The sequence below is a fragment of the Acinetobacter sp. 10FS3-1 genome (genome assembly GCF_013343215.1).
Lineage (GTDB): Bacteria > Pseudomonadota > Gammaproteobacteria > Pseudomonadales > Moraxellaceae > Acinetobacter > Acinetobacter lwoffii_C.
Genome location: NZ_CP039147.1, coordinates 1 through 54,764, shown reverse-complemented (window position 1 = coordinate 54,764; position 54,764 = coordinate 1). Strand labels below are relative to the sequence as shown.

Below are 54,764 nucleotides of genomic sequence, written 5' to 3'. Positions count from 1 at the left end.
GTCATTAAAAAATAAATCTTTTAATCTCTCCACACAATCTCCACACAATCTCCACACAACATCAGCAATTCATAAACACTGCTATTTCAAAATAGTAGTATCTAAAACCCCCCCTCTGAAAAAGCATGTCAACACATTATCATTTAATAGGTTCAATACTTATTACAACTGTACTTTTAATCGGCTGTACACAAGCCAAAGATGCTGAACAGTCCCCAACAGAAATGCCACCAGCGGTTGTCAGTACCATCACGGTATTACCGCATTCCATGAATTTAATTGAAAATCTTCCAGGCCGTGTTGTCGCTTACCGTATTGCTGAAATTCGCCCGCAAGTAGGTGGAATTGTTGATAAAGTACTTTTTAAGCAAGGCTCTTATGTGCAAGCAGGTCAACCGCTTTTTAAATTGAATTCTGAAATATTTCAGGCAGATGTAAAAAGCAATCAAGCCACTTTAAACCGTGCACAAGCTGAGGTGACACGTTTGCAGGTGCTGTTAAAACGCTACACTGAATTAGTAAAAGTAAATGCGGTTAGTCAGCAGGAATACAACAATACCGAAGCAGATTATCAAAAAGCAAAAGCCGATGTGGCGCAAATGCAAGCCATGTTAAGCAGACAACAACTTAATCTTAAATATGCGACTGTTACAGCCCCTATCTCGGGAACGATTGGTGAAATCTTAGTGACTGAGGGTGCATTAGTTGGTCAAGGTGATACTAATGCAATGGCCGTAATACAACAGATTAATAAAGTCTATGTTGATGTAAAGCAATCAATTAGTGATTATGAAAAACTACAGGAAGCTTTACAGCAAGGTGACGTGTCAAATACCAAACATACGGTTGAAATCCTAAATAGTCAGGGTAAACCTTATAACGTTACAGGTGAAATCCTATTTTCGGATACTAAAGTTGATCCTGATACGGGTGATGTCACAATCCGTATTTTAGCCAATAATGAAAATCAAAAACTTTTGCCAGGCATGTATGTTCGAGTCAATATGAGCCGAGCTCAAGTTGAAAATGCGCTCCTAGTTCCAGAACAAGCGATTCAACATGATATTAGTGGTAAAGCCAATGTTACGATTGTTAATCAAAAAGGTTTAGCGCAAAGCAAGCCTGTTCAGCTTGGTCAACGTTATCAAAATAACTATGTGATCAAACAAGGGTTACAAGCAGGTGAGAAAGTCATTGTTGAAGGGGCTGATCGTATACAGCCTGAGCAAAAATTAAAAATTAAGCAGTGGCAACCTACAAATATCAAGGAAAATGGAGGACAGCAATAATGTCCCAATTTTTCATTAGGCGTCCTATTTTTGCATGGGTGATTGCTTTATTTATTATTCTGTTGGGTGTACTAAGCATCCCCAAGTTACCTATTGCACGATTCCCAAGTGTTGCGCCACCACAGATTAGTATTACGGCAATCTATCCAGGTGCTACGCCAAAAACATTGAATGATAGTGTTGTGACCTTGATTGAGCGGGAAATGTCAGGTGTCAAAAACTTACTTTATTACAGTTCAAGTTCAGATAGTTCTGGAACAGCAACAATCACCGCAACATTTAAACCAGGTACAGATGTAGAACTTGCACAAATTGATGTGCAAAACAAAATTAAAGCCATTGAGTCACGCTTACCTCAAACAGTGCGACAACAAGGGCTGATGGTCGATGCTGCGTCGTCTGGTTTTTTAATGATGGTGGGCTTAAGTTCACCGAATGGCAAATATAGTGAAATTGATGTCAGTGACTATATGACTCGCTATGTGATTGAAGAATTAAAGCGGGTTGACGGTGTTGGTAAAGTCCAAAATTTTGGTGCTGAAAAAGCCATGCGGATTTGGGTCGATCCAGATCGTTTGGTTTCTTATGGATTGAGTATTCAAGATGTGAATACAGCCATCCAAAACCAAAACTTGCCGATATCACCAGGTCGTATTGGTGATGTTCCTGCTTTGACGGGGCAACAAATTACTATTCCTTTAACTGCTCAAGGTCAATTAGAAACTGTAGAGCAATTCAAGAAAATTAGTTTACGTGCTCAACAAAATGGCGCCAATGTTCGACTGTCGGATGTCGCTCGTGTCGAAATCGGGGCACAGATGTATAACTTTGCGATTTTAGAAAATGGCAAAGCCTCTACAGCTGTGGCGATACAAATGAGTCCTGGTGCCAACGCTGTCAAGACTGCAGAAGGTGTTAAAGCGAAAATTGAACAGTTAGGTTCAGCACTGCCTGATGGTATGAAATTCTCTATACCTTACGACACTGCACCTTTTGTAAAAATCTCGATTGAAAAAGTAATCATGACATTGCTTGAAGCTATGGCATTAGTTTTTATTGTCATGTTTATCTTTTTACACAATGTTCGATACACCTTAATTCCGGCGATTGTTGCACCGATTGCATTGCTTGGCACATTCTCAGTCATGCTGCTTGCTGGTTTTTCGATTAATGTGCTGACCATGTTCGGTATGGTGCTTGCGATCGGGATTATTGTCGATGATGCGATTGTGGTCATTGAGAATGTTGAACGCATTATGGCGACAGAAGGCTTATCTCCAGTTGAAGCCACATCTAAAGCCATGAAGGAAATTACCAATCCGATTATTGGCATCACCTTAGTGTTAGCCGCTGTATTCTTGCCGATGGCATTGGCGTCAGGCTCAGTGGGGATTATCTATCGTCAGTTCACCATTACCATGTCGGTTTCAATTTTATTCTCAGCTTTCCTTGCACTGACATTAACCCCTGCGTTATGTGCAACGATGTTAAAACCGATTGATCAAGACCATCAGAAAAAGGGTGTTTTTGCATCGTTTGATCGCAGTTTTGAGAAGCTGAACAATCGCTATGAACGCAGTTTATTTAAAGTAATTAAACATAAAACCCTCGCAATGTTATGTTTCTTAGGCATTGTCATTGTGCTGATTTTTAGTTTTAAACACGTTCCGACTGCGTTTATGCCAGAAGAAGATCAGGGGTGGTTTATGACTTCGATTCAACTTCCTGCGGATGCAACTCAAGAACGTACCCGTAAAGTCGTTGCTGAGTTTCAAAATTATTTAGACCAAGAAACGGGGATTAAAGACAATATGGCGGTCTTAGGTTTTGGTTTTAGTGGATCTGGTCAGAATACAGCGATGTATTTTACCAATCTATTGCCATTCGAAGAGCGTACTATTACGGCACAAGAAGTCGTGAATAATGCCAATATAGCGATGGCTGAAAGTTCAGAAGGTCAAACCATGTCTGTGTTACCACCAGCAATTGATGAATTGGGTAACTCATCTGGTTTTTCACTGAGATTATTAGATCGTGGCAATATTGGCATGCCTGCTTTAAGAGAAGCACAAGATCAGCTTTTAGCATTAGCAGCACAAAGTAAAATCGTGGCGGAGGTCTATCCTGAAGGTTTGCCAGATGGCAGTTCTGTACAGCTTAAAATTGATAGAGATAAATTGCAGGCATTAGGTGTTAATTTCAGTGATGTGACCGATATTATTTCAACCTCAATGGGTTCGATGTATATCAATGATTTTCCAAATCATGACCGTATGCAGCAAGTCATTGTGCAACTTGATGCCAAATCACGCATGAGTATTGAAGATATTCTTCAGATTAAGGTGAACAGTCAAAGCGGTAAATTGGTTTCAATGTCTGAAATAATTACTCCAATTTGGCAACATTCCCCACAACAATACAATCGTTACAACGGTCGTCCATCATTGAGTATTTCTGGCAGTCCAGCAGCAGGTATATCTTCAGGACAAGCCATGACTGAGATGGAAAATTTGATTGAACAACTTCCGAAAGGTGTGGGTTATGAGTGGACTGGGATTTCTCTAGAAGAAAAACAGTCGGAATCACAAACCTTGTTTTTATTACTGTTGTCGATGTTAGTCGTTTTCCTTGTCTTGGCAGCGCTTTATGAAAGCTGGTCAATTCCATTCTCTGTGATGCTAGTTGTCCCTCTAGGGTTGATTGGCGCCTTTTTAGCAGTAATGTTACGTGGTATGCCAAATGATATTTTCTTTAAGGTCGGCATGATCACGATTATTGGTCTATCTGCAAAGAATGCTATTTTGATTGTTGAGTTTGCAAAAGCACTAAGAGAAGAAGGAATGGGTTTAGTGGAGGCAACCGTTGCAGCCGCTAAATTGCGCTTACGTCCAATCCTAATGACATCTTTGGCATTTACCTGTGGCGTTATTCCTTTAGTCATTGCCAGTGGCGCTAGTTCTGAAACTCAAAAAGCGATTGGTACAGGCGTCTTTGGCGGCATGATCAGCGCAACAATTCTAGCTGTTATTTTTGTACCGATTTTCTTTATTGTCGTCATGAGCATGGTTGAGAAATTCTCGAAACGTAAAGCGGCACATTAAGCATCAAAACTGAGAATAAAAGCTGTGGGTTAACGAGTTTAGCCCACAACAAATCTTTCATTTACATCTTTATTTCAGAATTGATTTAATAAACCATCAATATAGGTTTAATCATGAAAGCTACCAATCTTGATCCGAAACGCTGGTGGATATTGCTCGCTGTCGTGCTTGCATTTCTGCCGATTGTGATTGATATGACTGTACTGCATGTTGCGGTTCCCTCATTAACCCAATCGCTGAGTGCCACAAGTAACCAAGTCTTATGGATTATTGATATTTATCCATTACTTATGGCTGGACTTTTAGTTCCGATGGGAACTTTGGCTGATCGTGTCGGCAATCGTAAGATTCTGCTGATTGGCTTGGTTATATTTGGAATTGCCTCAGTCCTTGCGGCATTTTCCCAAACGGCTTCTATGCTGATTGCCGCACGTGCTTTATTAGCATTAGGCGGTGCCATGATTATGCCCTGTGTATTGGGTATTATTCGCAGAACCTTCGAAGACAGTCGCGAACGTGCCATTGCGCTGGGTATTTGGGGCACAATCGGATCAGCCGGTGCCGCCATTGGACCGCTCATTGGTGGGGGATTGTTAGAATATTTCTGGTGGGGTTCAGTTTTCCTGATTAACGTCCCAATCATGCTGGTTGTCGCACCAATGTGCTATTTCTTATTGTCCCGAAAAGAAGCTATAACCCCTGGACATTGGGCATTTGGTCAAGCGCTATTGCTGATTGTCGGTTTGATTTCGTTTGTATATGCACTAAAAGCAGGCTTAGGCGGTAAACAGTCGTTGTTGATTGTCTTGCCTTTGGTCGTTTTATCTATCGGCTTATTAACCATATTTGTACGCAAACAGCTGAATTCTCCTCAGCCGATGCTAGATCTTTCGCTATTTTCACGTCCTGCTATTTTAGCCGGCATTATTATGGCAATGGTTGCTGCAGGCGCTTTGGCAGGGGTTGAGTTAACTTTGGCAATGGAGCTGCAATATGTCATTCGTTTAACACCGCTGCAAGCCGGTCTTTTTATGGTTCCGATTATGGTTGCGGCCGCTATTGGCGGGCCTATTGCTGGTTTTTTATCCAATAAATTTGGACTCCGTCTGGTTGCGACCATGTCATTAATATTGGCAGCAATTGCGTTGGTCAGTTTGAGTTATTCAGATTTTCATCATCCGGGAATCATCGTTCCCTTTATTTTAGCTTCGATTGGATTAACACTGAGTATTGGTTTAACAGCTTCATCCATTGCGATCATGGGCTCAGTACCTGCAGAAAAGGGCGGTGCGGCAGGTTCACTTGAAAGTACAGGTTATGAACTGGGTACAGGACTAGGTATTACTTTATTTGGTGTTTTCATGGCCTATATATTTGGCAGTCATCTTCAAGTGCCGTCAGATTTAACTGCTGTTTTAGCAGAAAAAGCCAGACTTTCGATTGGTGATACCTATTTAGTGGCGAGCCAGTTACCCGTTGAACAAGGTACAGCATTGATTAACGCAGGTAAAATTGCCTTCAGTTCAGCTCATGTTAATTTATTATTAACAGCAGGGATTATCATCGGGATACTCTCCATTGTGGTATTTTTTATGCTAGCTAAATATCGAGATGAGAATTCATTGTGATGAAATTTATTTGAGGATCATCAAACAGAATGGTTAAGTTCAGACATCAATTTATCTTAAATTTATGGTTTAAATTAAGCCGTATTAATCTGAACTTAACACATTATAAATGAGTTGATGTCTTACGATTTAGTTGAATAGTAAAACAGCTGCCACCTAAGTTTTTGGATTTAGAATAATAAATATGACCTTGGTGTGCTTCAATAATTGCATCAATCACTGCCAAGCCTAATCCAGTACCGCCATCTAGACATGATCTAGAGTCTTCCAGTCGATAGAAGGGTTTGAACAGGTGTTTAAGATGCGATTCATCAATACCAGGACCTTCATCTTCAAACGTCAATACCCAATGTTCTGCTGTGGTTACAGATGTAATATTTATTTTTCCAGCATTCGAATATCTTAGAAAGTTAGAGAACAATGCAATAAAGACCTGTTCCATCCTTCTTATATCAACGCAAACCAATTTATCCGTCAAATTTAAAACAATAGTTAAACCTTTAACATGAAACCGTTCATTAAACATCTGCAGACATTTTTCAATACTATTTTTTAAATTGGTCTTTTCTAGTTCTAATCGTAATTGTTTATTTTCAATAAGTGTCAGTGTCCGTAAATCTTCCACAAGGTAAGATAAGCCTTCGACTTGGTTCAATAAGCTTAGGTGTAAAGCTTGATCGGCAATAAATATACCATCGACAATACCTTGCAAGCGACCTTGTAATATTGTCACAGGTGTTCGTAATTCATGTGCAATTGCAGCATTCCAAACAGTTGAATTCTTAACTGATACTTCAAGTTGGTTTGCCATTTCATTGAAGTTCTCAATAAGAGACTTGATTTCATGTGGAATATCATGATGTGGCTGTTTAATTCTGAGTGCTAAATTGCCTTGTTGAATTTGTTGAATAACATCTGCTAAATCACTAATTGGCTGTGTATAGCGTTTTCCATATTTAAAGGCGAGGATAGTAGAAAGAAAAAAGCCTGTTAATAGCACTAAAAACAGCCAGATAAAGTCAACGGAGGTAACTGAAAATTCATTTGAATTAATAACTTGTGTATTTAGAAAACCTATTTTTATCGCCCAGCTATAAACAAAATAGCCAATCATGAAAGATAACAGCGTAATGCCTAAATTGAATAGGCTCATCATGATAATAAACTGGAAGTTAATTCCAACAGAATTTTTAAAAAAGTTAAATTTCATGATTTTGATCTAAGCGATACCCCACGCCACGGACATTGATTAATAAGCCATTTACATCATTTTCTTCAAGTTTTTTGCGTAATTTGCTGATATGGCTATCTACAGTGCGATCTAAAGCATCACTTTCAGGCATACAGTTTTGGATCAATTCATTACGTGTAAAGACTTTATTCGGTGTTTTTGCCATCAAAAACAGTATCTTATACTCAGTTAACGTAAGGTTGAGCAACTGATTTCTTTGACCATTTGAAATGTAAACTTGATGATGATCTGGATTAATTTCAATATTTCTATAACGAATAATATTAGTTATTTCCATATTTTGGCTTGTACTTCGTCTAAGTACGGCTTGTATTCGTGCAATCACTTCGTTTGGGTTAAATGGCTTAATAATAAAGTCATCAGCACCCATTTTTAGCCCCATGATCTTATTCACTTGATCATCTAAGGCAGTCAGCATAATGACAGGTAAATGACTTGTTTGACGGATGATTTGTAGAATTTCCCAGCCATTTAGTTTGGGTAATTTAATATCAAGGAGAATCAGGTCGATAGAGTTGGCTTTTAGGCACTCTAAAGCTTGTTGTCCATCCAATGCACGGATGACCTGCATGTTTTCATTTTTTATGTATTTTTCAAGAATGTCACCAATATCATAATCATCTTCTACAACGAGAATGACGCTGTTTTCGAAGCTGTGCTGTAGATTTGGATACATATATTTTATCTTAGATGAAGTAGCTATGCATTTTAACATTTAATTGTGTAATGGAGATGATTAGACGAGCAGTCATTTATATTTGTAATTGAGGGGTGACATATAATAAAATTCGTTGCATATCAGTATTAATGAACAAAATGTCAATTATCATTCATTTAACATAATGGCTGTTATACGAAACGAGAGTGTTAGAACCCATTTAAAGTGTCTATATTCTCACCAATAAAAATGTCCGGTTTCTCCGAGGTAAAATATGACTTTTGAACAAAAATAAGCCATTGTTTATTCTTTTTATTTCCAACAAAATTCCAGAACTCATCTACTTCGAGAGATTCATAATGACTTTGCTGAGGCTGAATTTCATAGGTTGATTCAGTTAAAGTACGTAAAACTTTACCGATACTGATGCGCTCAACTTCAGCAATATCTCGTATACCGCTGCCTCTGACCATCAACTGTAATATTTTACGAGTAATACCTGACTTACATCCTAGATAGCTCAGTGCATGATCACCAATAAACTGACGTTTACAGTCTTTGCACTGATAGTTTTGTTTCCCATCTACTTTGATACCATTTTTCTTTATACTATCACTGAGGCAGGTTGGACATTTGATTGCTAGAGTTATTTGCATTTCTCTATTTTATCAAAATCCAATCGGCTTTTTCTTCAGCATACTTTTTGAAACACTACCAAATTTTAAAGTTGTATATCATGAAATTATTAAAAATATTGAGTTTAGTTTGCTTAAGCATAAGTATTGGGGCTTGTGCTGAGCATAGTATGAGTCGAGCAAAAACAAGTACAATTCCACAAGTGAATAACTCAATCATCGATCAGAATGTTCAAGCGCTTTTTAATGAAATCTCAGCTGATGCTGTGTTTGTCACATATGATGGTCAAAATATTAAAAAATATGGCACGCATTTAGACCGAGCAAAAACAGCTTATATTCCTGCATCTACATTTAAAATTGCCAATGCACTAATTGGTTTAGAAAATCATAAAGCAACATCTACAGAAATATTTAAGTGGGATGGAAAGCCACGTTTTTTTAAAGCATGGGACAAAGATTTTACTTTGGGCGAAGCCATGCAAGCATCTACAGTGCCTGTATATCAAGAATTGGCACGTCGTATTGGTCCAAGCTTAATGCAAAGTGAATTGCAACGTATTGGTTATGGCAATATGCAAATAGGCACGGAAGTTGATCAATTTTGGTTGAAAGGGCCTTTGACAATTACACCTATACAAGAAGTAAAGTTTGTGTATGATTTAGCCCAAGGGCAATTGCCTTTTAAACCTGAAGTTCAGCAACAAGTGAAAGAGATGTTGTATGTAGAGCGCAGAGGGGAGAATCGTCTATATGCTAAAAGTGGCTGGGGAATGGCTGTAGACCCGCAAGTGGGTTGGTATGTGGGTTTTGTTGAAAAGGCAGATGGGCAAGTGGTGGCATTTGCTTTAAATATGCAAATGAAAGCTGGTGATGATATTGCTCTACGTAAACAATTGTCTTTAGATGTGCTAGATAAGTTGGGTGTTTTTCATTATTTATAAGAATTAGAAGTTTGAGGTTAATCTATTTTTGGTAGTGTTTCAAAAAGTATGCTGAAGAAAAAGCCGATTGGATTTTGATAAAATAGAGAAATGCAAATAACTCTAGCAATCAAATGTCCAACCTGCCTCAGTGATAGTATAAAGAAAAATGGTATCAAAGTAGATGGGAAACAAAACTATCAGTGCAAAGACTGTAAACGTCAGTTTATTGGTGATCATGCACTGAGCTATCTAGGATGTAAGTCAGGTATTACTCGTAAAATATTACAGTTGATGGTCAGAGGCAGCGGTATACGAGATATTGCTGAAGTTGAGCGCATCAGTATCGGTAAAGTTTTACGTACTTTAACTGAATCAACCTATGAAATTCAGCCTCAGCAAAGTCATTATGAATCTCTCGAAGTAGATGAGTTCTGGAATTTTGTTGGAAATAAAAAGAATAAACAATGGCTTATTTACGCCTATCATCGAGAAACAGGTGAAATTGTTGCTTATGTTTGGGGTAAACGAGATTTAGCTACAGTCTAACAATTGAAGACAAAGCTTAAACAATTAGATATTCACTACACCCGAATTGCAAGTGATCATTGGGACAGTTTCATCACTGCTTTTAAAAATGGTAAGCAAAGTATTGGTAAATTTTTTACTGTAGGTATTGAAGGCAATAATTGCAAAATAAGGCATAGAATTAGGCGTAGCTTCAGAAGAAGCTGTAATTTTTCAAAAAAGCTTGAAAACCATTTTAAAGCTTTTGATTTAGCCTTCTTTTCTTTTACATCAATAATGGCTTCATTTAAAGGCAGCATACTTTTTGAAGCACCACCAAAATTTTATGTTAAGTAGAGACTAAAAATGCCCTTGATTAAGGGCTTACAAGGGCATTTTGTATAAGGTGTATTATGTTAATTTTAGAATTTCTTCATTAGATAATTTTTGATAAGCTAAATCCATTAGGACTAATTAAGTAAATATGAGCAATTGGGTCAATGTCACACAGGATAAGTCTACAGGTATAGAACTAATTCATGCCCACTTCAAAGGCTTTGCATACGATCCTCATCTACACTCAAGTTATCTTATAGGGGTAACAGAGTTAGGACATCAACAATTCAATTGTAGAAAAAAAATTATTGATAGCTATCAAGGTCAAACTTTCATGCTTGAACCTGAAGAAGTTCATGATGGTAATGCACCAGATCCTCTCGGCTTCACTTATAAAATGATGCATTTAGATCCAGCATGGTTAAAAAAAAGCTATGAAGGAATATTTAATGAGCCTATCGAACTTGCTATCGAATCAACCCTACGTTCTGATCCTCAACTTTCACATTTGATACTTTCAACCTACAATATATTGAATAACAATGAATCTCAATTGATGAAAGATACGTATTTAGATCTTTTATTAGAAAACTTAGGTAATACCCCCATTTTTAATTGAATTAATGGGTAGAAAATCTAAAGCCTTGTTATTGTTTAAAAATAGGTGGACAACCATTTACTGACATATGAGGTCGTTCATGATTATAAAAGTACTGCCAGTCAGTTGTATAGTCCTGCACCTCGCTCAGATCTCGAAATAAATATTGATTTAGACACTCATAACGTACTGTACGATTAAATCGCTCAACATATGCATTTTGCTGTGGATTGCCTGGTTGAGTAAATACATGCTCAATACCATGCTGATCACACCACTTTTCCATCAGCTCACTTATATACTCTGGGCCGTTGTCGGTTCTAATGCGTTTAGGTTTGCCTCGCCATTCAATGAGCTGATCAAGTCCTCTCAGTACACGTTCTGCTGGCAATGAAAAGTCAATCAATATATCCAATGACTCGCGATTATAGTCATCAATCACGTTGTGAACTCGATAACTACGTCCATCACTGAGTTGATCATGCATAAAGTCCATTGACCATGATTCATTCTTAGCTGTCGGTACTGCAAGGGTTTCTGGCTGTTCTCGTTTAATCCGCTTATTAGGCTTGATTCTTAAATTAAGCTCAAGCTCCTTATAAATGCGATAGACACGTTTGTGGTTCCATTTGTATTTTTTAACATTACGCAAATACAGGAAACAAAGCTTGAAGCCCCATGTTTTATGATCATTGGTTAATTGAATCAACCATTCGGCAATCTGTTGATTCTCTTCATCTAAACGAGCTTTATAGCGATAACACGTTTGACTGACTTTAAAAATTAAGCAGGCCATGCTGATTGAAATCTTAAATTGCTCAGTAGCTTGCTGAGCAAGTGACTTTCGCTGAACAGGCCTTAAAACTTTTTTAAAAGTGCATCTTGCAAGATGTCTGACTTTAGCCGCTCATCAGCATACATGCGTTTTAAACGGGCATTTTCAGCCTCAAGTTCTTTAAGCCGCGTCATCATTGAAAGATCCATGCCGCCATATTTGGACTTCCACTTGTAGAATGTAGCAGAGCTCATACCATGTTCGCGGCACAAGTTCGGTATGGGTGTTCCTGCTTCAGCTTGCTTCAAGATACTCATGATCAAGCTGTCTGAATACTTAGATGTTTTCATAGAAAATCTCCTTAAATCAAGGTTATTCGATTTTCTACTTTTAAACTCAATTATTTTTAGGGAGGATTACCTAGGCAGTCAGTTCAATGTTTGATATGGATACGTGCCTGTTAAGGTACGGATACAGATTAAAGATTGATTATCTGACTGTTAAAGGTTGTTATTCATTGACTGTTAAGGAAATGAATAAGAAGCTTGTTATAGGTTGAACAACTATTTTTCTATAAGAAGATATGAGAACGACTGAAAGGAGTTCGATATATCGCTCTATTCTTTTTCTTTATTTGAAAAATTAATTAAATATTTATTAATTAGTTATCTGTATTTTTTTATAATTTCTTCTTTAAGATTCAAGTTAAAAAAAGCCCTAAAAGATTGACTTTTTTGATAGTCCCAAGACAAGGTTTTGTCTAGCCTTATTTTATAAGACTTTTTAAGCTTCCTTCAAAATCAGTTGAAAACATTGAGTTATAAAAGAATGGACCTCAGCTCGAAACTTTACGAAGTATAGCGAGTAACAACGAAGCTATGCTGAAGTAAATGTTTGAGCAACCAACCGACTGTATGCAATAGCTACAGTAATGGAAGGAACAGAGGGCGGTCAGTAAATAGGCTTTAGGTGCTATGTCTGTGTGCGCTTATGTGTACCTAGAATCCGTACATTTTTGTTTTAAGGTTTTTGCTTTTTTCATTTTTAAAAACAAGTAGTTATAAAATGTCTAAGACAAGGTTTTGTCTACAGCCTTTAAATTTTCCTTTATAAATTCACTGTAATTTGAGTATCGAATTGCAGCGAAAGCCGTATAAAACCTAAGATCAATTAAGACCGAAATCTGTCTTACTTATCCACAGTTTTAAATTTAAAAACAAAACAAGTGTTTAGCTAGACAAATAAAGCAATTCAAGACAAAAATAGATCCACAAGACAAGTTATTGACATTATCTGTCTTGATGTAATATAATCTGTCTCAAGAGGGGAGAACAGTCTTCCATTACAACAATATGCAATGAGGATAATAAAACGTGCAAATAGGAAAAATAAGCACAGTGTTTAAAGTTTATGATGCAATGATGGGTAGCGGTAAGACTACTCAAATTATAGAAAACATTAGAACAGCAGAAAAAGACCAGAACTTTCTTTACATCACTCCATTACTTGATGAATGCCATCGTATTTCAGGTACAACATACGATCCTGAAGATGTATTAAAACGTCCTTTAATTACCACAGAAGACGATACAAGCGTTCATTACGCATATTTAGATGATGCTCCTTTGAAGGAAAGACGTTTCAAGCATCCAAGCTATAAGGGTGGAAATAAAGCTGAAAGCTTGCAATACCTGTTAAAGAACAAAGAAAACGTAGTCAGTACACATCAGCTTTTTATGAACCTAACACCAAATATGTTGGATGATGCGAAAGACTATGTACTGATTATTGACGAAACAATTCAAGTCTATGATGTATATACAGAGCATTCATCTACAGAGTTAGAAGCTCTTTTCCGTTTAGGTTGGATTCATGTTGATGATGATGCTGTCACTCTTCGTTTCAACCGTGAAAAGTATGGTGATAACGGTGGTGACCCGACGGGTACGAAATATGAAAACCTAGCAACAATGTGTGATCTCGGTCAGCTCTTGTATGTGGACCAGAAGCTGATTGTTTGGGAATTGAGTATCGACACACTGAGATCTTTTAAAGAAGTCTGGATTGCTACTTATATGTTTGAAGGCTCTCAAATGTCAGCGTATTTGAAATCGTATGGCGTTGAGTATGAACTGATCCGTTTTGGTAACAAGCCTTCTCAAATTAAGCATTTAGTCACTATTTCAGATAACAAGTTTATTAATGAGATTGGTACTAAAACTACAGCATTGAGTTCAAGCCAATTCAAATCAAATAAGAAAGCTTTATGTGAGCAGTTGTCAAAAAATCTTGATAACTATTTCCGTAACCATGTTAAAGCGAAAAAGTCAGATAGACTTTGGACTTCATTTAAAGAAGCACATTCAGCAATTGCTGGATCACGCTATAAAGAAGAATGGTTAGCCTTCAATACAAAGGCAACTAACGAATACAAAGACAAAACCAACTTAGCTTACTTGATGAACCTATATCCAAATCCAATGGTTGTTAAAGCTTCAGCTATGAAGGGATTCCCTGTTAAGGAAGATGTATTCGCTCTATCTGAGATGGTCCAATGGATATGGCGTTCTGCTATTCGTGAAGGTAACCCAATCAATATTTATGTACCAAGCTCAAGAATGCGTAGTTTATTACAGCGTTGGTTAAATGATGAATTTGAAAATTCTGCTGCTGAAGATATTGAAGTTACAGAAGAAGCCGAACAGTTAGAATTAGTTTAAATTGGCTTTGTTGCACAAAGATTTGAAATGCAAAGCGCCCCTAATTGATCCAAATTTAAGGCGTAACTTGGGTAAGTGGTCGACCTAATTCCGTAAATCTGTTAAGGACTGCTACACGTGCATGGATCTCATTCACTTGGCTATCAAAACTCCTTGCACTGAGTTTATCTCCTAATAATTTGATGCAATGCATCTTAGTTTCAACCAACTTCGCCGATGATAGCCTGACCATTTTTTCCATAGTGTCCTGCCTAAACGTTTAACTGTTCGAAGTAATTCATTTCGCTCTAGCGAGCTACTCTTTGTATCTTTCCATGGTTTCGCATTTTTTCTAGGTGGAATCACCGCATGTGCTTGCCGATCTGCAATGACCTCACGGCATTGCTTGGTGTCATAAGCTCCATCGGTATAAACAGAGTCAATCTGCTCATCTTGTGGAATCTGATTAAGTAAATCACCAAGCACCTGTGAATCACTGACATTATTGGTTGTAAGCTGAACTGCTCGTATTTGTAGGGTTTTGGCATCTATACCAATATGTAGTTTACGCCATTGGCGACGATATTCAGCTCCATGTTTCTTGCGTTTTCATTCGCCCTCACCTAGAAACTTCATGCCTGTAGAGTCTACGAGTAGATGCAGCCCATCGCTACTTTTTTGGTAGCTGATTGCAATATCAATATGCTTTTGTCTTCTACAAAGCGTACTGTAATCTGGTGCGGTCCAATTTAATCCGCAAAGTTTAATCAGACTTTGCACAAAGCCAGTGACCATACGTAAAGATAGACGGAATAAGGATTTAATCATTAAGCAGCATTGGATAGCTGCGTCGGAGTAGGTTTGATTTCGCCCTTGTTTGCCTTTTGATGGAGCATACCATTGCGTAGCAGGATCAAACCAAATGACAATATTTCCGCGACTCATGAGTGCTCGGTTATATGCGGGCCAATTGGTTGTGCGGTAGATTTTGTGTGTAGGCTTCTTCATTTGAAAATTATATCGCTGAAAAACCCTTTACAGATAGGTTTGTGCAACAAAGCCTTACGACGATCACACTCAGCTATGCATTCACCTTGCTGATTTTATTGCTACATACAACTTCGACCGCAGACTCAAAACACTCAGGGGCCTGACTCCCTACGAATTCATCTGCAAACAGTGGATAGATGAACCTGAACTTTTTAAGATTGATCCGATCCATCAAATGCCGGGACTACACAAAAGAAAAAAAAGGCTTTTAGTTTTTTAAATTTCCACTGTGGAAAATTAAAAATATTTTTTTAATTTTTAAAATTATGCTAATATAAATTTAATTTTTATATATTTAATCCATGACAATATACGTAATTGCCAATCAGAAAGGTGGCGTTGGAAAGACCACACTCTCAACCAATTTAGCTGTTGCTCTGAGCAAAAAAGGTCAGACTATTCTTGTAGATGGAGATGATCAACAATCCTCTATAAAATGGAGTAAACGTAGAACACAAGACTCGATTACAACCATTTCGCTCAAAGATAATTTAAAAGAAGAACTACAACAGTTAAAAAATAATAATAAATATATTGTATTGGATGTTGCAGGACGTGATTCAGCTGAGTTTCGTTCAGCATTATTAATAGCAGATGTTCTTATTATTCCAACGCAACCTAGTCAAACAGATATCGAAGTGCTGCCATTTGTGCTTAGATTGGTAAATGCTGCTAAGCAAGTAAATAAGAAATTAGAAACTTTTGTAGTCTTAAATAAAGCACCAACCAATACCAAATCTACAGAAATTGATGCTGCTTTAGAGTTGCTACAACAAGTCAAGTCTGTGAAAACACTAAATACCATTGTGCGTGATCGCAAACAATTTCGCGATGCAATGATCGAAGGAAAATCAGTATTAGAAATGGGTAGTAGTAAAGCAAAAGATGAATTAAATGAATTTTTGGTGGAGATCCTGTAATGGCGAAAAAACCACTCATTGTCGATTTTGATGATGCCTTTGAAATGGAACAAGCATTTATTAATGCAGCAGGAACAGGCAAAGTTGCATTGGTATCATCGACTGAAAATAATATTGTTGATCTACCTATAGAGCTTATTGACTTCTCAGAGCATCAACCTCGCATTATTACAGACAAAGTTTTACAAGATGTTGAAAAGCTTGCCAAAAGTATTGAAACGAATGGGCAAATTTATCCGATTGTTGTGATCAAAAAAGAAGAAACATATGAGCTTGTTGGTGGAGAAAAAAGGTTTCGAGCTGTTCGTGATGTATTAAAACATAAGACTATTCGTGCAATTATTCGAGATGATAAATCTACAGAAAAGACAGCTTTAATTTCATTGATTGACAATTTACATCGGTCAAATCTTAGTGATTTTGAATTAGTCAATGCTATACAAAAACACTGCGATGAGTTTGGTTATACTATACAAAATATAGAATTTATTACTCAAAAATATCAATTAGATCAATCTAAATACTTTAGATTAATGAGCTTTTATAAACTGCCAAACTATATAAAAGAAGATCTAAAAATCCACCCCAAAGCGATTTCAGGTGCAACCGCACAACAATTGTTAACTGAATTAAATAAACTGGTTTTAAAGTTTAACCATCAACTAGTTGAAGATACCACGTTAACCATATGGAAAAAGTACCTAAATGAATTTACAGAAACAAATCGTCCATCAAAAAAATTCATTTATCAAATAGAAAAAGCACTAACGGTACAAGAGACAGCTAAAAAACAAGATCAAAGCATCGAAAATGCCTCTCTAGTAAACAAAATGATCTTAAAAAATAAAAATGGTCTTAAATTTGGTTCGATTAAGATCGAGAAAAGTCTCAATGGGAAAACAGTCCTAAATATTCGCACCAGTTTAAATGCTGAATTTAATCAAGAAAAGATTGAAAAGTTAGAAGAATTTCTTGCCGGTTTAGATGACCACCCATAAAAATTATAAATTTCCACTGTGGAAATTTATAATTGAGTATCCAATATTTTTTTAAATATTGGGTACTGCTATTTATCATACATATTGAATTAAAAAGTGTTAAAGGGAAAAATGCTTACCAGAACGGTAACTGATCTTCTGATGGATCTAAAATTTCATCCATATCAGAATCAACAATATTTTTATCTTCATGATCTGCCTTTTTAGGCTTAACAGATTCTGTTGAGCCTAAGTTGTAAATTTAAAAATTAGCCATTTCAACAGTATTGAGTTTATACAGCCAGTATCAGCTGAGATGGTTACGATAGAAAAAAATTGGAAATGCAAAAAAAATCACTTGAAGTCCTGACCAAGTTAAGTGCAGTTTTGATATTAGATTTACCAGATTTTATTCGACATTTTATCTTGAATCTTAAAAACAAGCTGGATGCTTATATCAAAAGAATTCTTAACAAGGGTGAAAAATCCCATAAAGGTGTTGATGAATTTGAAATTCTAAAATGGTTAATCCATAAAATTTCTTTAGATTTGGAACAGGTTCCAAAGCACAAACATAAAGAGGTACATGCTGTTCTATTTACATGTTTTTTTACTCAATTGTCCGATACCTTAGGTTTGCCATTATCACGGTATATGAAGGTGGGAAAAAATCCGCAGCGTTGTGTTCAATTGAGTGCAAACACTTATAAAAAATACTTTGGCCTGAATAAAGACTTGAAGCTCAAGTTCGAACGAAACCTGAATATCAATTTTTACCCTGAAAAATTATGGTAGCTTTATGAGCCAAACTGATGAATTGTCAGCTGACAAGCAAATTAAACTATTGGAAGAATGGGTCAATCAACCCCTGAGTGTAAAAAAACAAATTTTGACTCAGCTCTTGGCGCAAGATCAGCAGGCACAGGAACTGTATGCTGCTGCTCACAAAATACATGTGGTGATTAAAAATAATCGGATAGTGACACAACAGAAATTATTAGCAGGGTTAACGCAATGGGCTAAAAGTGCATCTATAGGAGAACTAAGCGACCAACAAAAAGCAGTATTCATCTATTCCTATCTTTGTACTGCAGCCTTGTGTGAAATACTGAAGGAAATCATCTTGTTAGAGCCTCAGATTACAAGGGATGAAAAGGATGAAAAGGATGAAAAGGATGAAAAGGATGAAAAGGATGAAAAGGATGAAAAGGATGAAAAGGATGAAAAACAGGTTATTCTAAATAATTGTAAAAACAACAATAAAATCAACACAGTATCTTATAATTTAAAACTTCTTTTGCAAAAGCAGTTATCGAATACTGAGAAAAATAAACTGTTGTATAAAAAAGTTACACGCAAACTCCAAGCTATGGATGAATTTGATGCCAACGAGTTAAAAATTCTTTTAGAGCGTAAAACAATAAAAAATGATTTTGAACAGCTTAATCTTGGCCGTTATATTCAACAATTTATTATTGTTTTCAACGAGATTGCCAATAGTAGATTAAATTCAACAGTAATTAATGTTCAGGCTTTAATTAACGATATTAAAAAGGGCATGACCTATAAATCTGATTCAGGCACATCATCGTTGGATGTAGAGAATGAGGATACTGGACAGGATACAGAGGCCAATCTTGTCGATCCTGAACAGGATGAGATCGCCAAGCGGGTGAAGGGGAGTTTCTCTGATGACAAACAGAAACAGCTCGAAAAGCAAGCTAAGAGAATTCAGCGACGTGACTTAGCCTGTAAAACTAATCCGCTTTATCTGAAACCCAGTTTATTAACTGAGGTATATCAGCGATTGCAGAAGTGTTATCAAGAAAATAAGAGAAATGATGCATATCAATCGGCTTTAGCTGTGTGTGGTCTGATGTGTCTCTTGACCGGTCTGAGTCCAACGGTCTTTCAAAAGATCAAGTATTTGATTGATATTGGTAGAATTAAAAAAAAATCAGTCAAAAAAGTCATCCATTATTATTGGGTGATCGATCCTAAGTTGAATGCCAATCATTCCGGTGCCATGCAAGATAAAGCACAGCGTTATAATCGGGCCTTAACCCTGGAATGGCGCATGCCAGCACCCTGGATCACCAGTTTAGAGGCTTTAGAGGAACCTGAATTTTGTGTGATTGAGTACAATAATTTTTTGCGGGAAATTTTTAAAGAGCATGCAATTGGCGAAATCACCTGTGGTATGTTAGAGCGGCAAATCTATTTTTATATGGATATGGAGACGGATGATAACCTGGTCGCACACTTGCTGGCCAACAGAGATAGCCGTCATATCGTGCAATGGAACTATGAAGGGCGTCAGATCGATCAAATCGACCAGCATTTTCAAGGCTATATTAATGTTCTATTAGACCGTAGAAAAGGTGAACCATGGATTGAGGATGAACACCCTGGTCATATTTTTCATCGTGAGGAACGTATCGGCAGTCAGCGATGCTGGACTGTAGAGGCCGCGAGTAAATTTTTTAATCAGCTTTATCATTTTGTCAAAAACACATTAGCCAATACTCAAGCGAATCTGATCGAGAAGCTGAATGCTTACAGCATTTGGATGTGGCATCTTTCCTTAATCTGCCTGACGGTGCGTCCAATAGTCGGCATGCCGGGGTTACTGAAACATTATGATCCTAAGGCACAACTGCTTTACGTGCATGATAAAAAAACTGATTCACGAAAAGTAGGACGTCCTGTTCCTGTTACAGGCTACTGGCAGGATCATTTCAATGCATATCGAAAATATCTGACGAAAACCATCGAATCACTCGGGATAAAAAGTTTGCAAGCGCAATTGGAAAACGATGGTTTTATGCTCTATGTCATCTCACATCCTCGGATCAAGTCCCAAAAAGGTCAGGTGAATCTTGCTGAAGTCGTGGAGCATTTGGAGTTACAGCCCATGTCTGCTGATTTTGTCACGAATTACCTTAAAGAGACTGTACAGATTTATAAAAACTGGCCAAGGCATTTCACTAAAAATCATCTCGCCCTGAGTGGTGACATTCACAATACGCTATATACCCATGATAAGCAGAGCATGGGATTCAGTCACATTTCTGGATTAAGCCCTTATCTCTACAAACACGACATTCAGCAACAAGTTAAAAGCTTGCTCAACAAACTAGAAATCGCAAAGCTTGAAGTGCTTTAAAGGACCATCTTGTGCTTGATACATCACTTGTTACGCAATTAGAAAATGCCATTAAAAGAGAAATCGGTGACATTTTTAAGGAAATTTCTCAGCTGATCACTGCTACATACACAGATGTAAATTCTGACCTTGCTCAAATTGATTTTAAGTGGCTTGATCAGCAAATTCTGGACAAGTTTACTCTCTATAGAGCAGTTTTAGAGCAGCTCTGCCAAATATCCAAATTTAAGGGCAATGCTGCAGATTACCTTCAATTCTGTTTTAAACAAGTGAAACGGATTTGTAACGAGAAAAACCAGCAGTGGCAAAAGGATTACCCTTCCTATGCCGAGAGCTATGAGATTAAGTTGCCCGATTGGATAGTCTACACACCTAAACGTCTAGACAACGTTTTTTCAGGACGAAAGTTACAGCAGGGTACTATGCTCGTCGAGGTAAAAGAAAAACTGTATGTGAATTGGGCGGATTATCTCAAACAACAAACTCAAGGTATCCTCTTAGACTCTACGGCTAAAGAGCAACAAAAATTAGTGAATACCTTGTTTGAATGTCTTTGTATTTCATTAATTTTTGATCAGGGATGCATGCAACCTGAACGACTGATAGCCATTCATGATGCGATTTTTCATATGAACCTAGATAGTGGCTTGCTTCCGATCTATTCAGATGCCGAAAAGGTTCAAAAAGCTTATGTCTTTTCATACACGTTGCCCTCGACAAAGTATGGCAACATCTATCGTCAGGATGGCGAAGAAGAGGCGGAGTTATGGCAAACCCAAAATATTTATTTCAATGCCTTTGCGATGCTATGTTATCGACGGATTCAGGAGCTAATCAATAGATCGCAAGGGCATCAATTACAAAGCACTTCGCCATTGCTGTGCTGGGAAAAAGAACAGAGTGAAATTGAAACGGGGAATCAGCCTGAAGCCTTACTGCTAGAAAAACTTAAAATCCATTTAAACATTGTACTGAATATGGCGGAGGAGGGGGACTCTAGAAAAGCACGTGAGGATCAGCAGCCATTTACACAGCTTAATCACGTGAAGCTATTTTTAAAAGGCTTGGAAAAGACCGGTTTTGCCATTTTTAAGCATATGGATTATGTCTTGTGGCAAGAGATTCCTAATCTGGATGTGTTAAGTACCAGTGTACTGAACAATCAGATCATCACTTCGCCTTTAATCTATGAGCAGTATACACAGCTCTATGATCAACCCGATTGCTGGAAAACTATTCAAGCTAGAATCAAAAATCTTGAAAAAAAGCCTCAAGTCTTAGACTTGGAGATGCCTACAGTTACAGTCAAAACATTTCATGATCGACGAACCGGTCAACGTCATGAGCTGAAATCCTGGCTTTTATCTTTTCATCAGGATATCAAACCCAAACAGCTTGCGGATCAACTCCAAGAAAGCATCCAAAAATCTGAGGACTATAAATCTGCGTATGAGGCTGGAAATGGCGAGTACCTAGATTATGTAGTGGCTATTGCACATTTACGCGTGTGTCAGTGGTTAGAAAACGAATTTGCTTATCATGGGAAAGCAGCGATAAAAGTCTCAACAATCAAGCGTTACTATAGTAGTTTTGTGCTTGACCTACTTTGTTATGTTCTAGAACAGCAGATCAATCTAGATACAGCCACTGAAGAGCAGTTTGAGGAAATGTATCGCACGATTGTTGAAGAAAAACTGCTGAATGATCAGAAAAATCATAAAACGACCGCACAAACCAACAACAATAAAAAATACAATACCTCGGGTTATGCCTTTGATCGGCTGAAAGCCTTTCACCAATACTTAGTCAAGAATCATCGTGCACCGATTGTGCAATATTTATATGAACGTCAAAGTGACGGTTTATTTTTAAAAACCAGACTCATTAGTCCGCAGATGTTTCAATTGATGATACGGATTCTTAGAGAATACCCAGAAGCTTTGGGTCTGACTGAGCAGGATGCAACCTGTCTAGAATGGGTCTATACATTGGCATTTAGACTGGGCTTGCGTATTGATGAAGCTGCCGGGATCTGTATCGATGATTTTGTATCTCCGCAGTTACGAAAACATCCTGACAATCGACAGCTCTATTATGTGTTTGAATCCGCTTTAGATCAGCAGAAAGACGATCGATCTCACCATAAAATGAGAAAAACAATGGGTGATATTGATGATCTCACCCTTAGGATTCGTCTAAATTCTGAGCGTGATCTGAAAAGTGATAATGCCACGCGTCAGTTTGATTTAGCTTATTTTTTAGCACCGGACGAGTTCACAGGATTTTGTCGCTTTTATCAAAACCAGTTACCTGGCTCTAAAGCGACTGCAGCAGTCTGCAATAGAAAAATCAAACAGCTCTTTATGCTGGGTGAACAACCTTTATCCAGTACAAATTTATCAAAAATTACCCAGTTGCTGTTTAATACTGTATTAGGGACAAACGATCATCAATATACCTTTCACGCTTTCAGGCATAGTACCGCTTCACATTTGGCTATCCTTTTAAAAGGCAGCATAGCACTGGTACGTTGTTTTACTGACTATGATTCCGAGTTTGGGCGTAAGCTTAAAAAGCACATTTTACCCAATATGAAGGATGCTTCATCGCGTAGTGCCCAAGCCTGGTCTCGACTTGCGCATCTGATGGGGCATGAAGACATTCGGATCACTGCAAGACATTATCTGCATCATCTGAATATCCTGATTGCTGACATGTTTTATCAAGCAAACCGTGAATATTCACCTCAATTGATCAAGGCATTATTAGGCGATAGTCAGTTGATGCATCGCGATTTCAAGGTTAAATTTCAGTCGAATGAAAGAGATATTTTAAAATTGATGAAGAAGATTCATTCACACACAGAAAATAATTCTCAAACTGCTGCATTAAAGAGCAAGAAAAAGCAGAAGCAGCCTCAACAACAGGACGTATTTTTATACCGTGAAACGTTTCTAGACGAATACCGGAAGTGGCGGGAAAAAAAAGAAAAAGCAACGATCGATCCTGAAGTATTGAAATTCATTCAATCGATCAGCCAGCCGTTTTCTCTCTATACAAGTCACGTCAAAAATGATGCTAATCATGAGGATCTTATCGGTTTTACTTGGAAGAAAATGGTGACATGGTCTAATCACTATGAGATTGAGCAACCTTTTAACTTAAATAATAATGTAACCCAGAAAGATCTTAAACATTTTTTTGATTGTTTAGAAAATAAAATTTCACTTGAAAAAGATCGTCCTATTTTGAACTTTAAGGCATCATCTAAAAATGACTTGATTGACTATCAAAGATTCTTAGATTTTATCAATAAACTTTATTCAAAAGATTTAGATAATTTTGAATGGGATGAATATATTCCGGGTGAATTTAATAATGTAAAAAAGGGTGAGGTGAAAATAAAAAAATATAAAATATGGAATAAAAAAGATAATAATTTTATTCAAAAGATGCTGTTGCAAAGCGTCTTTTACAAGATGAAAGAGTGCCTAGAGGTTCTATCAGAGGTTGACGATATCAACGGAAATTCATCAAAAAAAACACATTGAAATCAGATGGATATTTTTGTTGATTTTACAGCTTTGTTTTTTTTAGCATATTTTTGCAGAAAAGTGAGTTTTTATCGCTCAAAAACTGGGTAATTAAGGGTGAAAATCCAACCCCGGGTTTTAGGCTTTTTGAGTGTTTTTTAGCCTAAAAACAGCATTGTTGAGACGCAAGACAATAATCACGCTACGTTAAAATTAATTGAAATATTATTGATATAAATAATACCTTTTGTTGTTAATAAAATAATAAATTAAAAGCGATTTAATATGAAATTGAGTGTTGTTTTAAATTAATTGGAGAATCAGTTTTAAATAATGTAACCCTCTATTTTGGGTTGATTTTTTTGGTTTTTTAACCAAATAAAAAGTACGTTTTTTCATATTATGTTGATAATTTTTAATCAATTTTATACATTGCTGAAGATAGAAACTGTATTTAAGTTGAATTAATCTGTTTTGATGAGTTAATGCTCATAAATGAAAATTCCTTATTCTAGCCTTTAGTTAAAACTGCTAATCATAAATATTCTAAAAATAGCCTAAGCTTAATAAGTGGTTCAAAAGGGGCCCAGGCCTTTGCTTTGTCAAAATCTGATTTGCCAAGCAAAGGCCTGGGAATCCGCGAATTTGATTTTTTGTTTTAATAATGCTCAATATTTTAATTTATTGAGGTCCTTTCATAGAATTAATGATTAAAAAAAGTCTAATTTGGTTTGACCAAAGAAAAAGATACAAATATGATAATTACATTACAGTAAAATCTGTAATCAGGCGTGGAAACCTGAAAATTACTACAGAAGCATTAAAACTGCTTTAAGCGGTTTTTTTGTGCTTATTATGCTTAGCTTGCCATTATGGTAGGCCAGGCAGGGCAGTCGATGACTGGCCGTCTTCTGTAGTGCGGTATTTCCACCCCTGTTTGGTCTACCTCCATCTCGTGGAAAAAGATGGTTGTAGATAGTAAAATCTAAACTACAGGTACTCAGCATGAAGATTTCATTATCTCAAATCCCCATTTCTCTTACGTTTCTTTTGTTAGCGCTGACCGGATATTGACGGTCATTTAATTCATCGCTTTAACCAAATTGAACGATATGCACTTTCAAATTTCGTATTTGAGCGAATATAGAGAAGTGCTGCCTGGAGAAAACAAAAAATGGGCCAAACTCGATTACTGACGAATATCATTCAGCGTAAAGTCATGTTGCCAGAAGAAATGTCACCATCAATGCAACGAGACAATTTTGAAGTTGCACTGACTGATTTTGAAAAGCATGCCATCATCAAATGTTTATTTAAAGCGGATAACCAGCGTTCTACTGAATGTTGGAGTGTGCGGGAAATTGCAAACTTTATTGGGAATTGCACAGAAGATCAAAATATCAATTTGTGTATCTTGTATTGGAAAGATATACACGGCAACATCTATATTATCGATGGGGCGCATCGTCTTTCGAGTATTTATGCGTGGGTCAAGAGATATTTTGCAGATGAACAAGCCACTCAAGCGCCTAATTTTAGCGATCAACAAAAAGAAGATATTCGTGACCTGCGAAATCATTTAGGGGATCTGGCTGACTTCCAAAAAATTTGTATTGATCCTAAATTTGCAGAACAAAAATCTAAATTAGACGATATTAAAATCAGTTTCCGGCAAGTGCTTGGTACTCCAGAAGATGCACGACGCGTATTCCAATCGATTAACTCAGATACTAAACGCCTGGATAAATATGAGGAATATCATCTAAGAAGTCGGGGAAGTGATGCATATTATGCGATCTATGCTTGTTGTTATATCAATGACAATAAATCCAATTTAGAAGAGCTTCAATATACACGTTTAAATGCGCTCATCGAGTTGGGGGAGAGGATCCATCAGCTGCTTTTCTCTACCATCTTATTAGATACTGAAATGAGTCATGGCAAAAAAATTGGCTTGGTCAATGAGCTCATGAATATCATCGCGGGTGATCGGATTCATAATATCATGAGCCTGAATCAGGGTGAACGCGTTGAAAAGATCATGTCACATCTGTTTACGGCCCTTTGCAGAATGGCCACTCCTGTAAAAAATACTGGGGTTCCGAGTTTGGGCTTACATCCGTTCTTATATTTTTATAAGGACCAGCGTTTTCAAATTACTTCCTTTCTAGCATGGTTTTCAATTGTGTTTGAAATTCATGAAAGTCGCATGCAGATTCATCATCGAACGATTAGTTTCAAGGACTTCACCCGGGTACGCCGTAGTATTGAGTTCTTGATCGCCAATTTCCCCGTGGCGACCACCGAAACGGTCGGCAAGTTCGGCAGTGGTATCAAGGGCTATGATCGGCTACAAATTGTCTATAAAGCCTTTATTTGCTTAAGTTTGGAAATGGAGGTTGATTTTGATGATGAGGAATGCCTGAATACATTTATTCTGTCCATGTCTAAGGCCTTCAAATACATAAACTTTAATGAGTTTTATGTTGAAAGATTTTTGGGGAATTATGATGATACGGTCGTGAAGCATGTGGTGGGATATGTGGAGTCGATTAGTCCAATCTCGCGCTCAAAGCCCAAATCCTTTTCAGCATTAACCAAAAGTTTACTTAAGCACAATTTTCTGGTGGGTAATCATAACTTTTGCCTCATTTGTGATGGATTAATCTATCTTGATTCTACTGAATCGGATCATAAAATTGCCAAAGCCGTTGGTGGGCAAGGGGTGCTAGAGAATGGTCTGCTGGTTCATCCAATCTGTAATAGAATGAAATCAGATCTCAGCTTAGAAGAGATCAGAGCGGATTTGTTTGGTGAGTTATTGTATTAATCAGCAGGGCTATGTTTTTGTGTTCTCAAGTGTGTTAATTAATGATAAATCACATGATTTAACTTTTGATCTATTTTGCCAATGTGGTTTTTTTAATTCAGTAGACCTCTTGCGAAAGTATAGTTTTATCTAATTTTTGAATTGGCTAAAGCCTCATAAAATATAGCTTTTGGCTGCTTAAAATTTGACTAACGCAAGAAGTCTAATGCAGAATCATAGTTAGAAGCTAGCTGTAGTTTCTGAATGATCGTCAAGATCCTTAGTTTTGCCCATAGATTCCCTCTATGGGTATTTTTTTGATCAAAAATCATGTGTAGATGCCCTAGAATAAACCTTTTAGCATTTCATAAGCAATCAAGATTAAGCCTGACACCATCAGCACCACAAAAATGAGTTCCACTCTAGTTAACATAGTAATTCCATTTACTTTTCACCCAATTTATGTGGCAAATAAGTCGTAGTAGCAATGACATAACATGACATAGAAAATAATCAAAAAGACAGAATTTGGATTTTTATATTCAAGGTGAATTATTAAGATAATTGTGAAAACTTCATAGGAACTTCTTTTTTCTCAATGAAAATGTTATATCCTTAGAGTCTGCATGATCCATTTGAAGCGAGAATTTTATGAAAAAAGTTATTGGTATGAGAAATAGCCGTACTGAAGCCTTTAAAATCGTAAAAGCTTCATTTGCCGTAGATAATTTGGTTGTAGATAATAAAGGCTTACAAGCAATTAATGACTATGTGACGGGTTCTAAGACATTTGAACAAGCCAGAAATACACTCGTTGAAATGTACCGTGTACGATAAAAATGTTTTTTGATGATGCACTACATTATTATCTGACGGAAGAAGATTTTTATGATGATCCATTCTGTGATGAAAATGGTGTTTTGATCAACAATCTTGGTATTTCTAATACCAAAGACCTGAATGAGGCAGAGAAAGCGCTAAGTGCCTTACAAAATACAAGGTTACAGGAAAATATCTCTGTTTTTCTAGGCAATTTTGATTTACAGCACTTACAAAATATACATCATCAATTATTTATGGATGTCTACCCATGGGCTGGCCAATTAAGACGCGTGAATACCTATAAAGGTGAATGTATCTTTCTCCGTTACAATAGCATAGCTCCTTTATCAGATCTGCTGTTTTCATGCCTCAATAATAACTTTAACCATTTGATTAATAATAAAGAAAATATAGATTTGGTCTGTAGTTTTTTAGCCAGATTTTTTGTTGTTTTAAATTATATTCATCCATTTAGAGAAGGTAATGGTCGCTCACAACGTTTCATGCTAGGCCAGATACTATTTAAGTTAGGTTATACGATCGATTGGACCACTGTGAGTTCAGATGCTATGAATCAAGCAGTGATCGCAGGATGGAAAGAAGGTAACTTTAAGCTCACTGAAAAAATGATTAAACTTAATATTCAAAGATTAGAAGTAAGTTGAACACCTAACCAATATCGTACTCAGCATCAATTTTGGTGTTTCTTCAGGCCTACTGCTGACACTTCAAATGATTCCATGATAAAAATCAAACATCATTGTAAAGCCTCTAAAAGACGATTGCTCCAACAATAAAACACAACACCCCAAAAGCGATCCAGAGCCAGACAGTTGATCTGGATGTCTGCATACCTGGGTTATTCAATGGCGGTGGTTGCTCAGAGGCGTTCTGTGGAGTATTCGGCCTGTTTGTATGAGGATGATGCTTGGAATAAGAAAGTCCTGTTCCGGGAATGCCCACGCTGGTTCGGGTGCCTTTTTTACCAATATTTAAAGAAGCACCGGGTTTGCCAATGCTCGCACTGCTGATGCCCTTATGCGTCAGATTAATTTTTAAACCCGGTAAGATTTTAATGCTCTTGCGAAATCTAAAGCCCATATTTCCCCCATTTGCAAAACCTGTTCGCTGTGTATTTCAGTTGATAGAGGTAAATTCAGAGAATCTCAGATCCTCATCTACCTCGCTAGTCGGCTGTCCCCATAGAGACATCCGTATATTTTTTATCTGGTGATTGCAATACTACCTTAAAATACCGTCAAAAATGTTTACTGTACATTTGCTATGGGGTAATCTTAAAACTGCTATTTATTGACTGATTGGTATATGACGACAGATAAGCATGAAGTGCTTCTTCGAATGCGAGCGATCGAGCTGCTTGCATACTGGGAAGGTCGTTTGGTTACCAATCGTTTGATGAGCTGGTTTGGACTTAGTCGACAGCAGGCTTCTGCGGATATCAAGCGCTATAATACGCTGTATAACCCCGATGCCTTGATTCATGATCCATCGGTCAAGGGTTATGTGCCTAAGGCCAGCTTCCAGCCTGTACTGACTACAGCGCATATCAATGAATATCTCAATATGCTGTCAGGTTTGGTTAGTGAATCGCATACCCTGATTGCGACACCAGAACCGAATCTTGCAGCAGTTCAATTACCTGATCGCAGTGTACGTCCTGAAGTGATTCGGGAAGTTTTGCGTGCCTGCCGAAACCAAAACACTTTAAAAATGATTTATGCCTCGATGCAGAATCCGCAGTGGCATGAACGCATCATTTCCCCACACACCCTGGTGTATACCGGTTTTCGCTGGCATGTCCGTGCCTATTGCCATCAGAGCAAGCAGTTTAAGGACTTTTTACTCTCCAGAATTGATCGCACACCTGTTGTGGTAGCGATTGAGTCAGTAGACCCTGCTCAGGATCAGCAATGGCATGAAGAAATTGTACTGACGCTGATCCCTAATCCAAAATTGAATGAAGCTCAAAAAGCGCTGGTCGAAAAAGACTTCGGCATGCCTGATGGCAGATTACAGATTTCGGTCAAAAAAGCCCTGGCTCACTATACTTTGCAGCGATATCAGGCCGCGATCACGCTGGCTGAGGCGGATGATGCCTTGAAATATCCCTTGGTACTACAACGCTCAGATATCGAAAAGCTGTCGTCTTATCTGTTTGATCAGGCCTCATAGGAGATTGGCCATGTTAGAGCAATTTCATTATGACAGTGACCTGATTGGTGGTTCACTGATGGTGCGTGAAAGTCGGTTAATCGCGGATCTGTTATTGCGTGAGGCCACAACAGAGCAATGGCATCAGGCGATTCAGGTGGACAATATTCTGCAAAAAAGAACTGCGGCTTCGGCGCAACGCAATGCCACCGCTATTCGCAAGCGCCTGGAGCGTTTAGAACCTGATTTCTGGAAAGCTTTGCGTGATGGCGATGATGAGCTGGCGACCCAGGTGGCTTTTTGTGGCGCACTGGAACGCAACCTGTTGCTGCTTGAGTTTATGGAAACGGTGATGAGGGATGCCTATATCTCTCAGGCGCAATACTTGGACAGTTATATCTGGTCAGATTTTTTGGATGAACGCTCACAACGTGATCCGGATATCTGTGATTGGAAAGAGTCCAGCAAGAAAAAAATGGGGCAGGTGGTGTTTCGCATGCTGGCAGAAGCCGGTTACTTAAAAAGTACCCGTAAGCTGGAGTTGCAGCGCGTGATCGTCAGAGCAGAGCTGCGTAGCCTGTTGGAAGAACATTATAAACAACGCATTAAAAGATCTATGGAAGTGTCGGTATGGACGCGTTAGTTGTAGAGGGGCAGCAATGAGTCAAACAATACATGAGCGTCTGAACCAGATTCCAGAGCGAATTCTTTCCACTGAGTTTCTCACTGGACAAGGATTGGGCAATGAAATTGGCTTCTGGATTTTTGATTATGCACCTGAAGATGAGTTGAAGGTGCGCGAATATCTGCATTTTCTAGACGGGATGCTGGAGAAAAAACACAGTCAGCTGAAGGTGGTGAATATCAACCTGCTGCAAGCCGTGGTGGATTATCTGGCTGAGCGTAACTTCATCGATAAAGCCATTCAAATGCAAAAAGCCAAAGGCGATGAAGCGCTGCTCAAAGCCTTAAAGGGCCCACTGCATATGGATAAGTTCGCGCCCTATCTGGTGAGTAAATATGCCACCAATGCGCAAGATATTGTGTTGATGACTGGGGTTGGGTCGGTTTGGCCACTGTTACGTGCCCATCACTTATTGAACAGTTTGCATTCGTTACTGGGGCATAAGCCAGTGGTGCTGTTTTACCCAGGTTATTACGACGGTCAAGCGATGAGTTTATTTGGAAAAATTCCAAGCAATAATTACTACAGAGCATTCAGATTAGTGCCTTAAACACGGCAAATAGAAATAAAAATTCGGGGGAATGGATTGAGATGAACATTAAAGAGCTTTTTTACAAGCCATTAGATCGTGCGATTAACGGGGTCGTAAAAGCAGACCAGAATGACAATACTACGGTTTATCAGGAACTCGATGAGTATGTGGTCACCAATGAACTGGAAAAGCATTTTCGGGACTTTTTCCAGTCTTATGGCACAGACCTGAGCGATCCTTCGATTGCCAACCGTGTCGGCGTATGGATTTCGGGCTTCTTTGGTTCAGGTAAATCACATTTCCTGAAAACCTTGTCGTATATTCTGGCCAATAAAGTGGTACGCGATGCGGAAGGTAACGAGCGTAGCGCCGCAGAATTCTTTGATGAAAGCAAAATTCGTGATGCGTTTATCCGTGCGGATATTGGCAAGGCCGTCAGCCATCATGCCGATGTCATCCTGTTTAACATCGACAGTAAAGCCAGCTCCAATGATGATGGCAATCCGATCCTGAATGTGTTTTTACGTGTGTTTAACGAGTATCAGGGGTTTAGCGCGGATCATCCACATATTGCCCATATGGAACGTCACCTGAGCCAGAAAGGTGTCTACGAACGCTTTAAACAGGCGTTTGAGGAATCCAGTGGCATGTCCTGGCTAGAGGAGCGTGACGGTTATCAGTTCTATCAGGATGATGTCGAAACTGCGATTTCTCAGGCACTGAATCTATCAGCAGAAGCAGCGCATAAATGGTTTGAGGATTCTGAGCAGACCTTTAGTGTTTCGGTCGAAAACTTCTGTCAGTGGGTGAAAGAATACCTGGACAGCAAAGGACCCCAGCAACGCATGTTATTCTTGGTCGATGAAGTGGGGCAGTTTATTGGCAGCGATACCCGCTTGATGCTGACATTGCAAACCATTACTGAAAACCTAGGTACGATCTGTAAAGGCCGCGCTTGGATTATCGTGACCTCACAGGCAGACATCGATGCTGTTTTAGGTGAGATGTCTTCTTCCAAAGCCAATGACTTCTCCAAGATTGCTGGGCGTTTTAAAACCCGTTTATCACTGTCCAGTTCCAATACCGATGAAGTCATCCAGAAACGTTTATTACGTAAAACCCCAGAAGCAGAATCATTGCTCAGATCGGTGTTTGAGCAAAAGGGCGATATCTTAAAAAATCAGATTACCTTTGACCGTTCAGGCCCAACCCTCAAGAACTATGAGGGGCCAGACAGCTTTATTCATAACTATCCTTTTGCGCCGTACCATTTCCAGCTGGTGCAAAAAGTATTTGAAGAAATCCGTAAAGTCGGTGCGACCGGTGCACACCTGGCCTATGGTGAACGGTCCATGCTAGATGCGTTCCAGATGGCCGCGAATGCGATTGCCACAGATGAAGTCGGGGCACTGGTTCCTTTCCACCGCTTCTATACTTCAGTGGAAGGCTTCCTGGATACAGCAGTGAAGCGTACCATCGACCAGGCAGGGCAGAATAAGACCCTGGATGGTTTTGATGTGCAGATGCTGCGTACCCTGTTCATGATCCGCTATGTCGATATCATCAAAGGTACGCTGGATAACCTGGTGACTTTGTCGATTGAGAAAATTGATGAAGATAAGCTGGCATTGCGCAAGCGGATTGAAGAGAGCCTGCAGCGTCTGGAAAAAGAAAGCCTGATTACGAGGAATGGCGATGAGTTCCTGTTCCTGACTAATGAAGAGCGCGATATCACCCGTAAAATTAAAGCCACTGACTTAGCAGCTTCAGAAGAAAATAAAGAGTTAGCCAACCTGATCTTTAAAGATTTACTGCGCGATCAGAACAAATACCGCCATCAAGCCAACAAGATGGACTATCAGATTGGTCGTTTTCTGGATGGTCATAGCCTGGATGGCAAGTATGAGAGCGATTTGAAAGTTGAAATCATTTCTCCGCTGGATACGGAATACAACCTCTATACTGAAGCTTACTGTATTGGTAAAAGTACTCAGGCCGAAGGACAAGTCCTGTTTAAACTGGCAGACGATAAACAGTTCTTTAATGAACTGCGCACCTGGCTGAAAACCAATAAATTTATTCGGTTAAATGATGATGGCACTCAGTCCGATATCAGCCGTATCCTGGCAGACCGTGGCCGTGAGAACCAGGAGCGTAAAAAACGCCTGCGTGCCCGGGTCGAAGAAATGTTGCTGGACGCGGAAAGTTATGCCTTGGGTCAACACCTACAACTTTCATCTTCAAGTCCAACCACCAAGCTGGATGAGGCTTGTCGTTATTTGCTGGAAAACACTTATACCAAACTGAGCTATCTGCAAGTCTATCAGCAGGATGCCTGGCGTGAACTGAACGCTGTTTTGACTGTGGATGATATGGCGCAGTTAGGCCTGTCACTGGATGGTGGGCAGAGCAATCCGAAAGCCCTACAGGATGTCGAACAGTACATCTCGCTGCGTGCAACGGGTACCGAACGTATTCTGGTGTCAGATGTGGTGGATCGTTTTGCCAAACGTCCTTATGGCTGGCCAGATGCCGAAATTTTACTATTGGTGGGTCAGCTGGCTGCGATGGGGCGGATTTCTCTGCAGTTAAATGGCGGCAGCTTACAGTTGAAAGATGCCTTTGAGCCTTTACAAAACAGCCGCCGTCGCCGTGATGTGTCGATCATTAAAAAACGCCAGACTGATGATCAGGTCTTGAAACAGGCACGCCAACTCACCCAAGACCTATTCTCGGCCATGGGACCAGCGACAGAAAAAGAGCTGTTTGAATTCTATACCCAGCATTTTAAAAACTGGTTAGGTAACTTTAAGTCGTATAAGAGTAAAACTGATGTCGGGCAGTTCCCGGGCAAGAAAGTGATTGAAAAATCGATTCTGACTTTGGAACGTCTGCTGGCGAATAGCGACAGCTTCGATTTCTTTAAAGCCGTGGTTGAGAACAAGGACGACTATCTGGATCTGGAAGAAGACTATCGTGACATTCACGAGTTCTTCACTAACCAAATGCCAAGCTGGCAACAACTGCAGCAAGCCTTACGTCATTTTGAGAAAAACAAACAGGCACTGGGCAGTGATGAGGTGGCAAAAAAAGCCCTCTCCGAATTACACCGTATTTCCACCCTTGAATCGCCCTATGGCCTGTTAAATAAAGTGGCTGATTTGGTTCGCACTGTGGAAAGCGTCAATGAGCGACTGTTGAGTGAGAAGCGCAGTCAGGCGATAGAACACATTGATGACAAGATCAAGCAGCTGGAAGCCGAGATTAAAAACAGTGGTATTGCCACCGCTGAGCTGAGTAACAAGCTATTACGCCCACTACAACTGCTGAAAACGGATATTGAAGTGGAAACTAGCCTGTCCACCATCTATATGCTGCAAACCCAAACCAGCGTCGAGCGTTTTGATGAAGCCTTGTATGAGCTGGAGAGTGAAGTTCAGGTGGAAATCCAGCGTCAGGCCAAAGCGGCACAAATGGCTCAGAGCAAAGCTGAGAGTGTAACCAACACTACAACCACCTCCAGCCCAGCTACATCAGCACCTGCTGCGAGTCCGGTACAGCCTGCGATAGCCGTAGTGCCACCGAAACCGGTAGTCGAAGTCGATGTCGCCAGCATTTACAGCAAAAGCTCAAGTAGTGTCTACCTGGAAACAGAAGAATCAGTGGATCAGTTTGTAGACGCACTCAAAGCTGAACTGAAAAAAATCGTGAGTGATAAAAAGCGTGTGCGTATCCGCTAACTCGGCTTAGGGATATCGGCATCAGTCATTAATTAAAGGTTGAACTATGAATACCAGTAATATTAAAAAATACGCACCGCAAGCACGAAATGATTTTATCGCAGCCATGCGCAAGCAGGCCGCCAAATACGGCATCACCGCAGACAGCATTTTACCGGCAGAACAGAAAGGGGATTTGCTGCTGATTGGCGATCAGGTTTTTCCGCTATCCGTCATGAAACCACGTGACAAGCTGATCAAACGTATTCAAGCAACTAGCTTTGAGCAGACGATTGATTATATCGCTTACAGTTGGTTTAACCGTCTCTGTGCGATTCGTTACATGGAATGCAAAGGCTTACTGGATCATGGTCGCCGTGTACTGAGTAGTGCCGATGGTAGTGCAGGCTTGCCGCAGATTCTGGAAGAATGTCTGGACATTGAGCTACCGAATTTAGATGCAAGCCGTGTGGCTGAACTCAAGCTGGATGGCAATAAAGACGAAGAACTGTATCGGGAGCTATTACTGGCTCAGTGTCATGCGTTGAATCAGGTGATGCCGTTGCTGTTCGAACAGGTTTCTGATGAGTCAGAACTGTTATTACCGGATAACCTGACCAAAACCGACTCCTTGATTCGTGATCTGGTTAGCAGCATTCCGGAAGAAGACTGGTCGGATGTGCAAATTATTGGCTGGTTGTATCAATTCTATATTTCTGAAAAGAAAGACCAGGTGATTGGTAAAGTCGTCAAGAGTGAAGACATTCCTGCAGCGACACAGTTATTCACCCCAAACTGGATTGTAAAATATCTGGTACAGAATAGTGTCGGTCGTTTATGGCTGATGGCACAGCCTGATAGTACGCTTGCTAGTGAGTGGGAATACTATATTCAGCCTGCTGAGCAAAGTGATGAAGTCAATGCACAGTTAAAACAGCTGATTGATGTGCGGATCAGTGAAGATGGCGATACTTTAAACCCTGAAAGTATTACGGTGCTGGATCCAGCCTGTGGTTCGGGGCATATTCTGGTGGAAGCTTATGATTGCTTAAAAGCGATTTATTTAGAGCGTGGTTACCGTAGCCGCGATATTCCACGGTTGATTCTAGAAAATAACCTATACGGCATTGATATTGATACTCGTGCGGCACAGCTCTCTAGTTTTGCGCTATTGATGAAAGCACGTGAGGACGACCGCCGTTTATTTAGCAATCCACCGAAGCTCAATATTATTGCGTTGCGGGATAGTCAGCCTGAGCGTTTGGATGCATTCAGTCAGGATTTGGCAAGTACTGGTATTGCTCAGACAGATTTAAAAGAACTGCTGGACCTATTTGAACATGCTTCGACCTTCGGTTCTTTGATTCAAATTCCTGTAGCATTTGCTAAAAAATTGCCTGAATTAGAAAGTAAGCTAAACACAGCTTTAGAATCAGGGGATATTTTTGCGCAACAGTCAGCACAAGAGCTGTTACCTTTAGTCAAGCAAGCCAAATTACTCGCTAAACAATATGATGCTGTAATTGCCAATCCGCCGTATATGGGCAGTAAGGGCATGAATACAGCACTTAAAGATTTTGCCAAAAAGAAATTTCCAGACAGCAAGTCAGACCTGTTTGCCATGTTTATTGAACGTGGTTTTAACTGGTGTAAGGACAGTGGCTTTAACAGCATGGTGACCATGCAAAGCTGGATGTTTTTATCCTCTTACGAAGCGATGCGTGAAAAGCTATTAAAGGATCGAACATTGTCTAATATGGTGCATATGGGTAATGGGGTAATGGGTATTGCTTTCGGTACAGCTGCAACTGTGATGTTGAATAAGCATATTAGTGATTATGAAGGTAGCTTTTCTTATTGTGAAAATGATGATGTAAATGAAGATGGGGTTCCCGAAAGTTTCCCTGTACAGAATGAGCGACTAAAAACAGCAAAACCAGATGATTTTAAGAAAATTCCAGGTAGTCCAATAGCTTATTGGATAAGTTTAAAATTTAATAATTGTTTTGAAAAATTACCTCTCATTTCAAACGAAGCTTCAGCAGTATGTGGTATGACAACTGGAGAAAATGCACTTTATGTAAGGGAATGGAGCGAAATAGATTTTCAAAAGTTTGGAAAAGAATTTCTATCATCTAATGATGCGATGGCATCTCAATTGAAATGGTTTCCATATGCAAAAGGTGGAAGTTATAGAAAATGGTATGGGAATGCTGAAAATGTTGTGAATTGGGAAAAAGATGGACAAGAAATTATAGCTTCAGGTAGAGCATACCCTCGTGCTAGATCTCGTTATTTTAAACCATCTGTTTCGTGGTCTTTCATCTCTTCATCATATTTTGGTGCACGCCAGCAACCAAATGGTTTCATTTTTGATATGGCTGGGTGCTCACTTTTTCCACAAGATGAAAAAAATTTAGCTTTTTATACTGCATTGTTGTGCTCTAAATCGGCATCAGCTTTTCTTAAAATCATAAATCCTACGTTAAATTATCAAGTGAATAATGTTGGCTCTATTCCGGTACCTAAAAATATTGATACTAAGTTGGTATCAGAAATTTCAACCAAATGTGTACTAATTGCTAAAACTGATTGGGACTCTTATGAAACCTCATGGGATTTTACTCAAAACCCAATCCTTCGTACTCAACAGCCAAACCTAGAACAAGCTTTTAACACCTGGCAGCAACAAAATGCTGACGCCGTGGCTGAAATGAAACGTCTGGAAGAAGAAAACAACAAGCTGTTTATTGATGCTTATGGATTACAGGATGAACTGACACCAGATGTACCTGATGAGCAAATTACGCTTACCCGTGCTGACCGTGAAAAAGACAGCCAACGTTTAGTGTCTTATGCCCTTGGCTGCATGATGGGACGTTATAGTCTAGATGAAGCAGGTCTAATCTATGCCCATGCAGGTAATCAAAACTTTGATGCCAGTCGTTATAGAACATTCCCAGCCGATGCGGACGGTATTATTCCACTCACCGAAATGCACTGGTTTGAAGATGATGCAACACATCGTATCCAAGAGTTTTTAACTGCGGTTTGGGGCAAAGACACGCTGGATGCCAATATGCTGTGGCTGGCAGAAAGCTTGGATAAAAAAGCAAGTGAAACAGCAGAAGATACGATCCGCCGTTACCTCGCCAGCAAGTTCTATAAAGACCACATGCAGACCTATAAAAAGCGCCCAATCTACTGGTTATTCAGCAGTGGTAAACAGGGTGCTTTCCAGGCGTTAGTGTACTTGCACCGCTATAATGAAAGCACTTTGGCACGTATGCGTACTGAATACGTTATGCCACTCATTTCCAAAATGGCAGCCTATGCTAACTCTCTGGAAACTGACAAAGAAAATAGTGACTCTGCGGCTGAAATCAAACGTATTGAGAAAAAACTGCAAGACTTGCATAAGCAACAGGCTGAACTGAGTAGCTTTGAAGAAAAATTACGTCACTATGCCGATCAGCGTATTTCACTGGATCTAGATGATGGGGTAAAGGTGAATTATGGCAAGTTTGGGGACTTGTTGGCTAATGTGAAGGACATTACTGGAGATAAGTCTCAATGATAGTAGGAATCTTTCTTCGATATTTTAAAACATATCAAGGCATTAATTATATCCCTATTACTGATGAGGACAGATTTTGTGGTCTTGTTGGCGAAAATGGGATAGGCAAAAGTTCTGTTTTGGAAGCATTGGATTGTTTTTTTAATGGAAAAGAATGGAACTTACATACTTCCACAAAAAAGAGTGGCATAACCGTTACTAAGCCTCAAATTGTTCCAGTATTTTTAGTTAAAAAAGATGTTTTTGAGGAAGGCTCTGCTGACTTCCAAAAAGCATCTATATTAAGTGATCTAGCTTTAGGTATTTCAGAAGATGCTGCTGGTCCATCTACAAAGTCACATTTAAAAAGATTTATTGATCATCGTGCAAATATAATACGTAATTTGGATGTCGGGGATTATTTTTTGCTTCCTATAGGAGAAGACTATAATGGCAATATATCTCTCTCTATTTTCAATACACGAGTTCTAGTTACAAAGCTATTTGATAGCACGATTGAAGACGATAAGAATAACCTGAATGCAGATGAGTTGAATGGATTTAGACCGATCTTAGATGTTATTAAAAAATTAATTGAATATATTTATATTCCACGAGAACTTGATCCAGAAATATTTACAAAATTAGAGACCAATGAGATTCAAGTCTTAATGGGTGAAAGCTTAAATGATATTTTAAGTGAAAAAGTTACAACTCGACAAATCAATGAAATTAATAAAAATCTAAATGCTTTTTTAGATAAATTGGAAAGTGAATTAGAAATTTATTCTTATAGAACACCTACTGATAGACAGCAACAACTAAAAAAGGCTGATGTATACAACCTAATTATTCAAGCATTTTTTAAAATTAGAAAATTGCATAAAAAACAAGGTGATGTTTGGCTTGAAATTAGTTCACTTAGTTCAGGAGAAAAACAAAAAGCAATTATTGATGTAGCACATAGTTTATTAACCAAGCATAGAAGTAGTGGTGCAAATTTAATTATTGCTGTTGATGAACCAGAATCATCCTTACATATGTCTGCTTGTTTTGATCAATTCGATGCACTTTATGATATTAGTCGAGAATGTATGCAGGTCATGTTTTCATCGCACTGGTATGGATTTTTACCAGTTATAGAGTCAGGTAGTGCGACAATTATTTCTAAGATAGAAGGTACACACGTATTTGATCAAATAAATCTTGCTTCCTATCGAGAACAAATCAAGCAGATGACCGCTTCTTCAAAAGGAAGATTGCCTTTTGATATTCGGTTAAAGAGCATGAATGATTTTGTGCAATCTGTAATAACTAGCTCAATGGGGAGTGAACCATATAATTGGCTTATATGCGAAGGAAGTTCTGAAAAAATTTATCTTAATAAGTATTTTGAAGATCTTATCGAGTCAAAAAAACTACGAATAGTGCCAGTTGGTGGTGCCAAAGAAATCAAGAGGTTATATAAATATTTAGAAACTGCATATGAAGATTTTAAGAGTGAAATTAATGGAAAAATAATTCTAATTTCGGATACAGATGCTGAGTTTGTAAGTTATAACGTCAGTAATTCTGAAAAGCTAATTTGTAAAAGGATGGTAAATTGTAATACCGAAAAAACCACCAAGTTAGTGAATATCCAATCAAACCCAGTTTCACCTGCTACCGAAATTGAATCTTCCTTACCAGGTAAAACCTTCTATCAAACTCTATTATCTTTTAAAGCTGATTATCCTGAAGATTTATGTTGCTTAACTAAAGATATTGAAGAAATTTCTGATCAGGTATCTTATTTTGCATTAGATCTAAGATCTAGTGAGTGGGAAGCTATAAATAGATTCTTTGACCAAGATAATAATAAATTTAGGTTTGCGAAGCGATATATCGAGAATATTGATGAAAATCATGCTGTACCAAGGTGGATTAAGGAAATTAGAGGGTGGCTAGACTAAATGAATCTTGATCAAATCAAACAAGGTCTGGAACAAGCCTTTTATACTGAAAAACACCGAATTGTCTTTTGGTACGATGCTGAACGGTCCTTTAGCGACGAAGTACAGGCATTAAAACTGAAAGATGTCAAGATTCTGAATATGGCAGAAGAGTCGAGTCTGGCGATCAAGCTCAAACTAGAACTGCAAGATCAGCAGGGCAAATACTTGCTGTATTTCCCAAGCCCTGAGCCTGAAACCGAAAAAGACTGGTTACTGGACATCAAGCTGTATTCACGCAGCTTCTATGCCGATCGTTTCTCGATTATTTTCAATGAGCTCGGTTTACAACAACAAAGTTTAAGAGAACATCTGGCCAAACGTGAAGAGTTCCTCAAAGCCAAAGCGCGTCTGAGCACCTTAAAACGCTATATCCAGTCTGATGCAGATGAACAGGATCTGGATATGGCCATGATTGCCGCGGTGGTTAAGGCTGACAGTGCCGAGCTGATGCATATCGTTCTGGCACTGGCAGATGAAATGGTACAGCAGAATCTGGATCTGGAAGTAAATCCAGACTCCTTTGCTGAACTGGAAAAGTTCCAACTAGTGCCAGCTTTAGTCACAGCATTACAGGCGGAAATTGGTTATCCAGCATCGGTTGAAGAGTTGAATGGGGAAGCACCATTCAAGCTCGGTACGTTCTTTATCCGTTTGATGACTACAGGTTTCTGTGAAAGCTTGGGCGATATCCCCGTATGGGCCCAGGAACTGGTGATGTCATCCGTCAGCTCCCGTGCGACGGCTAGAGCCTTTTTGTCGCGCTGGAGAGACAGTTCTAAATACTACCCAACCTTCGATACACTCTCCCAGACCGTGGCCAATGCACTGCGGATCCAGGAGAAGGTCGGGGCCTTTGATCTGGAGCAGCTGCTCGATGTCATGACCTTTGAAGTGATTGAACAAAAGATCATTGTCGATCTGGCCAGTCATATCCCTGCAGCCGCCAAGGCTGAACTGGAAAATTTCAAAACGGTTATTTCTACCCGTCTGGATGGTTATTGGGCTTCCAAACATAAGGATGATGCAACACGCCGTAAATATCGTACTGTCTATACAGCGTTGCAGGCAGCCATTGAGCTGTTTAGCCTGCGACAGCAGTTTGATGCCGGTTTCTATTTCGACTCGAGTGAAGCTTTGTATAAAGCCTACGAGCAGGATTTGTATCGCTTTGATATGGCTTATCGCCACTACAGTGCTGCTTCTCAACGCGCTCATGTCGATATCCTTAAAAAACTCGATGAAGAAGTGGAAAATTGCTATTCCTACTGGTTTATTGACCACTTGGCACGCAACTGGGGCGAGCGTGTAGAAGCTGAGCAACGTCTGAATGTTTGGAAAATGACGGATATCCCAAATCAGCAGAACTTTTACGATACTCACGTTAGACCCTTACTCAGTTCCGCAACGAAACGCCGTATTGTGGTAATTATCAGTGATGCTTTCCGTTATGAAGCTGCGGTAGAGCTGCGCGATCGTATCAATGAAAAGCGTTATTCTGAAGCGACCTTGTCTTCACAGCTGGGCGTTGTTCCAAGTTACACCACACTTGGCATGGCCTCGTTGTTGCCGCATCAGACTTTGGAGTACAAAGAGGCTGCAGGTGATGATGTTTTAGTAGATGGGCAGTCCAGCAAAGGGACTGCAGCACGATCCAAAATTCTGGCTGCCTATAATGGATTGGCGGTTACCGCTGAAACGGTAAAAGGTTGGTCGCGTGATGAAGGCCGTGAAGCACTTAAAGACCATGATTTGATTTACGTTTATCACAACGTGATTGATGCTCGGGGAGACAGTGCCTCTACAGAATCAGAAACCTTTATGGCGGTGGAACATGCCATTGAAGAGCTGACTGAACTTAGCCGCAAAATCTTGATGCATTTCAATATTTCTACCCTGTTGATCACAGCCGACCATGGCTTCTTGTTCCAGCAAAGTAAACTGGAATCTGCGGATCGTTCAAGCTTGACTGAAAAACCGACCAATGCATTGAAAAGCAAAAAACGCTATGTGATTGGGCATGGTTTACCAGAGAGCAAGGAAGCATGGAAAGGCTCAACCCAAGCTACGGCAGGCACACTATCTGCGACTGATTTCTGGATTCCAAAAGGGGCGAACCGTTTCCATTTTGTAGGAGGCTCACGTTTCGTGCATGGCGGCATCATGCCTCAGGAAATCGTAGTGCCTGTACTGACAGTGAAACAGCTGCGTGGTGAAAAGGCTGGACAGCGGACCAAGCGTAAAGTTGAGGTCATTTCTACTAAATCCACGCTGAAAATGGTCAATAACATCCAGAAGTTTGATTTGATGCAAACTGAAGCTGTCAGTGAGCTGGTCATGCCAGTGACCCTGTCGATTGCCATTTATGATGGGGATCTCAAAGTATCTAGTGAAGAAACCTTGACCTTTGATAGCAGTACCGACTCTGTTGCGGAACGGGTTAAACAGGTCAGACTGTCATTGTCCGGTACTGATTTTGACCGTAAGAAGGATTACTTCCTAGTGCTGAAGGACAAAGACCTGAATATCGAAATGCAACGCTATAAGGTCACCATTGATCTGGCATTTACCGATGACTTCTTCTAATAACGAATTAACGATAGAGCGTAGCCTACATGGAATCTGCTAACGATAAAGAACTGGATCAGCTGCTGAATGAACACTTTGCTGGGCGGGTGGTACGTAAGGATCTGACTAAACTGATCAAAGAAGGGGCAAATGTCCCTGTCTATGTACTCGAATACCTGCTGGGGATGTACTGTGCCTCGGATGATCCAGAGATCATTGAACAGGGACTACGTAACGTAAAGACCGTACTGGCTGAGAACTACGTCCGACCGGATGAAGCCGAGAAGGTGAAATCCCTGGTCCGTGAACGGGGCAGTTATAAGGTCATTGATCGGGTGACCGTAAAGCTGAATGAGCGTAAAGACAAATACGAAGCATCATTTAGTAATCTGGGCATCAAAGATGCTGAAATCTCGGCAGGCATCGTCAAAGAGTATGAAAAGCTGCTGGTCGGTGGTATCTGGGTCATCGCCACACTCAGCTACTACTTTGATGAAGGGCAGACCAGTTCTCCATTTGGCGTGAGCTTACTCAAGCCGATTCAAATGCCGAATATGAATATGGATGAACTTTTCAGTGGCAGAGCAGCATTAAGCACTGATCAGTGGCGCGAGAGTTTAATCCGTTCGATCGGCATGGAACCGGCTTCGCTAAAAGAGGATGTGCAATGGCACCTATTAGCGCGTATGGTTCCGTTCGTTGAAAATAACTATAACGTCTGTGAACTTGGACCACGCGGTACCGGGAAAAGCCATATTTACAAAGAGTGTTCACCGAATAGTATTCTAGTTTCAGGTGGGCAAACCACTGTCGCCAATCTGTTCTATAACATGAGTAGCCGCCGTATTGGTCTGGTGGGGTTGTGGGATGTGGTGGCCTTTGATGAAGTTGCCGGTATTTCCTTTAAGGACAAAGATGGCGTACAGATCATGAAAGACTACATGGCCTCAGGATCTTTTGCCCGTGGTCGTGAACAGATGGAAGCCTCAGCTTCGATGGTTTTTGTGGGTAATATCAACCAAAGTGTGGAATCCTTGGTGAAGACTAGCCACTTATTGGCTCCTTTTCCTGAAGCAATGATCGATTCAGCATTCTTTGATCGCTTTCATGCCTATATCCCGGGTTGGGAAATTCCAAAAATGCGTCCGGAATTCTTTACCAACCGTTATGGTCTAATCGTTGATTATCTTGCTGAATTCTTCCGGGAAATGCGTAAGCGTAGTTTTGCGGATGCCATTGAGAAGTACTTCAAGCTAGGGAATAACCTGAATCAGCGCGATGTGATTGCCGTTCGCAAGACGGTTTCTGGATTGATGAAGTTGCTCTACCCACACGGTCAGTTTAATAAAGAAGATGTACGCCAGTGTCTGGAATATGCGCTGCAGGTACGCCGTCGGGTCAAAGAGCAGCTGAAGAAAATTGGTGGTATGGAATTCTATGATGTTCATTTCAGCTACATTGATAATGAGACGCTCGAAGAACATTTTGTATCAGTCAAAGAGCAGGGTGGTGGCGGACTGATTCCCGAAGGTCCAGCCAAGCCAGGTTTCTTATATACCATCGGGCTCAGTAATAAAGGCATGCCGGGGTTATACCGCTTAGAACTTCAAGTGACCAAAGGTTCAGGAAAATTGGCGACATCAGGCTTATGGAATTCAAGCAGTGCCAAGGAGCAGGTCAAGATCGCATTTGACTACTTCAAAGCCAATGCATCTCGAATCTCGGGGGGCAGTAAGGTGCTGGAACATGATTTCCACTTACATGTGGTGGAATTACAGAATACCGGCCCACTCAGCCATCTTGCTCTGCCAAGTTTAGTGGCTTTCGCCTCTGGCCTATTAGGACGTCCAATACAAAGTCAGATGGTGGTACTGGGTGATATGAGCTTGGGTGGTTCTGTGACACCGGTGGAAAGTATTGCTGAATGCCTTCAGGTTGCTTTTGATGCTGGTGCCAAGAAGGTCGCCTTACCAATGAGTAGTGCGGCAGATATCCCTACGATTCCTGTGGAACTGTTTACAAAGTTTCAGACCAGCTTCTATGCAGATCCCGTAGATGCGGTATTTAAAGCTCTGGGTGTGGATTGAGTTGATTCTGTATAAATCAGTTAAAGAGAAAAGCTTTTGAAATGATTAGGAAATATGAATCACATGAAGGATTTAATAACAGCTATTTTGGTTAAACAGCCCAAACTTACTGCTAGAGAAATTGCCAAAACTCTTGGTATTGAAAAGAAAGAAGTGAATGCTTTCTTATATAAAAATCAAGATATATTTTCACAAGATGAAGCCTTTTGCTGGTCTTTAGCTATAATCCCGTCAGTTAAAAATTTAGAAAGACCAATGATGAACTCTGAACTTGAATTAAATGATATTAATTAATGGTACTGCCTGCGCTCCAGCATTTAATTTAATATTAGGTGCTAGTTTTTTTAACTGTAAGTATAAAAAATCAGAGGAATACCCTTTGTTTGGAATAACCGCATTTATTTGCTGATTAGTTGCACAAGTAACTTTATTTTGTGCAACTTTTCCAATTGTCGAACCAATACAAACAAAAAGAACCGAGTTTTCAGGTATATGTCTGCACTTATCAAAACCTTCTACTGTTAATGTCGTTTTTGTTGTTTCAATATAACGATTTTCTTGTATATCTGCAGGGCTAACAAATAAGAACTCACCATTATAATATTCTCGTTTAGATGTAGTTGGTGTACTGCCTGTAATAATTTGGCTTATATCCACAAGAGCTGAAGAATTCCAATCCCCATCAAACTCTTTAAATCTTAACTTTGGTGCAGTCATTACTTCACCTCCGCAAAAGGTGAATCAATGCCAAGCTCTTTGCAGAATTCAGCAATGACTTTGTCGGTACTTTTGCTTTGTTCTTCAAGTTCTTTGAGTTGCTGCGCAATGGCATTCAGATCAATTTCATCTTCAGCTTCAAAGGTATCGACATAACGAGGAATATTGAGGTTGTAATCGTTATTTTTCACTTCTTGCAACGTAGCAACCTTGGCATATTTTTCAATGTCTTGGCGGTTTTCATAGGCCGCAATGATGTTTTCAATATGCTCTGGCAACAGCTTGTTTTGGTTCTTTTGTTTTTCGAAGTCATTGCTGGCATCAATAAATAGAATATTGCCTGTATGCTCACGGTTTTTCTTCAGCACCAAAATACAAGTTGGAATAGATGTGCCGTAGAAAATGTTGGCAGGTAAGCCAATTACAGTATCAATCACGTTCAGTTTTTCGATAAGGTATTGACGGATTACACCTTCGCTTGAACCACGAAATAACACACCATGCGGAAGAACAACTGCCATCGTGCCGTTGTGATCGAGTTGATGAAGCATGTGCTGAACAAAAGCCATATCCGCTTTTGAACTTGGTGCAAGCTTACCAAAACGGCTAAAACGCTCGTCTTGTAAGAAGATTGGATCTGCTGACCATTTAGCTGAGAATGGAGGATTGGCGACCACTGCTTCAAAACGCTGATCAATGTGCTGTGGGCGAGTGAGGGTATCTTCTTGCTTGATATCGAATTTAGCAAAGTGAACATCATGCAGAATCATGTTCATTCGTGCCAGGTTGTAGGTGGTACGGTTCATCTCTTGGCCGTAAATCAATCGACATCTTGAACTTCACGTTTTACACGTAAAAGTAATGAGCCTGAACCACAAGTCGGATCATATACTGAACGCAGGCGTTGTTTGCCTTGAGTTACGATCTTTGCAAGCAAGGTGGATACGGTTTGAGGTGTATAGAATTCGCCTGCTTTTTTACCTGCACCAGAGGCAAACTCACCAATCAAATATTCATATGCATCACCTAATACATCTGATTCTGAGTTACTGAGATCAAAATCGATGTTGTCTAGGTGTGTCAGTACTTTGCTGACCAATTCATTACGATCGTTGGCATTGTTGCCGAGTTTGGTTGAATTAAGGTCGAGATCTTCAAATAGATTGGCGAAGTCATCTTCAGATTCAGCACCCAAAGTACTACGTTCGATTTCTCGTAAGGTATTTGAAAGTTCATCAAGAATGAATTCACCTTGACGACCACGTTCAGCAATTGTGTGGAACAGCTGCTTTGGAGCTAGGGCATAGCCGACTTCTTCTACTGAGTTTTCTTTGATACCGTCAATCAGTTCAGCGTGATCAGGGTTATTTTCATCAAGTTGATGGTATTGTTCTGCCAAGCCTTCATCTTTAAGTAATTCATTGGCAAACGTAATTGCTTTTTCAGACAGGTATTTGTAGAAAATGAAGCCGAGAATGTAGTCACGGAACTCATCAGCTCCCATTTTTCCACGTAAATCGTTCGCAATATTCCAAAGATGTTTTTGTAGTTGTTGAAGTTGAGTCATGAAGCAAGAATCTCTAGTAATACCTAAATTTGCTTAAGTATAGCGAGTATCTGCTTATAAAAATTAGGTTTTTGGTTCCTAATACCCGAATTGGGTGTATGAGATTTTATGTTAAACGGATTTTTAGAATTCTTAAGATCCAATAAAATGGCGTCAAAAAAAAATTTACTTTTCATAAATTTTATACTAAAATTTATTTGTGGGAATTTATCTGCTTTTTTTGCAGTTGTTTAATTCTTGAAGTAATGATCACACTGGTATCTGACATCGTCAACAGTCAATGACTTAATACTTCGGAACTTAGTAATGGAAATAGTTATGAAAACTTATGTTTCACCACAGGAACAAAAAAGAGATAGCAATGTCTCTCGCATGACTACTCGTGTTGACAAGTCTGTCCATGACGTAGTGGCTCGTGCAGCAAAGATTGGTGGTTTATCCATCAGCAAATATATGGAGCAAGCAATTCTTAAGCAGGCTTTAGCTGATATCTACTTTGAAGATATTGCATTATTAAGTCTTAAATCTAAAGAAGAACTTGCATGGTTAAGAACACAATTAAACTCTAAGTTTTCTGACAACAATACGCTTGTACAGAAGTTAGAGCAGCTAGAGGTAAAAAAACGTAATGCAGGGATCACCTACAAATCAGCTCGTCGAAAGCTATTCACTTAATCAATTTCAACTTTGTGATTTTGACGAGTTGACCCCCGATCAACTAAAAAGCCGAAAAGATTTTAAATTAGAAGAAAAATATCTGAATATTCATAAAACATTTATGAAGATTGTTCCTGACAAGGAATTACGTAAGAAGCGCCCGTATTCAGTATTATATTTGATATCCCCAAATAAAATTGTGGGATTTATTATTTTAAAATATAGAACCAATCTCCCAAATAGTTTTAAGCAGAAGCTGCAATTGCCTACAGGGACTCAGGCTTTGGAAGTTTGTTTTTTAGCTGTTGATCAAGATTATCGAGATAGAGGTTTTGGTGAAACCCTATTAATTGAGGGTATCTCACTAGCTCGAGAGTTTGCCGCAGAGAATCCACAATGTTCAATTTTATATTTGAATGCTGCTGATGAAAAATCAGCTAGATTCTATGATAAGCAAGGTTTACAGAGATACCAGAATTCCCTCGTGTTTGTGCAATCATTACTCTAATCATATGTGTAGCAAGTTTAAAATAACCCCCTAACCGACGTTAGGGGGTGTGCATTCAGAGGAGGATAAAATAACTGTAAATCTTCCTAAAAATCTGACCACAGATATGACTGAATCAGCAACTATCCAGTTTTAATATGATTAACCTAAACCATAGAAACTTGCTATCGATTGTGCCAGTAATGTTCCTGCAGTAGCTATCCCAATATCCCAAGAGCCATTTGCAGCCTTCCCCATCATTGTTGCAATCCAACCACTGACATTTTCACCAAGTTTATTTGACTCTGTAGGTATAGAATCATGCTGAATTGCTTCTTTTAAAGTTTGAATGTCAGAGAAAGCTATATTATTAGCTGCAAGATATTTAGCCAAAGAATCAAAATCCATTTCTTTTATGTTAATCTGATTATTTTGATTAATTGTTCCACCAGATATTGTCCCTGCAACACCCTGCAGGTTTTGAATATTGAAATGATTTACAGACATTGCAGCTTCTTTTTCCTTATCGCTAAATTTAAGACCTTTACCCAGGATTCCATCTTCTTCTAATTGTAAGGACCAATTCAAAATAATATTTCTTAATTTTGAGGTTATTCCTAATAACTGACTTCTCTTAAATATAACCCTGGGCTCTAAGTCATATCCACCTTGCAGAGACATCAATTGGCGTTTCGCTTGGTTACTTATAACATTTTCAAAAGAATCACCGTCTTGTTTTAGTAAATTATTTATTTCGCCAACGGACAGATTAATAGAAATAGATGTGACAACTTCATCTAGATCATCTGGAATAATAAAAGTCTGAAAGCCATGATAAGGATTAAATACTTTCAGTTGCCCTCTAAACTTACGATATTCAGGAAGCGTATTTTTTTCATATCCTTCTAGTTCTAACTCACACCATTTTCTAAATTCTTTTATTTTTAGCTTTCTCGCCACTAATAAAGATTTATTTAATAACTCCTCAATATTACTATTGGGATCCGAAGCTAAACTTTGAAGTTGTAAAACTATTGAATCAGACAATACTAGTACCTATAAGAATATAATAATTAAAAAATCGCCCTACTAATCTTGATTATTAGAGAGCGATTCTGAAATTAATTTTTTAACAACCCTAAATTGCTTCAGGATCTATATCTAACCCAGTAGGAGCCAAAGATAAATTACCGAAGACTTGATCTACTTTAAGTGAAGCCATACCTTGTGCTGAAATATTTAGAGAGTTAGTAGTAGCATGGCGTTCAGCATGTACTTCTAAGGTTACTTGTTTCTGTAAGGTGGGCAATTGAGCTGGTTCAACTAAATCGTATTTAGTATTCCAAACATCCACTACAGAACTTGGATTAAATTGCTTTTCTTCTTCTTTTTCTAATTTCACAATAGTTGTTGCTAATGAACGAACCAAAGCACGATTGACAATATCCATAACTTACTCCCAACATTAATTAGGTGATTTATAACACACCCCAAACAATCGAAAGGTCAAACTATTTCCTACTTTTTCAAGTAAAAGTGTAAAAATTAAAGCTGAAAAACCAACAACAGTCGCAATATTTCCTACCATAGCAAGCCCTCCCAGAATGTTAGCTATTAGACTAGTGATTGAATTGTTGTATCCAAACAAAAGCTCCCAATATTTGTCTTAGTTATCCAACCTTTCGATTGGATGGGGCAGAGCTATTTAATAGTCTATTTATGGCTGCATGTTGTCAATAGTCATTTTGATTACTTCTAAAAGTTTAAAGGTACTTAATATTTTAGGCTTACTGTAAGAATCATCAAAGAAAATTAAAGATAAAGCTAAAAGGATATTTTCTTCAGAGAATTCTGATAAAAGAATAGAAAATGTTGCTTTATTAATCTTTCCTCCTTTTAAATGTAAAAGTCTATTTTTTTGTAATATGGGAATTGACTTATATTCAGATAGATCAGCTATAGAGGTTTTTAGTTCTTTAAGTTGGTAAAAATTCGATTCAATACAGTTGCTTAAAATACTTTCAGTAAATTCTTGAGTATTAGTATTGATAAAAATGCACTGATCAAATTTGCAATTTATAAACTTACATTTACGGAAAATAGTTGCATAAAATACACATTTTTTAAAGTGAACATTCTTAAATTTAGAGCCATTTAAAATTACTCCGGAAAAATCTGATAAAAAGATATTTGTGGTATTAAATGAACATTTTCTTAATCTCGATCCTCTAAGATTTACATTAAAAAACATAGTATTATTAAATGATAATTTAGAAGAAATAGATTTTGATAGTAGTAAATTAGAATAGTTCTTTCGAAGATTTCTATTCTTTTTTGAAAACCTAGGTAGCTTAGACATAAACATTTATAAGTGAAAATAAAAAATATATTACAAGACTATAGATTAAGAATTCCTACAATTAACATGATACGGATTATACGGAGCCCTAATCTAAGATCACGGCTGTTTTCTATGAAAATTAAGAACTTCTTATTTTCCTTTTAGATGACCATTCTCTATCTGATAGCTCATTGTATCAAATAAGAAGTCTGCAAGTGTTTTGGCAGAATTTACTGCGAGCTTTGCATGGTGTCTACTTGGTTTATAGGTTACACCATGTGCATCAGACATTTTATTTCTCATAGTGGCAAGGCCATTAATTATATTAGATAGCCCTGACAAAACTTGTTTAAGCGAGTCAGAAATATCCTGCCTGCTTGGATCTAGATTTAATAGCTTTCTTACTCGATTAAAAATTTTAACTAAGTCTCCATCATTTCCTTTAGCATTAGGATCTAGTTCAGCTTCAATTTTCACACACACTGCTTCAATTAAGCTACGTGCATTAGTTATGGCACCAGAGTAGTCTTCAGCCTCAATTTTAGCTTTACATTTTTGGATTTGTTCTTCTATAAGAAGTTCACTAAGTTCTTCAGATTTTTCAAATCTATTCTCAATTTCAATAATTGTTCCAGCTAACTCTCGTACTTTGTAAAAATTTCCATCTCTAACTACTTCATAGCCATCATAATTTAAAATTTCATTGACTTGAGCAGCACAAGTTTCTACTAAATGACCCTTAGGCGTAAGATCGATCCAGAGCCTAGGGTCAAGCATTTCTCGAATGACATCTTTTAGCTTGGGCTTACCATTCAGTTCAGAAACTTTTTCTTTTGCATAAATAGCACGGCTTGGAAAACCTTGTCCATAGGTTTCCCTAAAGCCCATTTTATTGAAAAATTCCACAAGATCGACCCCACGTCTATAGGGCCAGCCTTCGAGGTCCCCAGCTATATATTCGCCAATACGTTGAGTAGAAAAGTCAGATAATTTCATCGGTTTAATTCAGTAAATGTAAAATTTATATATTACTAATTATGGCACTATCTATAGGCAATAGTGTAATGATAGGAATAGTTACACATAAATCTTTTATTTTTCAAAGCTATAGTTCAATATTTAAAGCCACTTTTTTCCAATCGAGGTTTTTTTTATATTTTTTCATGTTCCATACTCACTATTCAAGATAGTGTTCCATGAATTGAATCAGTTTTACTGCTGAATTGAAAGTAATTAACTAATTACTTTTTCAGCTTCTTATGAATAAGACCAAAATATGTATCCAAAACTAGTAAATTTAGACTATACCCTAAAGTTACAATCTGGAAGTTCATGAAATTATGTATCATTTAAATGATTTTTAATCATAAGTAACATGTAACTTTAGTGTTAAAGAATTATAATTTACGAAATTGTTCATTTTTATCCAATTGGGGCGTGAAAAAGTGAAAGGCCAAAAAGTAGGGTATGTCCGGGTAAGTTCTGTCGAGCAAAACACTGGACGTCAACTTGAAGGAATTGAGGTCGACCGGATTTTTGTTGACCGTGCTTCAGGTAAAAATACTGACCGACCTAAATTTCAGGAAATGTTGAACTATGTCCGGGAAGGGGACAGGGTGATTGTACATTCAATGGATCGTTTTGCGCGAAGCCTAAAAGATTTGGTCACTGAAGTAGATAAACTGGTCAAACGAGGGATCGCCATCCAGTTTGTAAAAGAAAATATTACTTTTACAGCCGAATCCACCCCGATGGATAATTTGATGCTTCAAATGATGGGTGCTTTTGCACAGTTCGAACGTGAGATCATTTTAGAGCGGCAAAAGGAAGGAATAAAACTCGCCTCTGCTCAGGGGAAGTACAAAGGTCGGGTGCATAAACTAAAGCCTGACCAAGCTGAAGCTTTACGACAAGCATGGAAGGAGGGGAAGTATCCATCGAAAATGGCATTAGGGAAAGCTTTTGGGATTAGTCGTCAGGCGGTATACCGATATTTACAAGTTAGTGAATAGCTTATTGGGATTAGCAACTAAATTTAGTTTAACTTATAAAAATCATGAAACACTGTTCGAATTTTAAGCGTGGAACATGAATAATCAATAAAAAGCCGCTCTGCTGGTGCCCTATATTTCAGAACGGCTTGCTTTAATATAATGATATTTAAAGAGAAATATCAAGCATTACGTATAACGTGTATTATGTTAATTTTAGGAAAAGTGAAAAATAATCTACAATAGAATCTACGAAAAATTGGCCATCAATTATGCCTGATTTCTCCAGTGGAAATAATTGGATTGTGAGATCCCCCACTCAAAATCATAAATTAGAAAGAATTGAAGCATTTCTTTCCAATTATGCTTATAAACCTCACCGACATGATACTTATGCTATTGGCAGGACTCTTTCCGGAGTTCAAAACTTTCATTACAAAGGTACATTGCAACATAGCTTGCCAGGCATGACTATGGTTCTACACCCGGATGAAAAGCATGATGGTGAATCAGGAACATTAGATGGCTATCGCTATAGAATGATTTACACCGAACCAGCGATGATCCAAACCATTTTAAAGGGTAAACCTTTGCCTTTTATCAGACATGGCTTAAGTAATGATATTCGCCTGTTTAGGGCAATGGATAGCTTTCTAAATAATATAAATAATTATATGGATACCCTAGAAGAGGAAGATGCTCTATTTGATTTGGCAACTACACTGTGTGAAATTTCAGATACTTCATCTAACCAAAACAAAAAATTTGACTACAAGGCAGCAGAGAGAGCGCGTGAGTGTATTTTGGCGTATCCACATGAAAACTTAAGTTTGTCAGATTTAGAGAAACATGCTGATCGTGACCGCTGGAGCCTTTCTCGTGATTTCCGATTATTATTTGGAACTAGCCCACACCGTTATATGATCATGCGTCGCTTAGAAACAGTTAAGTTCTACCTTGCTCAAGGGGAGTCTATTGTTAATGCTGCTTTAAATGCAGGCTTTTTTGATCAGAGTCATATGACCAGACATTTTATAAAAACATTTGGTTTAACTCCCACTCAATGGAAAATGATAAATATTAAAAGATAGCCGTTCGATTTGAACGGCTAATTTGTCCTACAGCAGATTTATTCCATTAAGAAAATCTTTGAACATAAAAAGCCCTGATAAAATCAAGAGTATACCCATCAGCTTATTTAGCCGATTAAACCAGATAGGATTAGCAATTTTGTTGCCTAATACTTTTCCAACCAGAGCATAGGTGAATGGTGCGCCAACAGCACCAAGTGAAATCAGTAAAGAAACTATCAAGATCATGATTCCTGTGATTTTGGCTGCAGGGTACATAATTGTCGTAACAGGTAGAATGACGAGAATGGCTTTTGGATTTAATAACTGAATAAATAAGCCATTTAAGAATGTTAGATGGCTTTCTTGCTGTTGAGTTGTTTCTACATTCGCCCTAATCATTTTTATAGCCAAGTAGAATGTATAAATTGCACCCGCTAAAGCAATATAATGAATCAATCCATGTGGAATAACAGCTTCACCTATATAGCCAAACAATACGAATAAGATCAACATGGCGAAACCAATGCCTAGGTAAAATCCTATAGTCTTTTTTAATTGACCTGTAAGGCCAGAATTTAGCCCCATAAAATTTACAGGGCCTGGGCTATACATAACGCTTAATGTATAAAGAAATATTTCCACAGAGTTCACTCAATTAGATAGCAATAAACATCAAAGAGAGAACGGTATCGAGTTATAGGCCTTAAAGATTGTACGTTTGTGCTGAACTAATTAAAAATTTCTATTTAACTTATGTTCACCTAAAGTTCACTTCATAAGTGTATAAAGAAACTATGTATTGTATTTTCAATTGCTTATATAAATATTAGTCTTGGTTTAGAATTTTAAAGTTCATGAACTATGAGAAAAAACTAAGATACGATCAAAATTGTAGAACAACAAAATTATTTATACTAATTTACAAGCCACGCTGTTTAAGCGT

36 protein-coding genes and 6 pseudogenes are annotated in these 54,764 nt (G+C 38.6%); 29 read left to right on the top strand and 13 right to left on the bottom strand.

Translation table 11 applies throughout. The annotated features are described in order from the left end of the window. The first annotated feature begins 125 nt into the window (after positions 1-125). The 3 genes from E5Y90_RS16855 to E5Y90_RS16845 all read left to right on the top strand — a co-directional run bounded on the left by E5Y90_RS16855 (position 126) and on the right by E5Y90_RS16845 (position 6,018). Positions 126-1,289 carry an efflux RND transporter periplasmic adaptor subunit gene (locus tag E5Y90_RS16855; protein ID WP_032073150.1) on the top strand — a complete coding sequence of 388 codons (1,164 nt, stop codon included), beginning with the start codon at positions 126-128 and terminating at the stop codon, positions 1,287-1,289. After that, positions 1,289-4,390 (top strand): multidrug efflux RND transporter permease subunit, encoded by a 3,102-nt coding sequence (locus E5Y90_RS16850; RefSeq protein ID WP_032073149.1) that lies wholly within the window; start codon positions 1,289-1,291, stop codon positions 4,388-4,390. Before E5Y90_RS16855 ends, E5Y90_RS16850 begins: the two co-directional genes overlap by 1 nt. 113 nt (positions 4,391-4,503) lie before the next feature. Then, positions 4,504-6,018: an MFS transporter gene (locus E5Y90_RS16845; RefSeq protein ID WP_032073148.1), complete on the top strand. Its 1,515-nt coding sequence runs from the start codon at positions 4,504-4,506 to the stop codon at positions 6,016-6,018. 103 nt (positions 6,019-6,121) lie between these two features. On the opposite strand, the gene adeS is transcribed toward E5Y90_RS16845, so the two are convergent. From adeS to E5Y90_RS16830, 3 genes and pseudogenes are all read right to left on the bottom strand, one after another. Further along, positions 6,122-7,228: a two-component sensor histidine kinase AdeS gene (gene adeS / locus E5Y90_RS16840; RefSeq protein WP_174660695.1), complete on the bottom strand. Its 1,107-nt coding sequence runs from the start codon at positions 7,226-7,228 to the stop codon at positions 6,122-6,124. Continuing rightward, positions 7,218-7,946 carry an efflux system response regulator transcription factor AdeR gene (gene adeR, locus E5Y90_RS16835; RefSeq protein WP_032073130.1) on the bottom strand — a complete coding sequence of 243 codons (729 nt, stop codon included), beginning with the start codon at positions 7,944-7,946 and terminating at the stop codon, positions 7,218-7,220. The genes adeS and adeR overlap by 11 nt, the downstream gene beginning before the upstream one ends. A gap of 269 nt (positions 7,947-8,215) precedes the next feature. After that, positions 8,216-8,584: pseudogene (locus tag E5Y90_RS16830) on the bottom strand (IS1-like element ISAba3 family transposase); the annotation flags it as partial. Between the two features lie 80 nt (positions 8,585-8,664). Between E5Y90_RS16830 and E5Y90_RS16825 the strand changes: the two are divergent. The 3 genes and pseudogenes from E5Y90_RS16825 to E5Y90_RS16815 all read left to right on the top strand — a co-directional run bounded on the left by E5Y90_RS16825 (position 8,665) and on the right by E5Y90_RS16815 (position 10,948). After that, positions 8,665-9,507, top strand: a complete 843-nt coding sequence (locus tag E5Y90_RS16825) for a carbapenem-hydrolyzing class D beta-lactamase OXA-58 (RefSeq protein WP_002002480.1) — start codon at positions 8,665-8,667, stop codon at positions 9,505-9,507. Positions 9,508-9,597: 90 nt separating this feature from the next. Continuing rightward, a pseudogene (locus E5Y90_RS16820) lies at positions 9,598-10,304 on the top strand (IS1 family transposase). A gap of 173 nt (positions 10,305-10,477) precedes the next feature. Then, on the top strand, positions 10,478-10,948 hold the full coding sequence (locus tag E5Y90_RS16815) for an AraC family ligand binding domain-containing protein (protein ID WP_020753607.1): 471 nt from the start codon (positions 10,478-10,480) through the stop codon (positions 10,946-10,948). Positions 10,949-10,976: 28 nt separating this feature from the next. Here E5Y90_RS16815 and E5Y90_RS16810 read toward each other — a convergent pair. Then, positions 10,977-12,052 (bottom strand): IS3-like element ISAba20 family transposase gene (locus tag E5Y90_RS16810; protein ID WP_087514472.1). Its coding sequence is split into 2 segments (ribosomal slippage): positions 10,977-11,800 and positions 11,800-12,052, totalling 1,077 coding nucleotides; the frame shifts between segments, so codons are not numbered across the junction. A 1,023-nt stretch (positions 12,053-13,075) separates the two neighbouring features. On the opposite strand from E5Y90_RS16810, the gene E5Y90_RS16805 reads away from it, so the two are divergent. Further along, entirely contained in the window at positions 13,076-14,422 is a 1,347-nt protein-coding gene (locus E5Y90_RS16805; RefSeq protein ID WP_020753597.1) for a hypothetical protein, read from the top strand. Positions 14,423-14,477: 55 nt separating this feature from the next. Here E5Y90_RS16805 and E5Y90_RS16800 read toward each other — a convergent pair. Continuing rightward, positions 14,478-15,409, bottom strand: a pseudogene (locus E5Y90_RS16800) (IS5 family transposase). A gap of 55 nt (positions 15,410-15,464) precedes the next feature. On the opposite strand from E5Y90_RS16800, the pseudogene E5Y90_RS16795 reads away from it, so the two are divergent. From E5Y90_RS16795 to E5Y90_RS16755, 9 genes and pseudogenes are all read left to right on the top strand, one after another. Continuing rightward, positions 15,465-15,671 (top strand): annotated as a pseudogene (locus E5Y90_RS16795) (hypothetical protein); the annotation flags it as partial. An 82-nt stretch (positions 15,672-15,753) separates the two neighbouring features. Further along, entirely contained in the window at positions 15,754-16,371 is a 618-nt protein-coding gene (locus E5Y90_RS16790) for an AAA family ATPase (RefSeq protein ID WP_000158575.1), read from the top strand. Then, the gene (locus tag E5Y90_RS16785) at positions 16,371-17,369 is read left to right on the top strand and encodes a ParB/RepB/Spo0J family partition protein (protein WP_001085468.1); all 999 of its coding nucleotides are present in this window, start codon (positions 16,371-16,373) and stop codon (positions 17,367-17,369) included. Before E5Y90_RS16790 ends, E5Y90_RS16785 begins: the two co-directional genes overlap by 1 nt. 321 nt (positions 17,370-17,690) lie before the next feature. Then, positions 17,691-18,143 (top strand): hypothetical protein, encoded by a 453-nt coding sequence (locus E5Y90_RS16780; RefSeq protein ID WP_031974804.1) that lies wholly within the window; start codon positions 17,691-17,693, stop codon positions 18,141-18,143. Between the two features lie 4 nt (positions 18,144-18,147). Next, positions 18,148-20,514, top strand: a complete 2,367-nt coding sequence (locus E5Y90_RS16775) for a hypothetical protein (protein WP_099518079.1) — start codon at positions 18,148-18,150, stop codon at positions 20,512-20,514. An 11-nt stretch (positions 20,515-20,525) separates the two neighbouring features. Beyond that, on the top strand, positions 20,526-24,065 hold the full coding sequence (locus E5Y90_RS16770; RefSeq protein WP_174660694.1) for a hypothetical protein: 3,540 nt from the start codon (positions 20,526-20,528) through the stop codon (positions 24,063-24,065). A gap of 1,156 nt (positions 24,066-25,221) precedes the next feature. Continuing rightward, positions 25,222-26,877, top strand: coding sequence for an HNH endonuclease signature motif containing protein (locus tag E5Y90_RS16765; RefSeq protein ID WP_031974807.1), 1,656 nt, complete (start codon positions 25,222-25,224; stop codon positions 26,875-26,877). A 630-nt stretch (positions 26,878-27,507) separates the two neighbouring features. After that, positions 27,508-27,693: a hypothetical protein gene (locus E5Y90_RS16760; protein WP_000755725.1), complete on the top strand. Its 186-nt coding sequence runs from the start codon at positions 27,508-27,510 to the stop codon at positions 27,691-27,693. A 2-nt stretch (positions 27,694-27,695) separates the two neighbouring features. Further along, on the top strand, positions 27,696-28,343 hold the full coding sequence (locus E5Y90_RS16755; RefSeq protein ID WP_000464611.1) for a Fic/DOC family protein: 648 nt from the start codon (positions 27,696-27,698) through the stop codon (positions 28,341-28,343). A 106-nt stretch (positions 28,344-28,449) separates the two neighbouring features. Here E5Y90_RS16755 and E5Y90_RS16750 read toward each other — a convergent pair whose 3' ends face one another. Further along, a complete protein-coding gene (locus tag E5Y90_RS16750; protein WP_087554208.1) occupies positions 28,450-28,779 on the bottom strand; it encodes a DUF4236 domain-containing protein in 330 nt (109 codons plus the stop codon). A gap of 225 nt (positions 28,780-29,004) precedes the next feature. Between E5Y90_RS16750 and E5Y90_RS16745 the strand changes: the two genes are divergently transcribed. The 9 genes and pseudogenes from E5Y90_RS16745 to E5Y90_RS16705 all read left to right on the top strand — a co-directional run. After that, positions 29,005-29,871, top strand: coding sequence for a WYL domain-containing protein (locus tag E5Y90_RS16745; protein ID WP_174660693.1), 867 nt, complete (start codon positions 29,005-29,007; stop codon positions 29,869-29,871). Between the two features lie 10 nt (positions 29,872-29,881). After that, positions 29,882-30,493, top strand: coding sequence for a DUF1819 family protein (locus E5Y90_RS16740; protein WP_174660692.1), 612 nt, complete (start codon positions 29,882-29,884; stop codon positions 30,491-30,493). Between the two features lie 16 nt (positions 30,494-30,509). After that, complete coding sequence (locus tag E5Y90_RS16735; protein WP_002010699.1) at positions 30,510-31,085, top strand: DUF1788 domain-containing protein; 576 nt, start codon at positions 30,510-30,512, stop codon at positions 31,083-31,085. Between the two features lie 41 nt (positions 31,086-31,126). Next, complete coding sequence (gene brxC / locus E5Y90_RS16730) at positions 31,127-34,807, top strand: BREX system P-loop protein BrxC (RefSeq protein WP_174660691.1); 3,681 nt, start codon at positions 31,127-31,129, stop codon at positions 34,805-34,807. A 46-nt stretch (positions 34,808-34,853) separates the two neighbouring features. Next, entirely contained in the window at positions 34,854-38,363 is a 3,510-nt protein-coding gene (pglX, locus tag E5Y90_RS16725) for a BREX-1 system adenine-specific DNA-methyltransferase PglX (protein ID WP_174660690.1), read from the top strand. Next, entirely contained in the window at positions 38,360-40,294 is a 1,935-nt protein-coding gene (locus tag E5Y90_RS16720; RefSeq protein WP_174660689.1) for an AAA family ATPase, read from the top strand. Before pglX ends, E5Y90_RS16720 begins: the two co-directional genes overlap by 4 nt. Beyond that, positions 40,295-42,919, top strand: coding sequence for a BREX-1 system phosphatase PglZ type A (gene pglZ, locus E5Y90_RS16715; RefSeq protein ID WP_174660688.1), 2,625 nt, complete (start codon positions 40,295-40,297; stop codon positions 42,917-42,919). It abuts the gene before it with no gap. Between the two features lie 29 nt (positions 42,920-42,948). Then, positions 42,949-44,988, top strand: coding sequence for a protease Lon-related BREX system protein BrxL (brxL, locus tag E5Y90_RS16710; RefSeq protein ID WP_174660687.1), 2,040 nt, complete (start codon positions 42,949-42,951; stop codon positions 44,986-44,988). A gap of 63 nt (positions 44,989-45,051) precedes the next feature. After that, positions 45,052-45,276 (top strand): annotated as a pseudogene (locus E5Y90_RS16705) (hypothetical protein); the annotation flags it as partial. Here E5Y90_RS16705 and E5Y90_RS16700 read toward each other — a convergent pair. After that, positions 45,265-45,705, bottom strand: coding sequence for a restriction endonuclease subunit S (locus E5Y90_RS16700; protein ID WP_174660685.1), 441 nt, complete (start codon positions 45,703-45,705; stop codon positions 45,265-45,267). The pseudogene E5Y90_RS16705 and the gene E5Y90_RS16700 sit on opposite strands and share 12 nt — an antisense overlap. Continuing rightward, positions 45,705-47,272: pseudogene (locus tag E5Y90_RS16695) on the bottom strand (type I restriction-modification system subunit M). The gene E5Y90_RS16700 and the pseudogene E5Y90_RS16695 overlap by 1 nt, the downstream one beginning before the upstream one ends. Before the next feature lie 318 nt (positions 47,273-47,590). Here E5Y90_RS16695 and E5Y90_RS16690 point away from each other — a divergent pair. Together E5Y90_RS16690 and E5Y90_RS16685 are read left to right on the top strand one after the other, a co-directional pair. Continuing rightward, positions 47,591-47,947 (top strand): DUF1778 domain-containing protein, encoded by a 357-nt coding sequence (locus tag E5Y90_RS16690; RefSeq protein ID WP_096902441.1) that lies wholly within the window; start codon positions 47,591-47,593, stop codon positions 47,945-47,947. Continuing rightward, a complete protein-coding gene (locus E5Y90_RS16685; RefSeq protein WP_174660684.1) occupies positions 47,901-48,437 on the top strand; it encodes a GNAT family N-acetyltransferase in 537 nt (178 codons plus the stop codon). Before E5Y90_RS16690 ends, E5Y90_RS16685 begins: the two co-directional genes overlap by 47 nt. Positions 48,438-48,578: 141 nt before the next feature. On the opposite strand, the gene E5Y90_RS16680 is transcribed toward E5Y90_RS16685, so the two are convergent. The 4 genes from E5Y90_RS16680 to E5Y90_RS16665 form a co-directional block, all read right to left on the bottom strand. Next, on the bottom strand, positions 48,579-49,463 hold the full coding sequence (locus tag E5Y90_RS16680; protein ID WP_096902439.1) for a hypothetical protein: 885 nt from the start codon (positions 49,461-49,463) through the stop codon (positions 48,579-48,581). 91 nt (positions 49,464-49,554) lie between these two features. Then, a complete protein-coding gene (locus E5Y90_RS16675) occupies positions 49,555-49,866 on the bottom strand; it encodes a hypothetical protein (RefSeq protein WP_096902438.1) in 312 nt (103 codons plus the stop codon). Positions 49,867-50,133: 267 nt separating this feature from the next. Next, the gene (locus E5Y90_RS16670; RefSeq protein ID WP_096902452.1) at positions 50,134-50,775 is read right to left on the bottom strand and encodes a pentapeptide repeat-containing protein; all 642 of its coding nucleotides are present in this window, start codon (positions 50,773-50,775) and stop codon (positions 50,134-50,136) included. Positions 50,776-50,907: 132 nt separating this feature from the next. Then, a complete protein-coding gene (locus E5Y90_RS16665; protein ID WP_096902437.1) occupies positions 50,908-51,753 on the bottom strand; it encodes an abortive infection family protein in 846 nt (281 codons plus the stop codon). 449 nt (positions 51,754-52,202) lie between these two features. On the opposite strand from E5Y90_RS16665, the gene E5Y90_RS16660 reads away from it, so the two are divergent. Both E5Y90_RS16660 and E5Y90_RS16655 read left to right on the top strand, forming a co-directional pair. Beyond that, positions 52,203-52,769 carry a recombinase family protein gene (locus E5Y90_RS16660; RefSeq protein WP_000678311.1) on the top strand — a complete coding sequence of 189 codons (567 nt, stop codon included), beginning with the start codon at positions 52,203-52,205 and terminating at the stop codon, positions 52,767-52,769. A gap of 251 nt (positions 52,770-53,020) precedes the next feature. Next, the gene (locus tag E5Y90_RS16655; RefSeq protein WP_096902758.1) at positions 53,021-53,839 is read left to right on the top strand and encodes an AraC family transcriptional regulator; all 819 of its coding nucleotides are present in this window, start codon (positions 53,021-53,023) and stop codon (positions 53,837-53,839) included. Positions 53,840-53,866: 27 nt separating this feature from the next. Here the strand turns inward: E5Y90_RS16655 and E5Y90_RS16650 are convergent, their stop codons facing one another. Continuing rightward, a complete protein-coding gene (locus tag E5Y90_RS16650) occupies positions 53,867-54,463 on the bottom strand; it encodes a LysE family translocator (RefSeq protein WP_074163998.1) in 597 nt (198 codons plus the stop codon). Positions 54,464-54,764: the final 301 nt, after the last annotated feature.

Excerpts from the sequence above, each read along its gene's own strand:
- brxL (WP_174660687.1), top strand. The coding sequence starts at position 42,949 with ATGGAATCTGCTAACGATAAAGAACTGGATCAGCTGCTGAATGAACAC.
- pglX (WP_174660690.1), top strand. The coding sequence starts at position 34,854 with ATGAATACCAGTAATATTAAAAAATACGCACCGCAAGCACGAAATGAT.
- E5Y90_RS16845 (WP_032073148.1), top strand. The coding sequence starts at position 4,504 with ATGAAAGCTACCAATCTTGATCCGAAACGCTGGTGGATATTGCTCGCT.
- E5Y90_RS16760 (WP_000755725.1), top strand. The coding sequence starts at position 27,508 with ATGAAAAAAGTTATTGGTATGAGAAATAGCCGTACTGAAGCCTTTAAA.
- E5Y90_RS16815 (WP_020753607.1), top strand. The coding sequence starts at position 10,478 with ATGAGCAATTGGGTCAATGTCACACAGGATAAGTCTACAGGTATAGAA.
- adeS (WP_174660695.1), bottom strand. The coding sequence starts at position 7,228 with ATGAAATTTAACTTTTTTAAAAATTCTGTTGGAATTAACTTCCAGTTT.
- E5Y90_RS16735 (WP_002010699.1), top strand. The coding sequence starts at position 30,510 with ATGAGTCAAACAATACATGAGCGTCTGAACCAGATTCCAGAGCGAATT.
- E5Y90_RS16775 (WP_099518079.1), top strand. The coding sequence starts at position 18,148 with ATGAGCCAAACTGATGAATTGTCAGCTGACAAGCAAATTAAACTATTG.
- E5Y90_RS16790 (WP_000158575.1), top strand. The coding sequence starts at position 15,754 with ATGACAATATACGTAATTGCCAATCAGAAAGGTGGCGTTGGAAAGACC.
- E5Y90_RS16765 (WP_031974807.1), top strand. The coding sequence starts at position 25,222 with ATGGGCCAAACTCGATTACTGACGAATATCATTCAGCGTAAAGTCATG.
- E5Y90_RS16850 (WP_032073149.1), top strand. The coding sequence starts at position 1,289 with ATGTCCCAATTTTTCATTAGGCGTCCTATTTTTGCATGGGTGATTGCT.
- E5Y90_RS16785 (WP_001085468.1), top strand. The coding sequence starts at position 16,371 with ATGGCGAAAAAACCACTCATTGTCGATTTTGATGATGCCTTTGAAATG.
- adeR (WP_032073130.1), bottom strand. The coding sequence starts at position 7,946 with ATGTATCCAAATCTACAGCACAGCTTCGAAAACAGCGTCATTCTCGTT.
- E5Y90_RS16750 (WP_087554208.1), bottom strand. The coding sequence starts at position 28,779 with ATGGGCTTTAGATTTCGCAAGAGCATTAAAATCTTACCGGGTTTAAAA.
- E5Y90_RS16745 (WP_174660693.1), top strand. The coding sequence starts at position 29,005 with ATGACGACAGATAAGCATGAAGTGCTTCTTCGAATGCGAGCGATCGAG.
- E5Y90_RS16825 (WP_002002480.1), top strand. The coding sequence starts at position 8,665 with ATGAAATTATTAAAAATATTGAGTTTAGTTTGCTTAAGCATAAGTATT.
- pglZ (WP_174660688.1), top strand. The coding sequence starts at position 40,295 with ATGAATCTTGATCAAATCAAACAAGGTCTGGAACAAGCCTTTTATACT.
- brxC (WP_174660691.1), top strand. The coding sequence starts at position 31,127 with ATGAACATTAAAGAGCTTTTTTACAAGCCATTAGATCGTGCGATTAAC.
- E5Y90_RS16700 (WP_174660685.1), bottom strand. The coding sequence starts at position 45,705 with ATGACTGCACCAAAGTTAAGATTTAAAGAGTTTGATGGGGATTGGAAT.
- E5Y90_RS16740 (WP_174660692.1), top strand. The coding sequence starts at position 29,882 with ATGTTAGAGCAATTTCATTATGACAGTGACCTGATTGGTGGTTCACTG.
- E5Y90_RS16780 (WP_031974804.1), top strand. The coding sequence starts at position 17,691 with ATGCAAAAAAAATCACTTGAAGTCCTGACCAAGTTAAGTGCAGTTTTG.
- E5Y90_RS16655 (WP_096902758.1), top strand. The coding sequence starts at position 53,021 with ATGCCTGATTTCTCCAGTGGAAATAATTGGATTGTGAGATCCCCCACT.
- E5Y90_RS16685 (WP_174660684.1), top strand. The coding sequence starts at position 47,901 with ATGCAGGGATCACCTACAAATCAGCTCGTCGAAAGCTATTCACTTAAT.
- E5Y90_RS16665 (WP_096902437.1), bottom strand. The coding sequence starts at position 51,753 with ATGAAATTATCTGACTTTTCTACTCAACGTATTGGCGAATATATAGCT.
- E5Y90_RS16675 (WP_096902438.1), bottom strand. The coding sequence starts at position 49,866 with ATGGATATTGTCAATCGTGCTTTGGTTCGTTCATTAGCAACAACTATT.
- E5Y90_RS16690 (WP_096902441.1), top strand. The coding sequence starts at position 47,591 with ATGAAAACTTATGTTTCACCACAGGAACAAAAAAGAGATAGCAATGTC.
- E5Y90_RS16755 (WP_000464611.1), top strand. The coding sequence starts at position 27,696 with ATGTTTTTTGATGATGCACTACATTATTATCTGACGGAAGAAGATTTT.
- E5Y90_RS16855 (WP_032073150.1), top strand. The coding sequence starts at position 126 with ATGTCAACACATTATCATTTAATAGGTTCAATACTTATTACAACTGTA.
- E5Y90_RS16670 (WP_096902452.1), bottom strand. The coding sequence starts at position 50,775 with ATGTCTAAGCTACCTAGGTTTTCAAAAAAGAATAGAAATCTTCGAAAG.
- E5Y90_RS16720 (WP_174660689.1), top strand. The coding sequence starts at position 38,360 with ATGATAGTAGGAATCTTTCTTCGATATTTTAAAACATATCAAGGCATT.